Consider the following 54716-nt stretch of genomic DNA (forward strand, 5'->3'; position numbering starts at 1 on the left):
ACCTGCCCCCCACCCGGGCCGCCGTTTCGGCCACTTCGCTGGCGACTTCGTCGGCGAGCGCGGCGGGGGACGGCGCCCTCCCCCACTCCCCACTCCTCACGGCTTCACGGCGCGTAGTCGTACCCGATGGTGAAGCGGGTCGGCAGGCACCACTCGGTGTACTCGATGACGGTCGATCGGCGGTGATGGCGCGGTGATGGCGTTGGCGCGGTCGTCGACGAGTGCTCATCGACGACCGCGGGCACTCAGGGGGTGAACGACTCCAGGTGGTCGAGGCGGACGAACCGGGCCTCCGGGCTGGCCCGGTGGACGGCGGCTTCGAGGGCGTCGAGGCCGCCCCAGTCCACGGCGGGTTCGGTCAGGGGGTGGTCGAAGTCGTCCCAGTGCGTCGGTATGACGTACGGCGGGTGGTCGAGGACGTCGAGCAAGCGCGGGACGTAGTCCGGTACGGAGCCCCCGCCGGGCTGCATCAGCAGGACGTCCGGGGCGAGGCCGGTGAGGTGGCGGGCGTCGTAGTTGGCTCCGCCGCTGTCGAGGATGCGCAGCCGGTCGTCGCCGACGGTGATCAGGTAGGCCAGCGTGCCGCCCTCGACCAGGTCGGAGATCACGCGCGGGCGGGGCGGCGGCGCGCCGGGCCTGGTGCCGGGGAAGGGCACCTTCGAGCGCGGGCCGGTCATCGAGTGCAGGGAGTCGACGACCCGGATCGTGTAGCCGTCGAACTGCAGGTACTCGCCGCCGCGCACCACCGACAGCTGGTCCTGCGGCGCGCCGAGCGCGGTCAGCAGGTTGGCGTGGCTCTCGGTGCCGAGCACGGTGGCGCCCGTGCGGGCGGCGAGGTGCGGGACGTCGGGCAGGTGGTCGTAGTGGCCGTGGGTCACCAGGATCTGGTCGGCGCGCAGTCCGAGGCGGTCGATGGCGGCGGTGTCGACGCTGAGCGGGGTGGCGGGGTCGGCGCCCTGCGGGGTGTAGGTGCCGGTGCGGAAGCGGGTGATCCACGGGTCGATCAGGATCGTCGTGGGGGTGGCCGGGTCGCCGAAGGTGATCTCCCAGCCGTTGTTGCCCAGCCAGCGCAGGGTGACCCCCGAGGAACCGGGTGGTCCGGGGCGGCGGCGTCGGCGGTCGGACGGCCGGGCTTCAGCGGGGGGCGTGGCGGTGCCGAGCACGGCGGCGCTCGTCGCCGAGGCGGCCAGCAGGCGGCGGCGGGACAGGGGCATCGTCAACGGTCTCCTCTGGTCGGTGAATCGGGGGCGGGTCAGCCGAGCGTGCCGACGACCGCCTTCGTCGCCCGGGCGATCAGGGCGTCGTCGGAGGTGGCGCCGGCCTTGCCGCGGTCGGAGAGGACGACGATGACGATCGGGCTGCGACCGCCGGCCGGCCATGCGAGGGCGACGTCGTTGCGGGTGCCGTAGCCACCGTTGCCGGTCTTGTCGCCGATCTTCCAGTCGGAGGGCACGCCCGCGCGGATGTACGGCGCGCCGGTCGTGTTGCCGGCCAGCCAGTCGGTCAGGAGCCGGCGCCGGTCCTCGGTGAGGGTGTCGCCGAGTGCGTAGCGGCGCAGGTCGGCGGCGAAGGCGCGGGGCGTGCTGGTGTCGCGGGTGTCGCCGGGGGTGGCCTCGTTGAGGGTGGGCTCGGTGCGGTCGACGCTGGTGGTCGTGTCGCCGAGCTCGCGCAGGGACTGTTGGACGGCCGCCGGGCCGCCGAGTTCGGCGGTGACGAGGTTCGCCGCGGTGTTGTCGCTGTACTGGATGGCGGCGGCGGCCAGGTCCCGCACCTTCATGCCGGTGGCGACGTGCTGCGACGTGATCGGCGCCCACGCCAGCACGTCCTCCTGGCGGTACGCGACCACCTTGTCCAACTGCTCGTCGGAGGCCTTGCGCAGCAGGGCCCCGGTGGCGAGCGACTTGATCGTGGACGCGAACGCGAACCGCTCGTCGGCGCGGTAGGAGACCTCCCGGCCGCTGCCGGTGTCCAGCGCGTAGACGCCGAGGCGGGCGCCGAACTGCTGCTCAAGTCCCTTGAAGGAATCGTCGGTTGTGGCCGCGACGGTGGCTGTGGCGGTGGCGGTCGGGGCTGCGGCGTTCGTGCTGCCGCTCGTGCCGCTCGCTGCGCTCGTGCCGCTGTGGCCGCACCCGCTCAGCAGGGTGACCGCGAGCAGGGCCGCGGCGGGCAGTGCGGTGCGGGGGAGGCGTCGGATCGTCGGTGGCATGGGTGGTCTCCAGTGCGGGTGGGGTGGCGGGCCGTCGCCCTCAGCCAATCAGCCCGTCAGGTCTCCAGTCCAAGACCATGATGGTGAAGGGATCGATGCGAAATTGCCTATGATTGCTGCCCATGGACCTGCTGGGGCACCTCCGCCACTTCCGCGCCGTCGCCGAGGAGCGGCACTTCGGCCGCGCCGCCGAGCTCCTGCGGATCGCCCAGCCCTCGCTCTCCCAGCGGATCCAGCGCCTCGAACGCGAACTCGGCGTGACCCTGTTCGACCGCGGTCCGCGCGGGGTCGACCTCACCCCGGCGGGCCGGCTGCTGCTCGCGGAGGCGGAGGAGGTGCTGGAGGGCTCCGCCCGTCTGCTCGCCGTCGCCGCCGACCTGCGCAGCGGCCGGGCGGGCACCCTGCGCGCGGCCGTGCCGCCCGAGCTCGGACCGGCCGCCCTGGCCGCGCTGCTCACCGGTTTCGAGAGCGCGTCCCCGGGCACCCGGCTCGAACTGCGGGAACTGCCCGTCGCGGCCGTCGTGCGCGAACTCGCCCAGCACACGGTGGACGTCGCCGTCGTCCGTCACCCCTGCCCGGCCGACGGACTGGCCTTCGGGCCGGTCCTGCACCAGCCGCTCGGCGTCCTGCTCGCCGCCGGGAGCCCGTACGCCGACCGCCCCGAGCTGGCGGTGGCCGAACTGACCGGCCGGCGTCTGGTGCTCTTCCCCCGCGCCACGGCCCCGGCGCTGTACGACGAGGTGCTCACCACCCTGTCCCGGCACGGCTGCACCCCGGAGGCCGTCGTCGACCCGCCGGGACCGGACGTCGCCGGCGCGCTCGTGCTCACCGGCAGCGCCGTCGCCCTGGCGCCGCGCACCGCGCCGCCGGCGGGTACAGTCTGGCGTCCGCTGACCGGCACCCCACTGGCCTGGCGCACCTCCACGGCCTGGCCGGCCGGGCGCGGCGGGCCCGCCGTCCGGCTGTTCGCCGAGGCCGCCCACGCGGCGCTGACCGGACCCGGCGGCCTCCTGCCCCAGCCGCCCAACCGTCCGCTCCACCCCCGGCCCGCAATGGAGTTCCCGCTGTGACCAGCGACCGCGTACCCAGCGACCGTACGAGAGCCGACCGCCCCGCCGGTGACCGCAGGGCCGGCGACCGCCCCGCCGGCGCCCGTGCCGCGCGCGCCCGCATCGCCGCCGCCTTCGCCGACGCCGGCGTCAGCGGCCTGCTGCACGCGCGCGACCTCGACACCGGCGCCGAGATCGCCGTGGGCGCCGACACCGCGGTCAGCACCGCGAGCGTCCACAAGCTCTGCCTCCTGGTCACGCTGTTCCGCGAGGCCGCGGAAGGCCGGATCGACCTCACCCGCCAGGTGGACGTCCCCGCCGCCGGCCGCACCCCGGGACGGACGGGCCTCGCGGCCATGCTCGACGCCGCCCGCCTCTCCCTGCGCGACCTCGCCTACCTGACCGCCGCCGTCAGCGACAACGCCGCCGCCGACGTGCTGTGGGCCGAGGTCGGCCTGGACACCGTCAACCGCACCATGGCCGACCTGGGCCTCACCCGGACGGTGGCCGTCCACACGCTCGGCGGCATGACCGCCGCCCTCGTGGAGGACACCGGCCCCGACTCCCCGGTCGACCCGGCGGTGGTCGCCCGGCTCCGGGTCCTCGACCCCGCCTTCACCAACCACAGCACCCCGCGCGACATGACCGCCCTCCTCGCCGCCCTCTGGCACGGCGACGCCTGCCCCGGCGACCACGGCGCCGCCCTGCGCCGCCTCCTCGGCCTCCAGGTCTGGCCGCACCGCCTCGCCGCCGGCTTCCCCTTCGACGACGTCCGCGTCCACGGCAAGACCGGCACCCTCCCGACCCTGCGCCACGAGGTCGGCGTCGTCGAGTACCCCGACGGCGGCCGCTACGCCCTCGCGGTCTTCACCCGCGCCGCCGCCACCGCCATCACCCTCCCCGCCGCCGACGCCGCCATCGGCACCACGGCCCGCCTGGCCGTCGACGCCCTGCGGGCGACGGCACGCCCGGGGGAGTAACCCGGCCCGCCTACCGGAGCGCGCGGGCCGCGGTCAGGGCCGCCGTCACGCTCCCCGCGACGTCGGTGACCGGGTAGAGGACCTCGCGGACGGTGCGGGTCCGGTCGACGACCAGGGTGAGGCGCTTCAGGCGGGTGGTGCCGGCGGCGCGGAGGGTGGGGAGGCGGAGGGCGCCGGTGAGGTCGAGGGCGAGGTCGGAGAGGAGGGGGAAGGCCAGGCCCTCGGCTTCGGCGAACGCGCGCTGCTCGTCCGGGCGTTGGGTGGAGATGCCGCGCACCGCCGCGCCGGCGGCGGTGAAGTCGGCGAGGTGGTCGCGGTAGGTGCGTGACTCCAGGGTGCAGCCGGACGCGCCGGGCACCGTCGACCAGCCGGGCGGGTAGGACTCGGCGCGGACGAAGGCGCCGGGGAAGCAGTACAGGACGGTGGTGGCGTCCGGGGCGACGGGATCGTGCTCCCGGCCGTCCGCGCCCGGGAGCAGCAGGTCGGGGATCCGGGTGCCGCGCAGCGCGTGGACGCGTTCCGCTTCCCGGGAGTGCTCGGTGGCGGTGGCCGTGGGGGTGCCGTCGCCCAGGACCCAGCTGTCGCCCCAGTCCTGGAGGGCGACCAGGACGGGCAGCAGGGCGCGCCCGCGCGGGGTGAGGCGGTACTCGTGGCGCGGCGGGCGGTCCTGGTACTGCTCGCGGGCGAGCACGCCGGAGTCGACGAGCAGGCGCAGGCGTTCGGCGAGCACCTTGCGGGAGAGGCCGAGCTCCTGCTGGAGCTGCTCGAAGCGGTGCAGCCCGCGGGCCGTGTCGCGGACGATCAGCAGGGTCCAGGTGTCCCCGACCACGTCGAGGGCCTGGGCGATCGCGCAGTTGTCGTCCGCCGGGCCGCCGCGCCGGACCATCGTGGTCTCCTTCCGGGGGTGATCACCAGCGTTGACCTTAGCCCCGTCAGCCTGACATAGTCCGTTCCGAAAAGGAACTGACTACGGGGGTGGCCGGATGGCCGAGCGGAACGGGACCGGGGACGGCGCGGGGAACAGGGGCGCGCTGCGGGCGCTGCCGAGGACCGTCTGGCTGCTGGCGGCCGGCGGCTTCGCCAACATGGTGGTGTCCTTCACCTTCGTCTACCTTTTCGTCTACCTGACCGGCCCGCGCGGGCTGAGCACGGCCGCCGCCGGCACCATCGCCGGCGCCGGCGGCCTCGGCCTGGTGGCGGGCAACTTCACCGGCGGCTGGTTCGGGGACCGCTTCGGCCACCGCCGGACGCTGCTCACCGGGTCCGCCGTCTCCGGCGCCGGACTGCTCGCCCTGCCGGTGCTGCCGACGTCCGTGCTGCTCCTGGTGCTGCCCGTCTTCCAGTACGCCGCCGGCACCGTGCGCGCCTCCAATTCGGCGCTCGTCGCGGTGGCCGTGCCGCCCGGCGACCGGCGGCAGGGCTTCGCGGTGATGCGCTTCGCGGGCAACGCGGGCTTCACCATCGGCCCGGTGCTCGGCGCGCTCATCGCGACCCACTGGTCGTACGAGTGGCTGTTCCGCATCGACGGGCTCGGGTCGCTGCTGTTCGCCGCGTACGCCGCCAAGGTGCTGACCGCCGACGGGCCGCGCAGCGGCCGGACCGTCACCCGCGGCGGCCTGTGGGCGACGCTGCGGGAGCGGCCCGCGGTGCTGGTGCTGCTGCCCGCGATCGTCGTCGTGGACACCGTCTACCGGCAGCAGTACTCGGTCCTGCCGGTGTTCCTCGCCGACCACGGCATCGGCACCGGCGTGTACGGCGCGGTGCTGGCGATCAACGGCGGCCTGATCCTCGCGCTGGAGGTGGTCGTCACCATGGCGCTGCGCGACCGGGCGCCGCTGCGGATCATCGGCACCGGCCTGCTGCTGGTCGGCGCGGGCTTCGCGGCGCTGGTCGCGGGCGCGTCGGTCGTCACCACGGTGGTGATGATGGTCGTGGTCACCGCGGGCGAGATCCTCTACAAGACCCCGGCGACGGCCTTCGTCGCGGACAGCGCACCGCCCGAGTACCAGGGCCGCTTCCAGAGCCTCTACGCCGGGGCCTCCACCAGCGGCACCGTCCTCGCACCCCCGCTCGGCGGCGCCCTCTACCAGTCCGCCCCGGGTCTGCTCTGGCCCGCCTGCGCCTGCCTGGCGGTCCTCGCCGGCCTGGCCGTCTTCGCCGCCGGCCCGCTGACCGCCCCGCGCACGGCGAAGGGCTCACCCGTACCGGAGGCGGTCGGGGGCTGAAGGGGCCCGCTGTCACCGCCTGTTCGTCGGGGACGACGAGCGGGCGGCCAGGTAGTCCTTGGCCGCCTGGGGGGCCTTGGCGTAGGAGCCGGCGTCGAACGGGGGCTGGGGGTCGTACTCGATGGCGAGTTGGAAGGCCTCGGCGGCGGTGCGGCCGGCGGTCAGTTCGGCGAGGCGCAGGGCCATGTCGATGCCCGACGAGACGCCGGCGGCGGTGATGATGTCGCCGGGTTGTTCGACGACGCGGTGGGGCGTGTAGGTGGCGCCGTAGGACTCCAGGATGTGGACGGCGCTCCAGTGGGTGGTCGCTTCCAGGCCGTCGAGGAGGCCGGCGGCGGCGAGGAGCAGGGAGCCGGTGCAGACCGACGTCGTCCAGGTGGTCGTGGTGTGGACGCGGCGGATCCAGTCGAGCAGCGGCTCGTCGGTGAGGCGGCTGCGGGCGCCCGGGCCGCCGGGGACCACCAGGACGTCGGCTTCCGTGACGTCCTCGAAGGGGGCCGTCGCGACGACGTGGAGCAGGCCCGCGCCGTCCGTGCAGGGGCCCGCGGTGGCGGCGGTGAAGACGACGTCGGCTTCCGGGAGCATGCGGAGGACCTCGTACGGGCCGACGGCGTCGAGTGCGGTGAAGCCGTCGAAGATCGGGATGGCGATGCGCATGGGGGTGCCTTCCGGGGAGGGGCGGTGTCGTCCCCGGTCCGGCGCCCGGCCCGGGCGAAGAGCTCGGGGGAAGAGCTCACCCTTCCAGCGTGACCGGGCTCGGGTGCAGCGGCAAGGACACGGATATGACGAGGTCCGTCATCGCGTGGGAGGGGGTTATCCCCAGGCGAGGTCGGAGGCCAGCCCCAGGGTGTCGCGGACGGATCGTGGGCGATCATCAACGGCAGGAGCAGGAAGCCGAGTCGGGGATGGGTGATCGTGCATGGGTGGGCTGATCGGGCGGCGTTCGCTGCTGCGGGCGGCGGCAGCGGCCGGGGCGGGGGCGCTGGCGGTGCCGGCCACGGCCACGGCCGCGCGTGCGGGGGAGGAGCAGGAGCCGGTCCGGGCCGCGCTGTTACGCGCCTCCCGGCCGCTGCGCTCCCCGGTGCCGGGGGCGGACCCGTCCGACCTCCGGGCGTTCGGGGCGATGGTGGGGGACGCCCGGGTCGTCGGCCTGGGGGAGGCGACGCACGGGTCGCACGAGTTCTTCGCGATGAAGGAGCGCGTCTTCCGGTACCTCGTGGAGGAGAAGGGCTTCGGAGCCTTCGCCCTGGAGATGAGCTGGCCGGCCGGGTTGCTCGTCGACGAGTTCGTCCAGGGCGGACCCGGCGACGCGCGCCGGGTCGTGCGGGCCGCGCTGGGCGGATCGCCGTGGGAGCGTGAGGAGTTCCTGCACCTCGTCGAGTGGATGCGGGACCACAACCGGCGCAACCCCCGCCGCCGCGTCCACTTCATGGGCGACGACATCGGCGCCCCGCGCGTCGGGGACGCCTTCTTCGAACGGGTGACGGGCTACGTCCGGCGCCGGCACCCGGAGTTGCTGCCGCGCTTCACCGAGCTGTACGCCGGCCTGCGCCCCCTCGACGACAGCTTCGCCTACCTGCGCCGCCCGCTCGCCGAGCGGCAGCGCCTCGCGGGCAACGCCGAAGCGGCTTTCAAGCTGATGGAAAGTCAACATGGCCAGAGCGGCGAGGAGTTCGCGTGGGCCGTGCAGCACGCCCGCTCCATCGCGCAGACCGCGGTGTTCCTCGGGGTCGACCTCCAGGACGAAGGCGCGCTGCGCGCCGCGATGCTCCACCGCGACCGGGTGATGGCCGACAACGTCGTCTGGTGGCACCGGCAGACCGGCCACCGCATGCTCGTGTCGGCGCACAACGGTCACATCGCGTACGTCCCCGACGACCCCGACCAGCACCCGAAGGCGCAGGGCGGGTTCTTGCGCGAGGCGCTCGGCGGCGGGTACCTCCCGGTCGGGTTGACCTTCGGCCAGGGCTCCTTCCTCTCCCAGGATTCGCAAGCGTCGTCCGGGCTCCCGGACCGCGAGTGGACGAAGTTCACGGTGGGCCCGCCCGCGCCCGGCACCACCGAGGAGACCCTCGACCGGGTCCGCGGCGGCGACTTCTACCTCGACGTCCGCAGCGCCCCGCCCGCGGCCCGCGCCTGGCTGGACACCCCCCGACCGCTGCGCAGCATCGGCACCGGGTACCCCGTGCCGCTCAGCACCGTGCGGATCGCCGAGTCCTTCGACGTGCTCGTCCACCTCCACCGGGTCCGGGAGGCGGACAAGCTGGGCTGATCGGAACCCGGTCGGCAGCCGGGGCGCGTACGGCCGCTCCGGGGCGGCCGTCTCGTCCCCCGTCAGCCGCACGCCGAGCGCCGCTCGTGCGCGAGACCCTGGACCTCGCCGCCGACGCACAGCAGCTCCTCGTGCTGCTCCCGGCCGAGGCGGAGAGCGCCGCGCACGTCGACCGGCTGACGCGGCCGACTCCGGGGCGGCTGCGGGTGGTCTCGTGACGTCCGGGCGCAGGGCCCGGACTCCCGTACCGGGCGTCACGGAATTTGGTGCGAGAATTCCGGAATGAAAGCCTGGAATTCCTGGGCCACAATGCCGTCATGCCATATGAATATCTGACGAGGCTACTGATTACTCTCTGCTCGCAGCGGGAGTGCGGCCTGCCTTACCGGTGGCTTCTGACCTGCGTAATGCTTGTGCAGGTGATAGTTTTCGGTAAGTGCAGAAAGAATTCCTGACGGCAGGAAATACCTCATGAGAGCGAATCGAGGTCGGGCGCTCGCGGTCGCGGCGGTCACTGCGGGCAGCCTGCTGGCCGCCGCCGTCCACCCGGCCGCAGCCGCCCCGGTGTACCCGGTCGAGTACCACTTCGCGATCGGCTTCCCGGCGGGCTTCCTCACCCCCGACGCCGCCCCGCCCGGCGCGAACGACTGGTCCTGCCGGCCCGGCGCAGCGCACCCGGAGCCGGTCGTCCTCGTGCACGGCACGGCCGAGAACATGAACGACAACTGGCGCGGCGCGGCCCCGCTGCTCGCCAACGCCGGGTACTGCGTCTACGCGTTCGACTACGGCGGCGCCCCCGGTGCGCCGATGCAGGGCCTCGGGCCGATCGAGGACTCCGCCCGGCAACTGTCCGCGTTCGTCGACCAGGTCCTCGCCGCCACCGGGGCGGCCAAGGCCGATCTCGTCGGACACTCCCAGGGCGGCGGCGTGCTGCCGCGCTACTACCTGAAGAACGACGGCGGCGCCGCGAAGGTGGCCAAGCTCGTCGGCATCACCCCCCTCAACGAGGGCACCACGTTGGACGGCCTCAGTGTGCTCGCGACCGAGTTGCACATCCTGGAGCCGGCGAACGCGGTGCTCGACACCGCCTGTCCGGCCTGCGTCGAGCAGGAGGCGGGCTCCCCGTTCATCGCCGCGCTCGACGCGGGCGGCGCGACCCTCCCGGGCGTCGAGTACACCGTCATCGCGTCGAGGTTCGACGAGGTCGTCACCCCGTACACCAACTCCTACCTGCCGGCCGGGCCGCACGTCACGAACCTGACCCTGCAGGACCAGTGCGTGGCCGACGCCGCCGACCACCTGGAGGGCCCGTACGACCCGGTCGCGCTGGCCGACGTCCGCAACGCGCTCGACCCTGCGCACCCCGTCCCGGTGCCGTGCAAGCCGGTGCTGCCCGTCCTCGGCCCACTGCTCTGAGGCCCGGCTCGTCCTAGGCCCGGCTCGTCGCAGGCATCGCCCGTCCGACGTGTCGCCCGGCACGCCGCTCGTAGCGGCGGCGCGCCGGACGACACGCCCTACGTCAGCTGTGCTTCCACGTCACCGAGAAGGCACCGCCCCCGCTGAGCCCGGAGGTGGTGGCCTTGGTGGTGCTGCCCGAGGCCATCGTGATGCTCGACGCGCCCGCGGCGCTCAGGCTCTGGCCGTTGGCGGTCGCCCCGCTGAAGCCGACGGTGCCGAAGTTCGAGAGCGGCAGGACGCCGGTGGAGCTCGACGGCGCCTCCGCGATGACCTCGGCGGAGGCCAGGGCCGCGCTGCGCAGCGTCTTGTTGACGCTGCGCTTCCAGCCCTGGGTGGTGTCGGAGAGCGTGAGCGTGAACGACCCGGAGCCGTTGGTGGTGACGCTCGCGGTGAAGTGGTCGCCGGGCCGCACGGAGTTGGAGAAGTTCACCGGGTACGCCGGGTACATCTCGTACCAGGACGAGTACACCGGCGAACCGCCCGAGCAGTCCGCCTCGGTGCCGAGCTGCTCGACCGAGTTGCTGCCGTCCCCGTCGATCCCGACCCAGAAGCTGGACCAGGTGTCGGAGCCCGAGCAGGACACCGACGGCTGCACCCAACTGGCGCTGACGCTGGTGAACTTGCCGCCGGTTGCGGCGTACCCGGCCCAGTTGCTGCTGGTGCTGCGCAGCACGCCGCCGCCGTGGTGGCCGAGCGGTGCCTGGACGATGGCGGGGGCGGTGGCGGCGAGGGCCGGTGCCGCGCCGCCGAGGACGGTCAGCAGGGCGGCGGAGGAGGCGACGAGGGCGCGTCGAGACGTGCGTCGACGGGCTATGGACATGGCTACTCCTGTGTGAGGGGGTGGAGTTGACCAAGCGTCGACAACGGTAAGGCCGGCGGTTGGCGGTGATGAGTCACCGGGCGGTAAAGAAATCCTGGGGATTCCTTGGATGTCCCTGGACTTCCTCGTGGCGGCCGCATGGCCTACCCGGTCGCATCACGGCCGCGAGTCACGCTCGATCAGGCCACCGGCGATCAAGTTCGGCCAGTTTCAGACTGTTTCGGATATCGACGATTCGCTGGCGGGCGCAGGCGGGATGATCGCGGGCGGGTTCGGGTGTCATGGCCTGGCCACCTGCCGGTGACTGCGTGGGGGTGCCCGCTTGAGCGTGGACAACGACTTCGACGACCTTGACGGGACCGAGGGCCGCCTCGACGACCTCGACGACCTCGACGACTTCGAGGAACTGGACGAGCTCGCCGACTTCGACGAGTTCCTCCGCGTCTGCGCCGGGCTGACCGGCTTCGACGAGCCGGAGCTGCGGGCCACCGGGATGGCGCACGAGCACCACCGGACCGTGCTGGCGCACCGGGTGCGGGACGAGCACGCGCTCGTCCACCTCTGGTACGTCGGGGCCTGGCCGGGGGAGTCGCCCGGGTCCGCGCGGGCCTACGACGGGGCGCTGGTGTGGCGGACGTTCCACGCCGACCCGCCCGGCGCCGCCGCACCGGGCCACGGGAGTTGGGGCGACACGCCCCGGGGAGGCGAGGAACTGTGAGCACGCGCTGGGACGCGGTCGTCGTGGGGGCGGGCATCGCCGGCTCGCTGGTCGCCCAGCGGCTGGGGGCGCAGGGCTGGCGCGTGCTGGTGCTCGAAGCCGGCCGCACCGTCCCCGGCGCGGCCGAGACCGCCGCCGCCCACCGCGCCGCCGGCGGCGGCCCGCCCACCTCGGCGTACCCGCACAACCCCGACGCGCCCTCACCCGACGTCGGCGACCTCGCCGGGCCCGGCGGCCACCTCGTCCAGCACGGCCCCCTGCCCTACGCCAGCGGCTACCTGCGCGCCAACGGCGGCACCGGGCTGCTCTGGACGGGCCTCACCCCGCGCATGCACCCCGAGGACTTCCGCACCGCCGACCTCGGGCACGGCCGCAACTGGCCGATCGGCTACGACGACCTGGAGCCCCACTACCGCGACGCCGAACGCGAACTCGGCGTCGCGGCCGACGCGGACGACCAGCGCACCGCCGTCGGACTGCCCCTCCCCGACGGCTACGAGTTCCCGATGCGCGCCATCCCGCCCTCCTACCTCGACCGCCGGCTCGCCCGCGACCTCGACGGCCGCACCGTCCGCGACCCGGCCGTGCCCGTGCCCGCCCGCCTCGCCGTCACCGCGACCCCGCACGCCCGCAACGGCCGGCCGACCCGGCCCGGCGACGCCACCGGACCGCTCTGCGCCGGCAGCGCCAGTTGCGTCCCGGCCTGCCCGACCGGTGCCAAGTACACGCCGCGGCGCACCCAGGCCCGCTGGTCCGCGAGCGTCGAGCTGCGCACCGGGGCCGTCGTCAGCCGCGTCCTCGCCGACCCGGCGACCGGCCGCGCCACCGGCGTGGAGTACCTGACGCACGGCGGCGAGGCGCACCGCGTGGACGCCGGCCTCGTCGTCCTCGCCGCGCACGCGATCGAGAACGCCCGGCTGCTGCTCCTGTCCGGTCTCGCCAACCGCAGCGACCAGGTCGGGCGCAACCTCATGGACCACCCCGCCCTGCTCACCTGGGGCCTGATGCCGGGCCCGGTCGGGCCCTACCGGGGGCCGGGCTCCACCAGCGGGTTCGAGGCCTTCCGCTTCGGCGCCGGACGGGAGCGGCGGGCTCCGTTCCGCATCGAGATCGGGAACTGGGGCTGGTCCTGGGCCGGGGGAGACCCGCAGTCCGAGGCCCGGGCCGCGCTGGCCGCGGGACTGCGCGGCAAGGAGCTGCGCGAACGCCTCGGCGACCGGCTGGGCCGGCAGTTCTCGCTCCAGTTCGAGCTGGAGCAGCCCGCCGACCCGGCCAACCGCGTCACCCTCGACCCCGACCGGCGCGACCCGCTCGGCCTGCCGCGCCCGGCGATCCGCTACGACCTCACCGCGTACGTCCGCGACGGCATGGCCTCCGCCCGGGCCGTGTCCGACCAGCTGTTCGCGCTGCTCGGCGCCGAGGACCACACCGCCTACCCGGCCGGACCGGGCTGGCCGGGCCGGGTCGAGCACGGGGGAGTCGCGTACGGGTACCGGGGCGCGGGCCACGCCGGCGGCACCCACGTCATGGGCGACGCACCCGGCACGTCCGTCGTCGACCAGTGGCAGCGCAGCTGGGACCACCCCAACCTGTACGCCGTCGGCTGCGGCTCGATGCCCTCCCTCGGCACCTCCAACCCGACGCTCAGCATGGCCGCGCTCGCGCTGCGCAGCGCCGAGCGGATGCACCTCGACCTGCTGGACGTGCGCCGCCCGCTCGCGGTGGGCGCCGAACGCACCGGACCGTCCTCCCCCCTCCTCCCCGCATCGAACCCGGAGACGCCATGACCGGCCTTCCGCTCCCGCCCGTGCCGGAGCCGTACTACCTCCCCTTCCACTACGGCGCCCTGCACAACATCGGCGTCGACTACCTGGTCGGGCCCGAGCGGGCGCGCGAGCTGCTGCGCAAGCGCCACCCCGGGCTCGTGCCCGCGCTGTTCGACGGGCGGGCCTGCGTGTCGCTCAACTACCAGCTGTACTTCGCGCAGTACCCGGGCGGCGGCGGGATCACCCAGGAGGTGGAGATCAACCTCGTCGCCCACCCGGAGTTCGCCGAGGAACGCCTGCCCGAGCTGAACTACGGGCAGTACGCCCGGGGTTACGACCAGACCAAGCTGCTCGGCATCGCCCGGCTGCACGTGCTGTGCGACAACCCGCTGGCCATCGACGCCGGGCGTCTCCTCTACGCCGAGCCCAAGCGGGCGGGCTGGTTCGAGACGTTGATGCCCTCCCTCAACGCGCCCTCCGTGAACGAGCGTTGGTCCGTCTCCTGCCGCCGGGCCACCGTCGACGACGGCGGGCTCCAGCGCCACGAGGAGGAACTGCTGTCGCTGGAGGCGGACTTGGCCGGCCTCGCGTCCGAGCCGGTCAACAACACGCCGATCACCGGCTACGGCACCGACGACGAGGGGCGGCTGCTCGCCGGGCCGCTCAACGTCTACCAGCCGTACCGCTTCTTCGCCCTGGACGACCGTTCGGCCGACCGCGTCCGCCTCGACGTCGGCAACCCAGCGGAGGAGCCCGCCCGCGACCTCGCCCACCTCGTCGCCGACGCGCCGGCGGCGGGCGTGTGGACCTACCAGTCCGCACCGGTCGCCGCCCACAACCGGCCGTACTACATCCGCTGACCCGCCCCTGCGAGGTCGTCGGCGAGCAGCTGCTCCGAAAGGTCCCACAGCCGCCGGGCGTTGTCCGCGTCGAGGGCGTAGCGGGCGACGCCCTGCAGCGGGGCGCCGCGGCGGTCCAGGACCTCGGCCTCGTTGCAGTCGGCGAAGTAGCGGCCGCCGACGCCCTCCAGGAGGGGTGAGACGGCGAGCAGGACGGAGGTGGCGGCGCCCTGCTCGACCGTCTTCACGAGCTCGGGCGGGACGGAGCCGCTGCCGCGGCCCTCGGTGTGGCGCTGGAGGTTGGTGAAGATCGCGCCGGGCATGACGGCGTTGGCCGTGATGTTGTCGCCTGCCCAGCGGCGGTCGGCCTCCACGGAGAAGAGGACGTTCGCGGTCTTCGACTGGCCGTAGGCGAGCCAGGGATCGTACGGACGGAAGGCGAAGTGGACGTCGTCCCACACCACCGGGGACAGCTGGTGCCCGCTGGAGCTGACGGTGACGACCCGCGCGGCGCCGTCGGCGGCGAGTGCGCGGTGCAGGCCGGTGGTGAGGGCGAAGTGGCCGAGGTGGTTGGTGGCGAACTGCCACTCCCAGCCCTGCTCGGTGTACCGCTCGGGGCAGGCCATGACGCCCGCGTTGTTGACGAGGACGTGCAGCGGGCCCTGCCAGGCGGCGGTGAAGTCGCGGACGGAAGCGAGGTCGGCGAGGTCCAGGCGGGCGGCGTGCACTTCGCGGTTGCCGGTCGCGTCGGTGATGTCCTTGGCGACGCGCTCGCCCGCCGCGACGTCGCGGACGGCGAGGGTGACGGCGGCTCCCGTCCCGGCCAGCGCGCGGGCCGTCTCCGCGCCGAGGCCGGAGGAGGCGCCGGTGACGACGGCCCGGCGGCCGGTGAGGTCGACGCCCCGGGCGATCTCGCTGGTGGTGCTCGCGAAGCCGTACGGGGTGGTGATGGGGGTGCTCATGCGCTGAACTCCTCTGTCGAGGTGGTGGATTGTCACGAGGTCAGAAGGCGGTCCTGCTCGGTCGGCGGCGTGCCGCCGTGCCAGTCCAGGGCCCGGCCGAAGCGGATCAGCTCGCCGTACAGGGGCGGGTCGACGGGCTCGGCGAGGACGAGGTCGAGCACGGCCCGGGCCGCCTCGGCGGGGGACTGCGCCTGGCCGTAGTCGCTGAACCACGGCCGGGACGTGGCGGTGTCGACCATGCCGGGGCAGACGGCCGCGATCAGGATCCCGGCGGCGAGATCGTGTGTGCGTCGTTCGGCGGCGACCGCCCGGACCGCGGCGACCTGGGCCACCTTCGACGGCACGTTCAGCCAGCGGGGCCAGCCCTTCTCCTCGGCGGTGCCGTGGTGGACCGCGGCGCGCCACGACTCGACGGCGTACTCGACCTGGTCGAGGTTCGCGCCGTCGAACAGGTGCCGCAGGCGCGGGTCGAGGTGACCGAGGGTGCCCAGGCTGCTGGCCACCACGAGCAGCCGGCCGCCCGGGCGCAGGACCGGGCCGAAGGAGCGCAGGACGGCGTGGGTGGCGGAGTTGGAGACGTCGATGAACTCGTCGGCGCGCTCGGCCTGGGACTCGCCGGGCAGCAGGCGGGCGACGGCGTTGGAGATCACGATGTCGACGCCGCCGTGGCGGCCGTGCAGGTCGTCGGCGAGCCGGCCGATCGCCTCGGTGTCGGTCACATCCAGGACGCGGCCGTGCACCCGGGCGCGGCTGTCCGGGCGCCGGGCCACCTCGCGGGCGGCCTCGGTGACGCGGCCCTCGTCGCGCCCGGTGAGCAGCACCAGGTCGTCGGTGGTGAGGCGGGCCGCGAGGCCGTCGACGAGGGCGCGGCCGAGGCCCTGGTTGGCGCCCGTGACGAGGGCGACGCGGGGAGCGGTGGTGTTCACGCGTACGGCGTTCATGCCTGCCACGGTAGGAAGGCCGTGACCATGACGCCAGCGAAAGAATCGCACACGTGATATGCGTGAACGTCATGGACTTCACGGACGTGTCGCTGACCGCGCTGCGGGTGTTCCGCACGGTGGCCGAGCAGGGCACCTTCACGGCGGCCGCGGCGTCGCTGGGCTACACCCAGTCGGCGGTGTCCCGGCAGATGGCCTCGATCGAACGGGCGGCGGGCGCCGAACTGCTGGAGCGGCGGCGGGACGGCGTCCGGCTGACGGCGGCCGGGCGGCTCGTCCTGCGCCGGGCGACGGTGGTGCTCGACGAGATCGACGCGGCCGCCCGGGAGCTGTCGGGCCTGCCGGAGGAGGGCGGCACCGTGCGGCTCGGGTGGGTCGCCACCGCCGGGACGACGCTGGTGCCGCAGGCGCTGGCCGCCCTGCGGCGCGGCGACCCGGGGGTGCACGTCGTCAGCCGTGAGGGCGGCACCCCGGCACTGGTCCGGGCGCTGCGGGCGGGCAGCATCGACCTCGCGCTGCTGTCGTCGGCGCCGCCGTTCCGCGCGCCGGACGCGGAGTCGCCGGCGCTGGTGGTGCAGACGCTCACGGAACGCCCGCTCTGCCTGGCCGTGCCGGCGAACCACCCGCTGGCGCGCGGTGCGTACGTCGACGCGGCCGACCTGCGCGGGCAGCGGTGGATCGCCGGATCGGCCTCCGGTGCGGACCGGCTCATGGGGGTGTGGCCGGGCCTGGACGAACGACCGGAGATCGTGCACACCGCCCGCGACTGGCTGGCGAAGCTGCACCTCGTGGCCGCGGGCTGCGGCCTGACCACCGTGTCCCCCGCGATGGCCGCCGCCGCGCCGCCGGGGGTACGCGTCCTGCCCGTTCGCGGCGGGCCGCAGGAACTGCGGCGCCTCCTGCTGGCCCGCCTCCCCGGCCGCCCGAGCGAGCCCCTCGTCCGCCTGGCCGCCGCCCTGCGGTCGGCCGCACTGGGCACCGGCGCCGTCCCGGAGCCGTGAGCGCGGGCAGGCCCGGCCACCGGAGCGGTACCACGCGGTGCCGCCCCGGCGCTCAGCCCCGCGCCGCCGACGTGGTCGGCTCCGGGGCACGGGGTGTCGGTGCCCGCTCCGGGGCGCGGGACCACCGGCCCGCCAGGATCGTGCCGACCACCAACTGGAGCTGGTGGTAGAGCATCAGCGGCAGCACCATCAGCCCGGCCTCGGAGCCGAACAGCACCGCGGCCATCGGGAGGCCGTTGGCCAGGCTCTTCTGCGAGCCGCACAGCACGGCCGCGACGACGGCCGGGCGGCCGAGCCCCAGGGCGCGGGCGCCGAGCCGGGCGGCGGCCAGCGAGGCGGCGAGCAGGGCGAGCAGCACCGCGGTCAGGCCGAGCAGGGCGCCGGGCGTGGCGAGGTGCCAGATGCCCTGGGCCGTCGCCGCGCTGAAGGCCGTGTAGACGACGAGCAGGATCGAGCCGCGGTCGACCGGCGCCAGCACCCGTTTGTGCCGCCCGAGGAACCCGCCGATCCACGGCCGCAGCACCTGCCCGAGCACGAAGGGCGCGAGCAACTGGGCCGCGATGCGCAGCAGTCCTTCGGCCGAGAGCTCGGCGTGCGAGCCCAGCAGCCAGGCGGCGAGCAGCGGTGTCAGCACCAGCCCGGCCAGGCTGGAGTACGTGCCCGCGCAGATCGCCGCCGGGACGTCGCCCCGCGCCGCGCCGGTCAGCGCGACCGAGGACTGGACCGTCGACGGCACCAGGCACAGGAACAGCACGCCGGTGCGCAGTTGGTCGGTGAGCGGGACGGGCGTCAGCACGGCCGTGGCCAGCCCGAGCAGCGGGAACAGGACGAAGGTGCAGGCGAGCACCAGCCCGTGCAGCCGCACGTGGCGCAGCCCGGCCAGGGTCTCGCGGGTGGACAGCCGCGCGCCGTACAGGAAGAAGAGCAGCGCCACCGCGACGTCACAGGCCACCGCGGCCGAGCGGGCCGCGGTGCCCGTCGCCGGGAACAGGGCGGCGAGCCCGACGGTGCCGGCCAGCGCCGCCATGTAGGGATCCACGCCGCGCCGCCGCAGCCACTGCAGGCTCATCCATCACCTTCCTTCGTTCCGGGCCCCACCAGCGCGCCCACTCCGTCGACCACCGCCCCGCCTCCCAGTGCCTCGCCGACCACCGACCCGCCTTTCAGTGCCCCGCCGACCACCGCCCCGGCGCCGTCGTGGTCGCTGCCGGCCGAGCCGCCGCCCTGCTGGACGTTGGCCGTGCGGTCGACCTCCACCCAGGAGTCGGCGTGCGAGTTGTCGATGACCGTGATCAGCCCGCCCGCCGCCGCGGGCGGCGCACCGCCCGCGAGCAGCGCGCACGCCCCGGCGAGTCCGGCGGCGCCGGCCCGCCACCGGGCGGATGCCCGATGGCGGACCGGACCGGGTGACCCCGAGGTCACGCCGTGACCTCCACGAGCCCCCGGGCGCGGGCGATGTTCCGCTCCAGCAGCTCGGTGGACTCCCGCACGCCCACCGGCCGGCTGTTCGCCGGGGCGGCCGGGAGCCGGCCGTCGTTGACCTTCAGCCCCGCGAGCGCCTCGTCCATCGCCCGGTGCGCGGCGAAGAGGCACGGCGTGCTGTAGATCGCGACGTCCACCCCGAGGTCGCCGAGCTCCGACAGCGACAGCCGGGGCGACTTGCCGCCCGCGATCTGGTTGAACAGCAGCGGCTTGTCGCCGACGACGCGGCGGATCCGCCGGATCCAGTCCTCGCTGCGCACCCCGTCGACGAGGACGACGTCGGCGTCCGTCTTGGCCAGGGCGCGGGCGCGGCGCAGGATGTCCTGCTCCTCCGTGGCGTCGGTGCGGGCGACGACCACGAGGTCGGTGCGGTTCTCCAGGACGAGGTTCAGCTTCTCCAGGTACTCGTCGAGCGGCAGGACGAGCTTGCCGTCCGCGTGGCCGCAGCGGCGCGGGCGCTTCTGGTCCTCCAGGATCACGCCGGAGGCGCCGGTGCGTTCGAGCCGGCGCACGACGTGGCAGGCGACCTCGGGATCGACGTAGCCGTCGTCGATGTCGACCAGGAGGTGGTGCTGCGGGAAGGCACCGCGCAGCCGTTCGACGAAGGAGAGCATGTCCGGCCAGGCGATGAAGCCGATGTCGGGCAGGCCGTAGTAGGAGGCGGCGAACCCGAATCCGGAGACGAACATTCCGTCGTAGTGTTCGGCCGCGATCGACGCCGAGTACATGTCGTACACCCCGATGAGCGGCGTGGTGCCCGTCCGCGCGATGTCCTCGCGCAGGCGCTGACCGTATCCAGCCGCCGTGATTCCGTGGAACAAGGCCTTCTCCTCACTCACGATTCACTCACGATTCACCCGAGATTTTGCCTGGACTTGGCTATCCTTAGACCAAATCGAGGCGCCCTCACTATGTGCTCTTTAACGTTCCTTGGGCAAATCTTTTAAGGGGATTCACTCGTGTGGGTGATGCAGAATCAGCCAATACGAAAATATGACCACGTAAGGTGGCGCACGCGAACGGGGCCGGACGCCGCTGCGTCCGGCCCCGTGGGGGCGCTTCCCCGTCCGGCCGTCAGACGGCGCGCACCGGCTGGACGGCGCGGCGCTCGCGCAGCGTCCGGAGCACGCGCCGGGTCGCGCGGGTGGCGACCGGGGGCAGGAGGTCCAGGGCGAGTCGGCGCGGCGTGGAGCGCTGGACCGGCGCCTTGACCTGGTAGTTGAGCCGCAGGACGCGCGACCCGGCGATGGTGTCCTCGTCCACCGTGTAGCCCTCGGCCCGCCAGTCGCGGCCGAGCAGGACCTCGCGCGCGGCCGCCGCGTCGCCCCACGTCCCGTAGAACTTCATCGGGGTCAGCAGCACCGGCCGGAGCCCGCCCGTGAACACCGCCTCCCAGACCGCCGCGGAGACGCCGGGGGTGTGCTCGGAGCGGTAGTCGTCGAGGGCGACGAGGCCGTCGGCGGCGAGCGCCGCGCGGGCGACGGCGATGTCCCCGGCGACGTGCTCGTACAGGTGCGAGGCGTCGACGTGGACGAACCGGCAGCTGTCCGCCCGGATCCGGCCGTCGGCCAGCGCGGACGTGGGGGCCTGGACGATCTCCGGCAGGGCGTCGTGGAAGGCGAGGTAGTTGGCCTCGAACGCGCTGCGGGTGAGGGTCCTGCGGTAGGACATCGCCATCTCGGCGGCGTTGTCGGCGTCGCCCGCGTCGGAGTCGAACAGGTCGCAGACGGTGAGTCGTTCGCCGGGCCGGAGGTGGTCGCCGAGCAGGACCGCGCTGCGGCCGAGGTAGCTGCCGAGTTCGAGGATGTCGCCGGTGACCCCGGCCGCGCTCTGGGTGGCGAGCAGGTGCCCGAAGGCCGCCCGGTCGAGACTGAAGAACCAGCCGGGGATGTCGTCCCGCCGCAGCGGGGCGGATTGGACGGCAGCGGTCTCGCACGTGGTCACGGCGGCCTCCAGGGGAGCGGGCGGGGCCCGGTGGCGGGTTCACGCCGCACCGGTGCCCCGCGGGCCCGTCGGACGTGAGGCGGATCATCATAGCGACGGGTGGGCCCGGTGGGACCAGGTGTCGATCGGGGTAATTCCGCTTCCCCACCCTGCCGTTCGGTCCCGTTCGGTCCGGTTTCGGTGCTGTTTCTGTGCTGTTCGGCAGGGGAGCGGGGCAGCCCGGCTTACGCCCCCGAAGCTCCGGGGGCCCCCGCAGCCCCCGTGCCCCCCGAAGTCCCCGAGCCCCCCGCGTCCCCGGCTCCGGCGGCTCCCGCCCCCGCCAGCTGCGCGATCGTCTCCGCGAGCCACGCCCGCTCCGCCGCCCCGGAGGCCCGGGCGACCAGCAGCATGCCCCGGCGGAACGGGTTCGGCTCGCGCTCGGCGGTGACCGGCCGGCCCTGCCCGTCGTAGAAGAAGCTGCTCGGCGCCTCCAGGAAGTCGAGCCTGCGGCGCAGCACGGCGGCCTGGCGGGCCGGGTCGGCCAGGTGGTGGAGGAAGGCGGCCAGGGCGAAGAAGCGGATCTGGTCGGTGATCTCCGCCTGCTCCGGGTCGCCGAGCCGGCGCCGGAGTTCGGCTCGGCCGGCGGCGGTCAGCTCCAGCGTCTGGCGGGGGACGGCGCCGCTGCCCGGCTCGGTCCTGCGGTGCAGCAGGCCGGCCTTCTCCAGCCGGGTGATGGCGGGGTAGAGCGCGCCGTCGCTGACCGGCCGGACGTGTCCGGTGAGGCCGGTGATCCGGGACTTGAGCTCGTAGCCGTGCAGTGGCTGGTCGTAGAGGAACCCCAGGATCGCGAGCGTCAGCACGATGAAGCCCTTTCGTCGGAGTGCGCCCGGTGCGCGCGCCACTTTACCTCTTGTCGATGTGCCTCGATCCGATGTATCTCTATTCGAGGCAGACGGGGGGCGGCTCAAGGGAGCGGCCGTGGCGCTGCCGGGAGAGGGAACATGCGCACACACCTGGCACGACTGGCCGCACTGGCCGGACCGGTCTACGCCGAACTCCTGTCCGGCGTCGTGGCCTCCGTCATCGGCGCCTACTGGGTGGCCGGGCTCGGCGGTGCGGCCGTCGCCGCCGTCACCCTCGCGGGCACCGTCGAGAACCTGCTGCTCGGTCTCGTCCTCGTGGTCGCCTCCGGTACGAGCCTGCGGCTCTCGCGCGCCCTCGGGGCCGGGGACGCCGCCGGGGCCGCCCGCACCGCGCGCGCGGCGTGGCGGCTCTGCGCGCTGGTGACCGTCGCGCTCGCCGTACCCGGCTTCCTGCTGCGCGAGCACCTCGCGGCAGGGTTCCTCGACGGCCCCGCGGCCGGGCTCGCCGCGGGCTACTTCGCCGTCGTGTTCCCGGCGTTCGGGCTGTTCTCCGGCCAGCGCGTCGCCGACGAACTGTTCAAGGGCGCCGGCGACACCCGCACCCCGATGCGGATCGCGCTGCTCTCCAACGCGCTGCTCCTCGCGCTCGACCCGCTGCTCGTCCTCGGCGCCGGACCCGTCCCGGGCCTCGGCGTGACGGGCGCCGCGCTCGCGCTCACCGCCTCCCGGGCGGTCGCGTTCGCCCTCACACTGCGGCTGCTGGCCAAGCGCCGGACGGGCGGGCCCGCCGGAGGAGCCGGCCCGGAGCTCGGCCCGGAGCTGCGGCGGATCGTCCGCGCCGGGGCACCGTTCGGCCTCGACTTCACCGCCCGGATGGCCGTCGGGACGGCCCAACTCGCGCTCGTCGCGGGCTTCGGCGTCGCCGCGGTGGCAGGGTACGGCGTCGGCTACCGCGTGCTGCTCGTCGTCACCATGGCGTTCTACGCGCTGCGCCAGGCCGCCGCGATCGGGGCCGCCCGTCTCGCCGGGGCCGGGGAGGAGGCCGAGCTCCGTCGATTCGCCCGCGCCACCGGCTGGTTCGCCGCCCTCCTGGGAGCGGTCGCAGCGGTGCTGTGCGCGGTGCTCGGCGGACCGGTGACCGGGCTGTTCACCGACGACCCGGCGGTGGCCGCGCAGTCCGCCGGCTTCCTGCACCTGGCGGCGCCCTACCTGCTGCCGTACGCCTTCGTCGTCGCGGTCGGCGGCGTGCACCAGGCCGTGGGCGCGGGGCGGGCGCTGGTCGTCTCCGTCACGGCCGGCCTCGGCGCCCAACTCGGTTCCGCCACCGTGCTGTCGGGCCCGCTCGGCGTGAACGGCGTGTGGGCCGGGCTGACGGTGGGGGCGGTCGTGCAGCTCGCGCTCCTGGTGGCGCTCACCCGGCCCAAGCCGACCGGGCCGCCCGTCGGGTCGCCCATCGAGCAGCCGGACGATGCTCGCGTCGCCACCGGCCGTTGACCGGACCCGCCGGGCGCCCACCGTGCCGCGGGCTCAGCTCCGCCGCATGTCGTGCGCCGAGGCCTCCCGCACCTCGTCGAGCAGCGCGTCCCGGACCGCGCCGTCGTCCTCGGCCAGGAGGCCGTGTACGGCGCGCGCGTAGTCGGACAGCCGCCGCTGCTCGAAGATCAGCATCATCCGTACCTTCTTGGTGAGGGCGCGTTTCACCTGGCCCGTGAGCTTCGCGGCCCGCATCGAGTCCCCGCCCAGGTCGAAGAAGTTGCTGGTGGGGTCCGGCCGCCTCCCCAGCACCTGCTCCCACAGCCCGGCCAGGATCTCCTCGACCGCCAGGACATCGGTCATCGGTCAGCCTCCATGCTTCGTCAGGTCGGTGGTGAACGCAAGGTCCTCGCAGATCATCCGTGCGGCGTTGATCCCGCTGCCGGCGGCACCCGTCCACATGAAGTACGGCGAGCCCTCGACGTTGCCCGCGCTGTACACCAGTGGGTCGGAGGTGAGGCCGTACAGCGTGGTCTCGGGGAACCCTTGGTCGGTCAGGTCGAGCCCGAGTGCCTCGGGCAGACGGCGCCGCGCCCGCGCCACGTCGGCGAGCAGCAGCGTGTCGGCGGTCAGCGCGGTGCCGGACGCCGTCTTGAGTTCGAGCGCGTCGGACGGCAGCACCCGCGCGTGGGCGACCGTGTCGACGAGGACGGTCACGCCGCGTTCGGCGAGCAGGGCGGCGAGGGCGGTCCGGGCCAGGGCGGGGTCCGAGACCACCACGGTCAGCTCGCGCGCGTACTGGACGGTGAGCGCGGCCAGTTTGAGCGCCTCCGCGTTGTGCCCCACACAGACGTAGGCACCGTCGTCCCGTTCGTGGGTGTGGCAGTAGGGGCAGTCGAAGGCCGACCGGCCCCAGACCCCGTCGGGCAGCCAGGACGGCAACTCGTCCGCGCGGCCGGTGGCCAGCAGCAGCCGCCTTCCCCTGACCGGCCCGCTGAGGGCGCCCTCGACGATGACGTGGTCGTCCCGGGTGCTTGCCGTGACGACCTCTTCCCACCGGATCCCGACGCCGTACTCCTGCGCGTCGCCCTCCATCCGCGCGTAGACCTCGGCAGGTGTCGCCCCGTCGGCGAACGGCACGTTGTGCACGGTCGTCGCGGAGGAGTTGCGCCGGTCGGGCAGGGACAGCACCAGGACGCTGCGCTTCGCGCGGCCCAGCATGATCGCGGCCGAGAGACCGGCCGGGCCGGCGCCCACGATCACCACGTCGTACAACCTGTCGTCCATCGGTCCTCCAAGCTTGACGTTTCGTTCGCCCTCCGGGGCGGAGGGCCGTGGCTCAGCCCTCGAAAGCAGCGCCGGCACCGTCCGTGAAGGCCTGCCGCAGCGCGGCGCGGTCGACCTTCCCGGTGCTGCCGAGCGGCAGCGAACCGGTGACAAGGACCCGGGCGGGGCACATGTACGGGGGCAGCCGCTGCGCGAGGTGGGCGCGGACGGTCGCCGCGTCCAGCGTTTCGGCGCTCCGCAGCGCGAGCGCGATGAACGGGTCGCGCGGGTCTCCCGCGGCGACGGCCAGCGCCTCCTCGACACCGGGAACGTGACGGGCCGCCTGCTCGACCTCGCCGAGCTCGATGCGGTAACCCCGGACCTTCACCTGGGAATCGAGCCGACCGAGGAACTCGATCCAGCCCTGGGACGTCCAGCGCGCGCGGTCGCCGGTCCGATACATCCGCCACCCCCGGTCGTCCTCGTCCCACGGGTCGGGGAGGAACCGCCGCGCGCTGAGCTCGGGGTCGTTGATGTAGCCCTGCGCGACGCAGGCGCCGGAGATGAACAACTCGCCCGGCTCGCCGATGTCGCACGGGCTCAGGTCCTCGCGCAGGACGTAGTAGCGGGAGTTCTGCATCGGCCTGCCGTAGGGGATGCTGTCCCAGCTCTGATCCACCTCGTGGACGACGAAGTCGTTGGACCACACACAGGCTTCGGTGGCTCCGCCGAGGGCCACCAGGGTCGCGCCCGGGAACTCGGCCCGGACGACCGCGGGCGTGGTGAGCGGGATCCAGTCGCCGCTGAGGAAGACGCGGCGCAGCGCCCGGCGCCGGCCGTACGAGGACTCGTCGAGGAAGTACGACACCGTGGTGAACAGTGCGGGTGCCGAGTTCCACAGCGTCACGCCGTGCGCCACCAGGGCCGCGGCGATCCGCTCGGGATCGGCCAGTTCCTCCGCGGTCAGCAGCAGGATGCTGGCCCCGGCCGCCGGTGCGCCGAAGACGTCGTAGACGGACAGGTCGAAGCCGAACGAGGCGACCTGGAGCAGGATGTCGTCGGGCCCCACCCCATTGCGGCGGTTGAACCACTCGATCAGGTTGACGACGCTGGAGTGGCGGACCGCGACCGCCTTCGGCAGCCCCGTCGACCCGGAGGTGAAGATCGTGTACGCGAGGTCTGCGGGCTCCGCCCCGGCCGGAGCCGTCGGGGCCGGGCGGTCCGTCGGCGCCGGTCCCGGCTCCTCCTGCGTCACGGTGATCGTCAGGTCGCGCCCGACGGCGCGGCGCAGCCGTTCGGCGTCCGCCAGGTGCCCGGCGGTCGCGACGAGGTGCCGCGCACCGATCGACTCGATGACGTCCGCCGTGCGGCGCACCGGCCACCTGGGGTCGAGCGGGACGTAGAACGCGCCGGCCCGGACGGTCGCGTGCATGGCGACGACGGCCTCCGGCACGTGGTCGGCGAGCAGCGCGACGGGGGTCCGCGGCCGGACGCCCGCCCCGGCGAGTGCCAGGGCCATGCGCCGGCTCGCCTCCGCGAGCCGGCGGTGGGTGAGGGCGACACCGGCGGTCGTGCGGACGGCGGGCGCGTCGGGGTGCGCGGCGGCGGCCGCGTCCAGCAGGTCGGGCAGGACCGCGTCGGCCGCGAACTCCCGGTCCGTGGCGTTCCAGCGGCGGATCAGCGGATGGTGGTGGGGCCGGGCCGTGGTGCTCATCCGGCCTCGCCCCTCCCGGCTGCGGGCGCGGGCGAGCGCCGGGTCTCCGGTATGAGGTAGCAGGAGCCCCGGAGCCGGACCCGCGGGTCACGGGGATGCCGGCGCTGGAGGCCGGTGGCCCGGAACCCGAAGCGCTCCAGCACCGCCAGGGCCCGGTCGTTCGTCGCGACCGTCCAGGCGCCGACCGACTCGCACCCCTGCTCCGCAGCCCATGCCACCGTCTCCGCGATGAGCAGGCGCGCGACACCGTGTGCGCGCGCCGTGGGCCGCACCCACAGACTGTGGCCCTCGGCGGCCGCCGGTTCCCCGTCGAGCAGTTGGACGCCGGCGAGTCCCACCGGTTCCGAGCCGGCGAAGGCGACGGCCTTCATGCCGAGACCGGCGTCCAGCAGGTCTCGCCACTCCTCCTCTCCCAGCTCCTGCAGTCCCTCCGGGGAGGGGCCGAAGACGTCCGTGTCGGAGGTCAGCGCGGCGGTCCGCACGGCGCGCCAGACTTCCCAGTCGTCCGGCACCACGCGGCGTACGGTGATCAGGTCCATGTGATACTCCCTCAGGTCAGCGCTGCCGCACGACGCGGCGCTCGTCCCACACGGGTGTGTCCGTCTCGGCCACGCGGCCGTCGGCACGGAAGACCAGGAACCGGTCGAAGGACTTCGCGAACCACCGGTCGTGGGTGACCGCGACGACCGTTCCCTCGAACCCGGCCAGCGCCTCCTGGAGCGCCTCGGCCGACGCGAGGTCGAGGTTGTCCGTCGGCTCGTCGAGCAGCAGCAGCGTCGCGCCCGAGAGTTCGAGCAGGAGCACCTGGAACCGCGCCTGCTGGCCGCCGGACAGCGTTTCGAAGCTCCGCTCGCCCGCCGCCGCGAGGCCGTAGCGGCCCAGCGCCGCCATCGCCGTGCGGAGATCGACGCCGGCGCGCCCGTCCTCGCCGCGTGCCAGGACGTCCACGAGGGTGCGCCCGGACCACGCCGGGTGCCGGTGGGTCTGTGCGAAGAGCCCGGGTACCACCCGCGCGCCGAGCCGGCAGTCGCCGGAGTGCTCCACCGATGTGGGCGCGTCCTGGACGGACTCGGCGAGCAGCCGCAGGAAGTGGCTCTTCCCCGAGCCGTTCGAGCCGAGCACGCAGACCCGCTCGCCGAAGGACACCTCCAGGTCGAACGGCTTCATCAGGCCGGTGAGTTCGAGCCGTTCGCAGTGGATCGCCCGCACCCCGGTGCGGGCGCCCCGCAGCCGCAGCGCCAGCTTCTGCCGCCGGGGCAGTTCGGCGGGCGGGCCGGCCTTCTCGAACTTCTCCAGCCTGGTCTGCGCCGCGTGGTAGCGCGAGGTCATGGCGTCGCTGACCGCCGACTGCTGCTGAAGCCTGCGGACGAGGTCCTTCAGCTTCTGGTGCTCCTCGCCCCACCGCCGGTGCAGCTCGGCGATCCGCTCCCACCGGGCCTCGCGCGCGGTGTGCCACGTGGCGAACGTGCCGCCGTGCGTCCAGGCCGTCCCGGCCTCCATCGTCACGATGTGCGTGGCGGCCTCGGTGAGCAGTTCCCGGTCGTGGCTCACCAGCAGCACGGCCTTGTCGGTCTGCGCCAGCTGCTCTTCGAGCCAGAGCTTGCCCGGAACGTCGAGGTAGTTGTCGGGTTCGTCCAGCACGAGGACCTGCTCGGGGCCCCGGAGCAGGGCCTCCAGGACGAGCCGCTTCTGCTCGCCGCCGGACAGTGTGGTGACGGCGCGGGCCGCGGCCCGGTCGATGGGGAGGCCGAGCGCCGTCGTCGTGGCCTTGTCCCACCGGACTTCGAGGTCGTAGCCGCCGGCGTCGCCCCACGCCGTCAGCGCCTCGGCGTAGGCGAGCTGCGCCCGTTCGTCCCCGCTGTCCGCCGGCTCGGCCCGGTCCAGCCGCGCCGCGGCCCGCCGCAGCGCGGCCGGCGCGGCGGCCAGAAGGAGGTCCCGTACCGTGCTGTCGTCCCGCACCGACCCGATGAACTGGGGCATCACGCCGAGTCCGCCCTGCACCTGGATGCCGCCCTCGGTGGCGGCGAGATCCCCGGCCAGGATGCGCAGCACCGTCGTTTTCCCGGCTCCGTTGGCACCGATCAGCGCGACGACGTCGCCGCCGGAGACCCGGAACGACACGTCGGAGAACAGCGTCCTGCCGTCCGGCAGGGTGTAGGAGAGCCCGTGCGCGGCTAGATGGCCCATGACCGGCCGTCCATCGCCTCGTGCAGCAGGGACGCCAGGTGCCGGGACTCGAAGAGGAAGTCGTGGTCGCCCGAGAAGTTGTGGACCCGGGCCGGCGCGGCGAACCTGTCCTCGGACTCGAGGGCCACGTGCAGCAGGTCCGCGTCGCTCACGAAGACGTCGATGGTGACGTCGAGCCCCGGCTTGGTGTAGGCGAGCATGGCGCGCATGTTGGCCACCCAGACCTCCACCCGCCAGTCGAGCTCGCGCACGCCGTCACCGGGGCGCATCCGTCCGAGCTCGCGCAGGATGCGGACGAGCTCCTCCTTCCCGGCGTCGGTGGAAACGTCGAGCCCGCCCGGGTCGCGCCCGGACTCCCGGCAGACGTCCAGCAGGTCGTCCAGGCGGTACCGCCGCAGCGCGTCGTCGTCGTGGTCGCGCGCCGAGTGGTCGCGCACGGCCGGATCGAGGATGCCCACGAACGCGACGTCCTCGCCCCGCGCCCGCAGTTGGGCGGCCATCTCGTAGGCGATGTCGCCGCCGAGGCAGTACCCGGCCAGGTAGTACGGCCCTTCGGGCTGCACCGACCGCGCCGCGCGCAGGTAGTGGGCGGCCAGTCCGGAGAAGGTGCGCAGCGGCGCGCACTCGCCGTCCATGCCGGGTGCGCGCAGCCCGTACACCGGCCGGTCGAGGTCGGCCATGTCGAAGAGGTCGAGCATGAAGCCGACCTCGCCGTTGATGGGGTGCACGCAGAACACCGGCTCGCGGCCGCCTTCTCCGATGAGCGGGACGAGCGGCGCCCCCCGGTCGCCGGACGGGTGTGCTGCGGGATTCTGACTCGCCATCTGTTCATTCCCATCCACTGGAACCGGCCGCGTCGGACACCGGCCCGTCGTCACGGGAGACTCCAGCACGGCCGTTGCCCCCGGGCCGAGCGCGGGCGCGGCCTTGGTTGACGCAGGCCCGCTCCCACCTGGCTCCGCGCCCCGCAAGCCGAACCATCGGCGACCGTTGACCCGCCGCGACCGGGCCCGGGGGCGGGGCCGGCGCGGGTCAACGATCCGCCATGGTTCGGTCGGAGGGCGGAGGGGCGAGGTGGGGCGGGGTCCGGGTCCACCAACGGGAGGTCCCCGGTTGTCCGGGCGCGGCCGCGGATGGCGTCATCGATTCCGCGCTGTCCATTCCGAACGACGGAGATCCTCGGTGCCCAACATCTTCCTGGCCGGCCCCTACACGCAGTGGATGGACTGGTCCACGGGGCGGCTCCAACCCGACAAGGCCGAACTGCTGGAGCGATTGCGCACCCACTTCATGGAGCACGGGCACGCGGTCTTCAACGCCCATCACAACGAGTCGTGGGGTGCGGGCTGGCTGCTTCCGGAGGTCTGCACGCCGGCCGACCTCGTCGCGATGCGGCACGCCGACCTGGTGTGCGCGATCCTCGGCGACCCGCCGTCGCCGGGGGTCCTGGTCGAACTCGGCTGGGCGTCGGCCCTGCGGGTGCCGGTCCTGCTGCTGTCGAACCAGGAGCGCCTACCCGCCCTGATCGCCGGGCTGGGGTCGGTGACGCCCACGAGCATCCGGCCCCTGCCCGAGCGCTGGAGCGGCGATGAACTGGGGGCCCTGCTCAAGGAGTCGGACCGGCTGCTGGCGAGTGCTCCGGCCGTGGCGTGGACCGGCGAGGTGAGCGGCTACCCGAAGACGTCGGGCCCGTACGGCTACGAGCGGCCCTCGGGAAGCGGCAGCGGTGTCCGCCGCTGACCGGCGGCCGCGGCTCCTCGTCGTCGGCGTGGACTTCGGGTGGGGCAGCGCGGGGAAGCTCTCCAGCATCCTCGGCGCGCTGGCGGCCGTCATGCCCGCCGATGTCGTCGGGATCGGGACCCGCCTCGGCCGGCCGGTGCTGGGCGACGGCCTGATCGGGTCCTGGGCGGAGTGCGACATCGACGACGCCGCCGACGTCCGCCGCGTGGTCGCCGAGGTCGCTCCGGACGCGGCGCTCGTCGTGCTGCACCCGCAGGCGGCGAGCGCGCTGGAGGCGGCGGGGTGCCCGGTCGTCTACGTGGACAGTCTCCCTTTCCTGTGGACGCCGCACGACGCCGTCCCGGTCGGGGCGAGCCTCTACTGCGCGCAGCGGACGCTGCCGCTGCCGGGGCCGGCCGCGGAGGTGATGGCCTCGGTGGCCAACCTCCGGTGGGTGGAGCCCATCGTCGGCTCGGCGGCCCGCCGGGACGAGCGGCTCCACGGTCGGGGCGAGGGCCGGCGCGGGGCCGCGGTGATCAACGTCGGAGGCCTGCACTCGCCCTTCTCCCGTCCGGGGGACACCAGTTACCTCGATCTCGTGCTGCCGGCCGCACTCGCGGCGCTGGATGCGGCGGGCCTGACGGACGTCGTCGTCACCGGGAACGTCCGGGCCCTGCCGGCGTCGCTCCCGGACGGACTGCCGAGGCCGGCCGTCGGGCCGCTGCCGCACGACGGGTTCCGCGCGCTGCTCGGGTCGGCGCAGACCGTCCTGACCTCGCCGGGCCTCACCACGATCCTGGAGCTCGCGTCGCTTGATCGGACGGCCGTGCTCCTGCCGCCGCAGAACCTCAGCCAGGTGCTGAACTCCGAACTGGTCGCCACCCGGTGCGATCCGGCGTTCGTGGCCGGCTGGCCGGAGTGGGTGCTCGCGCGCGACTCGGTCGGCCGGTGGCACGAACACGGCGAGGAGCACGCGGTCGAGCGCATCCACGCGCGCATCGCCGAGGTCGCCGCCTCGCCCTCGGAGCGGGCGAGGGCGCACGAGGAGATCACCGAGGGGTTGATCAAGGCGATCGCCGCGAACTCCGCGCCGGACAAGGACTTCTCCGCGCTCACCCCCGTCCGCGACGGGGCCGACCAGGTGGCCGAGGCGATCGTGGCGATCGCCGGCCGTTCGCCGAGGTGACCCCCCACCAGTACCGCCGGACCACGAAAGGAACACCGTCACCATGCGCACGCCCGATGAACTCCGCGCCGATCGCCGTCTCGCCGTCAACGGCGGCACACCCTGCTTCGACCAGCTTCCGTACGAGGACACCGGGATCACGCCGGCCGCCGCGGAAACCGTGGCCGACATCGTGCGCAGCCGGCGCACGGTCTTCTGGGGCGGCGGCCCGCACAGCAAGCGCCTGGAGCGGGAGTTCGCGGCGCACACCGGCCGCCGCAAGGCGTTCTTCCACAACTCGGGCACCGCGGCCCTGCAGACCGCGTTGTTCGCGCTGGGCGTGGGGCCGGGCGACGCCGTGGCGCTCAGCGACTCGGGCTTCGTGGCGAGCCTCAACGTGATCCACCACCTTGGGGCGAGGCCGGTGTTCCTGCCGACGGACCCGGACACCCTGCTGTGCGTGGACGACGTCGCCCGATGGGTGGAGGGGCATGACATCCACACGTCGCTGATCACGCACTTCCTCGGCAACGTCGCGGACGTGGAGGCGATCCACCGCACCGCGGGAAGCCGGTTTCTCGTGGAGGACGGCGGACAGGCGCACGGCGCGACGCTGCGCGGCCGGCCGGTCGGCTCGCTCGGCGACATCGGGTCCTTCGCAGGCAGCCACAAGAAGCTCGTGACCGCGGGGCAGGGCGGACTGAACGTCTACGACGACGAACAGATCGACTGGCGCATGCGCACCTACGCGCACCACGGGAAAAGCGGCAACTTCGAGGGGGTCTTCCCCGGGTACAACTTCCGCGGCGGCGAGATCGAGGCGGCCCTCGGCCTGGCCGCGCTGCACGAGCTGGACGAGCGGGTCGCCGCGCGCAACCGCACCGCCGAGGTCCTCACGGGCGTCCTCGCCGAGGCCGGCATCCGGACCGCCCGGCTCGCCGCCGGACTCGACGCCACCCCCTCGTGGTTCGACGTCGCGGTCGTCCTGGACGAGGAGTGGGACGGTCACCGCGACTGGCTGGTGGACGCCCTCACCGCCGAGGGCATCCCCGGCTGGGGGTACCCGGCGCTCATCGCGATGCCGTGGGTGGAGCCGTGGATGCGCGGACGCGGTTGGTGGGGCGAGCGCGAGCAGCACCTCGCGGAGGTGGAAATCGCGCTGTGGAACCGGGTGCTGGTCCTCGGCACGCAGATGTCGCCCGAGGACGCCAAGCGCGTCGCCTCGGCGACGGCGGACCTCCTCACCCGATGAGCGCGCCCGGTCCGGGCCGGCCGCCGGCCGGTCCCGCCGCGCAGGCGGCCGCCGTGCTCGCGGCGCTGGAACCGGGCGGCTCGTTCGACACCCACGGCGGCGGCAACTGCCTCGTCCTCCTCGGCGCCGAGCACGTGGTCCGGGTCGGGCTCAGCTTCGCGCTGCGCATCTGCGCGGAGCAGCGCGTGTGGACGGAGGCCCGCAGAGTGGGGGCTCCCGCCCCGCAGGCGCGCGCCTCGGGGGTGCTGGAGGGCGGTCTCCCGTACCAGGTCTATCGCCGCGTCGACGGGCGGGCGCCGCGCTCGGAGGCCGAGTGGGCGCGAGTGGGCGAGGTCGCCGCCCGGCTGCACACACGTGCGGATCCGGGGCCGTTCGACACCGGCGATCACCCGTTGCCGCGCAGACGGGACCGCTACGGCACCGCGCTGGAGCACGTCCGGTCCGCCATGGTTCCGGCCGCGGCCGCGGAGCTCGTCCGGGCCGCGGAACGGGACGCGCGGCGCTCCGAAGGCGCCCGGGTGGCGCTGCACGGCGACCTGCGGGAGGACAACCTCCTCGTCTCCGGCCGAGAGCTGGTGGCCGTGCTCGACTGGTCCGACGCCGCCCTGGGGTCACCGGAGGCCGAGTGGGCGGCGGTCCCGCCGCCGCGGTGGGCGGCCTTCGGCCGCGGCTACCGCAGCGCCGGCGGCCGCGCCCCCGACCTCCGGCTGGCCGCCGGCCACGCGCTGGCCCGAGCCGCGGCCCTGGAGCACGCGGGCGTGCTCGGGCACGGGGCGACGGCCGGCCTCTGGGAGCAGCTCCGCCCCCACTGCGCACGGGCCGGAGCCGTGACGGTTCCCCACCCACCCACCCAAGCACCCGTACCGAGGGAAGGCACGCCGACATGAACGAGGCACCCCGCACGCCGGCTCCCGCCGCGCCGTCCGCACCCGGCGGCCGGCCCCGATACCTGTTCATCCGGGTCCTGGAGGCGTGCAACGCGGACTGCTTCATGTGCGAGTTCGCGCGCTCGCGCGACGGCTACCGCTTCTCCGCCGCCGACATGCGCGACACCGTGGCACAGGCCTGGCCGTTGGGCGTCCGCGTCGTCCGCTTCACCGGCGGCGAGCCGCTGCTGCACCAGGACGTCACGGAGCTGGTGCGGATCGGCGCCCACGCCGGGATGGCGATGTCGATCATTACCAACGGGCACCGGCTGCCCCGCCTGGCAGGGCCGCTGGCCGAGGCGGGACTGGCGCAGATCATCGTGAGCCTGGACGGTGCGGGACCGCGGACGCACGACGTCTACCGCGGCACACCGGGACTGTTCGAGTCCGCGGTGGAGGGCCTGCGCCGGTGCAGGGAACTGGGCGTCCTGCCACGGGTGAACACCGTGGTCGGCCCCCACAACTACGCCCAGATGCCGCAGCTGCAACGCCTCCTCGAAGACATCGGGGTCGAGCAGTGGGAGCTGTCCGCGATCAAGCTGGACCGCACCGTTCGCTACCCCGACCCCGACGACGTGACGGCCCGCTGCGAACCGCTGTACGACGGGTCGAGGCCGGGCGCGCTGCGCCCGCTCGGCCGGCGCTTCTACGGCGACACGGACGCCGAGCGCTCGGCGTACTTCGACGGGGGCGTCACGCCCAGGGCCGAGGGACCGGCCTGCCACGTCACCGACGACGTCGTCTACCTCGACCCCAAGCAGGGCCGGCAGTTCGCCTGCAGCTGCCTGCCGCACCGCGACCCCGACGAGCGGGGCTCGGGCCGTGCAACCGACGCGTCCGGGCGGATCTGGTTGGACCAGCCGAGCTTCCGCACCCACCGCGCGCACTTCCGGGCCGCGGGACCGCTCTCCTGCACGGGGTGCTCGACCACGGCCGCGGGCTACAGCGACGACATCGCCCGCCTCGGAACCGCAGCGAACTGGAGCTACTGAGACCGATGGACACGACCGAAGTGGTCCGCTGGATCACGCAATGGCTCGCGGCGGCGGAGATCGACGCGGGTCCGCACTCCCCGATCCTGGGCGAGGTCGACTCGCTCCGCATCGCCGGCCTGCTGGCCGCCGCCGAAGCCCGGTGGGACGTCGACGTCTCGGCCGGTTTCGCGCCCGGGGCACTGGCTGACGTGACGACGCTGGCCACGCACCTGTGCGCCCCGCGGCCGGGCTCGCCGCGCCGCTGGTTCGCCTCCGGCGCGCCGGGGGAGCAGCGCCCCGCGCTGCCGCGGGACGGCCTGCTCACGACCTCGGTGTCCGGCGAGCACCTCGTCGGACTGCCCGTCGCCCCCACGGACTTCGCGGGCCCGCTGGGCTCCGCGCTCGCCGTCGGCGACGAGGCCGTCGCGGTGCAGCGCTTCGCCGACGGCCTCCATGCGGCGCTGGCCGGCCTCGGCGTCGTACCGGTCTGGTACCCGATCCTCACCGACTCGGCCGTCGGCGCGGACCACCCGCAGAACGTCGACAGCGCGTTCCCGTCCGGCCGCCTCCCGCACGCCGCGTGCCTCCAGTTCGTCGACGGCATCGGTGAGCGGCCCGACGGGCTCTACGCCGGTGTGGGCTATGCGTTCCGCCGCGAACCGGCGCGGCGCTGGGAGCCGGCCGGCCGGCTGGAGGCGTACCGGGTGTTCGAGATCGTCGGCTGCGCCGGGGTCGACCGCGTCGAGGAGCTCGCGCGGGCCGTCGTCGACCGGGTCGCAGGCCTGCTCGCCGCGACGGTGCCGGGGCAGTGGTGCGCGGCGTCCGACGGGTTCAGCGACGGTATGCGGCGCAAGCTCGAATGGATGACGGGTGACCGGCCGGTGGCCGTCGCCTCGTTCAACGACCACGGCACGTCGTTCACGGGCGATGCCGGCCGCGCCACCTTCTGCGTGGGCGTGGGGCTGGACCGGCTGTTGTCCCTGGGGGTGTGGCGATGACGGCGCTCGGGGCGGAGCACTGGGGACAGGGCGCCGTGCGCGCGGCCGGGGCCGGTGAGGGCGAGCCGCGCGGATGGGCGTCGGCGGGACTGCGCCCGGTCGCCGGCCCGGTGCCGGCACCGGTCGCCGGCCTCGTGGTCGCGCTCGCGGCCGACTCCTGGCCGCAGAACGTCGGTTCGGTGGTCTGCCACCCGTGCCTCGGCCGGTCGGCGGGCGACCCGGCGGCGCTGCCCGTCTCGGTCGTGTGGGAGGCCGCACTCGGCTGGATTGCGGCGAAGGCGTTCGGCGTGCCCGCCCGCATCGGCCTCTGCGTCGCCGAGGAGGCGCTGCAACATCCGGCGCGCGCGGAGGAGTTCCACGCGCTGGGCGACCGGCTGGCGCCCGTGCTCGACGACACCGCCGCGGCCCTGGGGGTGCGCTGCGTCACCTCCGTCCACCACGAACGGCCCGACGAGGTCCTGCCGTTGCCCGATTCCGAGCTCTACGGCCTCTTCACCCCGTTCCACGAAGGCATGTACCCGCTCGGCTTCCCCAACTCCGACGACGTGCTGGACGCGTTCCGCATGTACTGCTCGCGCTACGCCGATGCCCAGCGGAAGGAGCCCGGCGCGCTCGTGTTCGAAGGGGTGCACCTGAGCCGCTCGGTCCTGCTCGGCTCGGGCGCGGCACGGCGCTACGTAGCGGCGGCACCGCTGCCCGATCCCTCCGGGTGGCCGCGGCTGGCCCAGGACGCTCCCGCGGACGAGCGGATCACGATCCGCGGCTGGGAGCGGCTACCGGTCGACTGGTGGCCGGAGCAGGCCTGCCGGGACGCGCTGGGGACCGGGTTCCGCGAGCTGGCGGGCGCGGTGGCCGGCCGGCTGTTCGGCGACCGGGGTGCGCGGTGACGGCGATCTCACCGGCCGGGCGGCGCGCCCTCTGGGCGTACCGGTTCTTCATGGGCACCTCGAACGCGCAGTTCACCCGGGGCGTCTTCATCGTCTACCTGGTGGCGCACGGCCGTTCGCTGTTCGAGATGGGACTGCTGGAAGCGTGCTTCCACGCCTCCCGGCTGATCGCGGACGTGCCGCTCGGCTCCCTCGCCGACCGGCTGGGCCGCCGCGCCGTCATCACCGCGGGGCTCCTGGCCGGCGCGGCCGGCGCCGCGCTGATGCTCGCGACACCGCTGTGGCTGCTGGTCGTCTCCTTCGCCTTGCAAGGGCTCGGCTGGGCGGGCCAGCGGGGTGCGGACAGCGCGCTGCTGTACGAACTCCTGGACGACCTGGGCCGCAGCGAGCTCTTCGCACGGGAGACCGGACGCGCCATGGGGCTCGGCTTCGCCGTCCTCGCACTGACCACCTTCGTCGGCGGCGCGATGTACGAACACCTGTACTGGCTCCCGTTCGTCGCGCACGCGCTCGCCGTGGCCGGGGCGAGCTGGTTCGTGTGGAGGGTGCCCGAGTCGCCCCAGCCCGTGGACCGGCGGGCGACCATGGCGGGGACCATCGTCGCCGGATGGCGCGTGCTGCGCCGGCGGCGCCACCTCCTCAACGCCCTGCTGTTCGGCGCCCTCGTCAACGCGGGCGTCACGGCGGTGAGCATCTTCAGCCAGGACTTCTTCGCCGGGCTGGGGCTGAAACCCACCGCGGTGAGCCTCGTCATCGGCTTCATCACCCTGGTGGCCGCCGGAGTGTCCGCCGTCGCCCACCGGCTGACCGCGCTCGGCATGACCCGGGCGATGCTCATCGCCGCGGTGCTGTTCGCCTCCGGGCTGCTGGGGATGTACTCCGCGCGGCCGTGGTTCGCGATCGTCGGCTACTACTGCGTCTTCCTCACCATCGATCTGATCTACCCGCTGCTGAGCCAGGTAGTGAACGACGCCACCGACAACGCGGTGCGCTCCACGGTGCTCTCGTTCGGCGGCCTCATCGGCGGCCTCGCGACCACCGTGTCCTTCGTCGTCACCGGCAGCGTCGTCGCCTCCTTCGGCTACACCTGGGTCTTCGCGGGCCTCCTCGTGCTCAGCCTGCCGTTGTTCGGGATCCTCCTGCGGAGCCGGCCCGGCGCCGGACCCGCGGTCGGGGCCCGCACGCCCGTCACATCGGGGGACCAGCTGTGATCTCGTTGTTCCTGGAACCCGCGCGCGACCTGGGGGACCTCCTCGTCGCGGCCGCGGTCCTCGCCCACCTCGACGTCCCGGTCGCGCCCCCGCCGGGCGAGGCCCCGCTGCCGGGTTGGCTCGGCGCGGCGGGCCCGGCCGGGGACGACCGGCCCCGGGCCGCGCTCGCCGTGGGCGGTCCGGGCGCCGCCGCTACCGCGCTGGCATCCGGGCTGCCGCTGGTCGCGGTCCTCGCCGACCCCGACCTGGGCGCCGCGCTCGCGGCCGAGTGCGGCGGACGCGTCGTGGTCTGCACGCCGGCCACCCCCCGGATCACCTCAAGTGCCGCATCCGGCCGGGGCGTCAAGACGGTCGGCCCCTTCCTGCCGTACCGGCGCACCGCCGCCAGGGGGAGCGGCGTGGTCCTGATCGCCGACGCCCTCGGCCCGGCGCAGGAGACGCTGCTCGCACACGCACAGGAGACCGGCGTCGCCGTCGGGACCGTGCACCCCTGGCGCGACGACGTCCTGCGGGCCATCGCCGGAGCCGCGGTCGTCTGCGGGCCGGACGGCACCGAGCTGCGCGATGCGGCCTCGCTCTGGGGCCGGTTCGCCGTCCTGGCACCGGGCACCGGCCCCTCCGACGCGGACCCCGCGGGGCTCCCGCCCGCCGAACGGCGGTTCCTCACCCGTCTCGCGGCCGACCCTGCGGTCGCGGTGGCGGCCCCCGGCGGGGAGCAGGCCCGGCACTGGCCCGGTGGCGGTCCCCGGGTGGCCCGGCAGCTGCGCCAGGCGCTTCTGGCCCCGTTCTGACCGCCGGCCCCGCCCCGCCCGTGCGGCCCGCCCGCCCAGGCCCGCCACCTTCCGCCTGTCCGTCCGACCGACCCGAGAAACGAGAGTCGTGATCACCTACAGCCGCCCACTCGACGCCCTGGCCAGCGGGCCCGCGGACCTGACGCAGCACGAGATCGAAGCGCTGGCGACCCGGCACAACCTGGCCGACGCGCACACCCACCAGCACCAGTCGGCGAGCCAGCGCGAGATCGTCGGTAGGCTGCCCGACCTCTGGTACGAGGCCGAGCGCGGCACGCAGGCGGAGTTCGAGCGGCGGTTCACCGAGGCGTTCTTCCGGCTGCACGGGCAGGCGTCCGCGCTGCACGGCAAGCCGCCCCTGCTCTCCTACGCCGCCTCGGTCTCCACCCTCGTCGTCGCGATGTACCTGCGGGAGCGGCAGGCGACGGTCACACTGGTCGAGCCCTGCTTCGACAACCTCCACGACGTGCTGAGGAACTCGGGGGTCACGGCCCGTCCGATCGCCGAGCGCACCCTGCACGACGTCCAGCACATCTACGACAACCTCAAGGAGTCCGTGCGCGGCGACGCGCTGTTCCTCGTCGACCCGAACAACCCGACCGGCTTCAGCCTGCTCAAGCACGGCCGCTCGGGGTTCGCCGAGGTGGCGCGGTTCTGCCGGGACCACGGCAAGCTGCTGGTCATCGACCTGTGCTTCGCCGCGTTCGCCTTCTGCGGCGACACCCCGTACGGCCGCTTCGACCTCTACGAGCTCCTGCGGGACTCCGGCGTCAGCTATGTCACCATCGAGGACACCGGCAAGACCTGGCCGGTCCAGGACGCCAAGTGCGCCATGCTGGTGACCAGCGACGACGTCTACGAGGACGTCAGGAAGCTGCACACCAGCGTGCTGCTCAACGTGTCGCCCTTCATCCTCAACCTGCTCACCGCCTACGCCGAGGATTCGGCCCGCGACGGCTTCGCGTCGGTCGCCACCGTCTTGGAGACCAACCGCCGGCTGGCGCGCGACGTCCTGGCGGGAACGGTCCTGGAACTCCAGGAACCGGTGGTGCCGGTGAGCGTCGCCTGGTTCAGGATCGCCTCCGACCGGCTCACCGCCACGGAACTGCAGCACCTGCTGCGCGAGGAGGACGTCTACGTACTGCCCGGCACGTACTTCCACTGGCACGCGCCCAGGGCGGGCGACGGGTTCATCCGCATAGCGCTCGCCCGGGACCCGGGCATGTTCGCCGACTCGGTGAAGCGGCTGGCCACGGCGCTGGAGAGGATCGGCCGATGACCCGCCCCGTGACCGGCCCGCCGGCCCGTCCGGTGGTCAGCGGCGGGCTGGTCCTGCCGCTCGTCACTCCGGTGGGCCCGGACGGCGCCGTCTCCGAGCCGTGCGTGCGGGCCCTGATCGGCGCCGCGCGCTCCGGCGTGGCAGCACTCATGCCGGCCATCAGCTGCGGGGAGGGCTGGCGGCTGTCCGCGGAGCAGTGGCGCGCCATGGTGGAATTCACCGTGCGCCACGCGGACGGACTTCCGTGCCTCGTCGGAGCGCAGGTCGCCACTGCGGCCGAGGCCGTCGAACGGGCCGCGGTGGCGGCGGACTTGGGCGCGGACGCCGTGGTGGTCGCGCCGCCGATGGGCGGGCCCGCCTCGCCGGAGGCGGTCTACGGCCACTTCGCTACCGTCGCCGCCGCGTCCGAGCTGCCGGTGTTCGTCTACAACGAGTCCGCGGTGTCCGGCAACCGGATCGACCGGGAGACTCTCATCAGGATCCTCCGGCTCGACCGCGTCGTCGGGATGAAGGAGTCGAGTCGCTCCCCGGAGACGACCCGCGCACTGGTGCGGGAGGCCGCGGACACGCCCGTGTTCCAGGGCTGGGAGGACCTCATGCTGGACACCCCGGGGGCCGCGGGTCTGGTGGCACCGCTGGCCCACCTGGACGCCGGGCTGTGCGGGGCACTGCTGCGCGACCGCTCCCCGGCCCGCCAGGCAGCCGTCACGGCGGCCTGTCACCGCTACGGGCTCTTCGGGGACGACTACGTCCTCCGGGTGAAGGCCGAACTGTTCCGAAGAGGGGTCATCGCGCATCCGGGGCCGGTGTGAGGGAACTCAGGTTCTCGCGCAGCCAGGCCCGTTCGGCGGCCATCGACGCGACGTCCCCGCGGTCCAGGAAGGTGCGCCAGGGCTCGACGCCGCGCCCGCCCCAGTGCTCGATCCGGCCCGACTCCCGCTCCTGCAACGCGGCCACCCCGGCGAGCACCTGCGCCGGATCGGCGCCGTAGCCGGCGCACAGGAGCTCCAGCCGGCGGCGCAGCGGGGCGCCGCCGCCGAAGCCGGTCGCGTGCTCCTGCTGCGTACCTCGCAACGGCACCGAGTACCAAGCGAGTTGGGCGAGGTCGTCGATCGCCGAACCCGGCTCGGCGAAGTCCCAGTCGATGAACCCGACCAGCTCCGCGCCGCGCCAGACCGAGTTCCACGGACCGAGGTCTCCGTGCCGCACGACCTGGCCGGGCCGCCACCGGACGTCCGGGGCGAACCATTCGGCGTCCCGGGGCGGCCTGAACTCGGCCACGGCGGAGTGGAATTCGCGCAGCCACCGGGCCAGCGCCGTGACGCCCTCGTCGCCGCGCAGGACCGCGGGCCAGGGCCGCATCGCGACCTCTCCGTCGAGCAGGGAGAGCACTTCGCACCCGGATTCGTCGATGCCCAGCACCCGCGGGGCCCGGGTGAAGCCGACGTCGTGCAGGTGGCCCAGCAGTGCGTGGACCAGCGGCGTCCACCTGCCGCAGGGGCGCCGGATGGTGTCGCCCACCCGGCGCACGGTGGTAACGCTGCCGCTGGCCTGCGCGCCGTCCTCGATCATGTGGTCAGCCTACGGTGAACTTGCCCGCCAGGCGCTGGTGGTGACGCATCGACGTCAGTTCCCGCAGTTGCAGGTAGGAGTCGCCCAGCGCGCTCTTGAGCATGCTGATCTCCTTCAGGAGCTGTAGCTCGCGGGTGTTCTGCTGGCCGTGGCCGGCGTCGAGGCCCTCGCGGCCGGCCTCGATGAAGCGGCGCTTCCAGCTGCTGATCGCCTGGTCGGAGACCCCGGCCCGCCGGGCCGCTTCGGCGGCGGTGACCTGACCGGAGAGGATCGACAGAACGATCGAGGCCTTCTCCTCGGACGGCAGTGCGGGTGGACGTGGCACTGGCGTGCTCCCATTCTTCGACTGGATCTCGTGGGGGAATTCCATGACCGGGAAGGGGCTTCGGGGCGGGCTGTCGCGCCATGTCCGTCAGGGTTCGATGCGGATTGATGTGCTGACCATCCGTCAGGATTCATTGTGGATCGACCTGCTGAATGTCCATCAGGGTTCGGTGCGGATCCATCCGCACAGCTCTGGTCGGGACAGGGCCCGGTCGACCGCCTCCTCGGCGGTGCCGGCGGCCGGAGCCTCGGGTGCGGAGAGCGTCAGCGTGGCGGCGGTCGGCGTCACCCCGGTCAGGGTGGCGGTCCAGGGGGCCGGCAGGAGGGAGATCAGGCGTACCGCAGCGGTCTCCGGCGCTGCTGCCGGCAGGGCCTGGGCGGTCGCCACGATCCGTACGTGCTGTTCGTAGGGCACGGGGGCCTCCAGGTCGAGTCGGATGGCGGCCCGGCTCAGCCCCAGTCGTGGACGTCGGGGGTGGCGGCGCCGGCCGGGGCGCCGCCGGTCACCGCAGCGGCGGGCTGCACCTGCTGCCCGGCCTGCGCGGCGCCCACGCCCACGAGTGCGATCAGTGCCGCGCCGAGCGCCGAACAGGCGTACAGGGGAAAGGACTTGCGGAGCCGGACGGAGGTGGCCGGGCTGGATTCGGTGCGGATCATGGACTGCATCTCCCTTTGATCCCTTGAGAAGGGCGAGGACTCCTGGTGCCTCGCACGAACAACTCTGACGACCGAGTGGAGACAGATCGAGCCTCGGGATGCGCAAGTTACTGCAAGCCGGTGTGCCGCATCCTGCAGGGGGCGGCCGCGGGCACCCGTACTGGATGACTGACTCCTGGGGCACCATCGCCGACTGGTATGCGGAACTCCTGCGGGCCGGTTCCGCTCTGAATGACTTCACACCGACCAGTCGACCATGCGCGCCGACCGCCTACGACTGCTAACTCCTTGGAATCGATCATCTAGTCTGTCGGGGTGCTCCTTCTCGTCAGGCGTCGCCACGTGGACCTGCTCCGCGTCACGAGCATGTCCTGTCGGCGCTTCGGCTGACCTTCGTTCCCGGCATCCGTTCCGCCGCCGGACAGGGCAGCTTTCCGGTTCGAACGATCTCGACGACTATTGGACTGGACCTTTGCGGTCCGTGGCGCGGTAAGCACCGACACGGGGGTGGGCATGCGACAGCGGCACCTGACGTTCCTGGGGGTCGCCCCGGACGACGAGGAGGCGTACCGGCTCCTCCTGCGCCGTGGCGAGACCACCCACGAGGAGCTCGCGGGTCACTTCGACACGGCCGACGGGGACCTCGGCGGGCGGCTGACCGGCCTCGGCCTGGCCCGGGAGACCGGGGACGGCGTGCTGCACCCGGTGTCGCCGGCGAAGGCCGTGGAGCACCTGGTGGAGTACGCGGTGGGCCTGCTGCGGTCCCGGCTGGAGGAGGAGGTCACCACCAGCCGCACGGTCGACGTGTTGATCGCCGAGCGGGGGGTGCAGGCGGCGGAGCGGCGCTCGGCCGGCCCCGATGCCTCGATCCGGCGTCTGGAGGGCATGGCGGAGGTGCGGGAGGTCATCGACGAACTCACCTTCTTCACCTGGACGGAGAGCCTCACGACGCACCCCGGCGGTGTGCTGAGCGCGGACACCATCGCGCACGCGCGCCCGCTGGACGAGCGGATCCTGCGCCGGGGCGTCCACATGCGAACGCTCCTGGGCGCGGCGGCCCTGGACGACCGGCCCACGATGGCCTACGCCCGCGAGCTGACCGCCCAGGGGGCGCAGATCCGCATCTCGCGCCAGCCGCTGGAGCGGCTCATCGTCTGCGACCGGGTCGCCGCCCTCACCCCCATCGACCCCGCCCACACGGCCAAGGGCGCCATCCTCGTCCGTGAGACGGGACTCGTCGCCGCGCTCGCCTCGCTCTTCGAACGCATGTGGGGCGCGGCGGAGGAACTCCCGCCCGAGGGGCCCGGCACCGGGCCGTCCGTCGAAGGCGTCAGCGAGCTGGAGCGGAGGATCCTCCAGACGCTGTACACGGCGGACAAGGACGAGAGCGGGGCGCGTGACCTCGGGATCGCGGTTCGGACCTACCGCAAGTACGTGGCCTCGCTGATGCGCCGGCTGGAGGCCGCCAACCGGTTCCAGGCGGCCCTCCTCGCCCGCGAGCGCGGCTGGATATGAGCCCCGGTGTCCCCACCACACGGGTGTCTACCGGCCGCCGTCGTCGGGGGGCAGCCACTGGCTGGTGTCCGCCTCGCCCGGGGCCAGCCGGTTCACCACCTCGGCGAGTTCGACGCAGGCCTGCTCGATGCGGCGGTAGGTGTTGCGCTGCTCGGCGATGATCGCGGACAGCAGCAGGCCCGTCAGCGCCGCGCACGCGTTGAGGGCCTGGAGCACCACCATGTCGGCGACGAGTCCATGGCGGGCGAACGGTCCGCTGCGGTCGGTGGCCGCGACGATCGCGAGCACCGAGATCAGGAGCACGCAGGGCGCCGCGCCGATCAGCCGGAAGCGCAGGGCCGCCCAGATCAGGAAGGGGAAGACCAGGAAGAGCAGGTTCACCGTGGTCGAGGTGGCGATCAGGGTGGCGGCGGCGGTTCCGGCCAGCAGCAGGACCGGCTCCACCCAGTCGAACGGGCCCGGATCGGCGGGCGGCCGGGCGGTGCGCAGCGCCAGCAGCAGCGGGGTGACCACCAGGACGCCCATCGCGTCGCCGGTCCACCAGGCCGACCAGGTGGACCAGAAACCGTCCGCCGGCAGCGAGCCGTTCAGGACCAGCACGGTGGTGCCGATGGTGGAGCTGACCAGCATGCCGGCGAACGCGCCGAGGAAGACGAGGGCCACCCCGTCGCGGAGCCGGTCCAGCTCGATCCGGAAGCCGACCCGGCGCAGCATGAGGTACGCGGCGACCGGCGCGAGCGTGTTGCCGGCGACGATGCCGAGCGAGCTCCAGTGCGCCGGCCCGATGGTGACGACCACCAGGTAGGCGCCCAGCGCGACGGCCGGCCAGATGCCGAGCCCGAGGAGCAGCAGGCAGGTGAGCGCGATCCCGGTCGGCGGCCACAGCGGGGTGACCTTGGCCCCGGCGATCACCACCTGGCGCAGCAGGCCGAGCCGGCCGGCGGCGAGGTAGACGGCGGTGACCGCGAGCAGTCGTATGGCGGTCACCGCCAGGTCACGGGGGGAACGGGGGCGGAACGGCGTAGTCAGCGGCACGGCAGCATCTCACTACGCCCGGTCGGCGATGCGGCGTGTGACACGCGTGGCCTGCCCCGGGGCCCGGCCGGGAGCCGCTAGCGGTCGTGGCGCAGGACCAGGACGGCGGCGTCGTCGGCGTGTCCGGTGAGGTCGGCCACCCGGAGCACGGCGGCGGCCAGTTCGTCCGGGTCGGCCCCGACCCGCTCCCGCAGGACGGCCGCGACCTCGTCCAGCCCGGCCTCGATGGGGAACGCGGGGCCCTCGACCACGCCGTCGGTGACCAGCGCCATGACCCCGCTCCCGGTGAGCCTGTGGTGCGTCACGGGGTACGTCGCGCCGGGCAGGACGCCCAGCGGGGGCCCGCCCTCGTCGGCGCAGTGGCCCCAGCGGCCGTCGCGGTTGGCCCACACGGGCGGGACGTGGCCGGCGCGGGCGTGCGACAGGTCCCCGGTGACCGGGTCGTAGCGCAGGAAGCTGCAGGTGGCGAAGCGGCGGCTGTCCAGGGATATCAGCAGGTCGTTGGCCCGGGCGAGGACCTCGCCGGGGTCGGCGGCGGTGGCCGCCACCGCGCGCAGGCCGACCCGGACCTGGCCCATGAGCGCCGCCGCCTCCACGTCGTGGCCCTGGACGTCGCCGAGCGAGAAGGCCAGGGAGCCGTCGGGCAGGGGGAAGCCGTCGTACCAGTCGCCGCCGACGCTCAGGCCGTGCCGGGCCGGCGCGTACCGGGCCGCGGCCCGCAGTTCCGGCCGCTGCGGCAGGGCGGCCGGCAGCAGCTCCCGCTGGAGCGCCTCGGCCAGCTCCACCTGGGCCCGCTGGAGCTCGGCGTGCGCCAGGGCGCGCGCCGTGAGTCCTTCGAGCTGGGTCAGCAGGGCGTCGGCGCTCGGATGGCTGGCGGGGCGGCGTCGGCTCATCGGCCCTCCGGCCGTCGGGGCGGTGGTGGTCAGGGCCAGCCTATGTCGGCCGAACGGGTGAGGGCCGGTCGAGCGCGGTGCCCCGGGCGAGCGCTCGGCGCGGCCCGGGCAGGCGCGCGGGCGGTTCGACGGGGCTCGTCGAGGCCGCTCAGCGCCCCTCCGGCACGACCGCGCCCCGTTCTGCGCCGGGGATGCGGGTGGCCAGCAGCGCGCCGCCCGTGGCGACGGCGGCCAGGGCGAGGCCCGCGGGGCCGAGCGCCGTGCCGACGGCGGCGGGTCCGGCGACGGTGGCCGCCAGCGCCACCCCGAGGGCGGGGCCGACGTTCATGGCGGTCTGCTGGAGGCCGCCCGCGACCCCGGCCCGGGAGGCGGCCGTGCCGCGCACGACGATGGCCGTGGCGGTGGCCATCACCGCGCCGAACCCGGCGCCGAGCAGGAGGAAGCCGGCCCCCGTCCCGACCGGCCCGGAGGACCGGTCGAGCCGGGAGATCAGCAATACGCCCAGGGCGACCAGCAGCATGCCCGACACGACGGTCTCCCTGGCACCGTGACGGTTCGCCAGCCAGGTGGAGGCGGGCGCCGCGAGCACTATCGTCACGGCGAGCGGCAGCGCCCGCAGTGCACTCTGCAACGGGTCGAGGGCGAGGACGTCCTGCAGGAAGTAGGTGGCGAGGAAGAGCGTCCCGGAGAGCGCCGCCGACGCCGCGAGCAGGGCGCCCAGCACGGGCGTCACCCCGGCGGAGCGCAGTACGGCCGGGGGCAGCAGCGGACGGGCGGTGCGCCGCTCGTGCCGGGCGAACGCGAGGCCGAGGACGGTGGCGGCGGCCAGGCCGAGCGTGCTGCCCCGGGAGGGCAGGCCGACCAGGGACTGGACGAGGCAGCCGAGGGTGAGCGCGAGCAGTGCCGCGCCCGGCAGGTCGAGCCCGCCGGTGTCCGCGCCGCGCACGGGCCCCGGCATCGGGACGGTGAGGGCGAGCAGTCCGGCGGCAGCGGCGGGCAGGAGGGTGAGGAAGAAGACCGCCCGCCAGCCGAGGTGTGCGGTGAGCGCGCCGCCGAGGAGCGGTCCGACGGCGGCCGCGAGCCCGATCGCGCTGGTGCGCAGGGCGATCGGCCCGGCGAGCCGCTCGCCGGGGAACACCGCGCGCAGCATGCCGAGGGTCGCGGGTTGCAGCAGGGCCCCCGCGACGCCCTGCGCGACCCTGAGGGCGATCACCCACCCGATCCCCGGCGCCAGGCCGATCCCGGCCGAGGCGGCGGCGAAGCCCGCCACTCCGGCGCCGAACACGCGCCGGTGCCCGTACCGGTCGCCCAGGCGGCCCGCGAAGACCAGCAGGGCGGCGACGGCGACGAGGTAGCCGGTGCTGGTCCACTGGACGGCCGCGGCGGTGGTGTGGAGGTCGCGCTGGAGGCTGGGCTGGACGACGGACAGCACGGTGCCGTCCAGGGCCACGACGACGGCGCCGGTGATGCTCGCGGCGAGCGTGAGCCGCTCGCGCCGGGCGGCGCTCACCGCTGTGCCGGGGCGCCGAGGTGGGCGTCGACGATCGCCGTCAGGAGCGGCTCCACGTCGTCGTCGCCGGTGAGCAGCCGCAGGCTGCCCCAGGCGCGCAGCTGGGCGAGGCCGTGCAGGTTCGCGAGCAGGGCGACGGCCGTGGTGCCGCTGTCGCGCTCGGGGCGGGCCTCGCCGACCAGGCGGGCGAAGGTGCGGAAGAGCGGCAGCGAGGTCGAGCGGAGGTCGGCCCCGCTGCCCTCCAGCAGGTCGTGGCGGAACATCAGCTCGAACATGCCGGGGTTGGCGGCGGCGAAGCGCAGGTGGGCGCGGGCGAGCCCGGTGAGCCGGTCGCGGGGCGGGAGGCCGTCGGTGGCGGCGAGGGTGTCGGCCGCGGCGAGGGTGTCGGTGAGCTTGCCGAAGCCGTGCCGGGCGATGGCGGCGAGCAGTTCGCGGTGGGTGGGGAAGTAGCGGCGCGGCGCGCCGTGCGAGACGCCGGCCCGGCGGGCGATCTCGCGCAGGCCGAGCGCCTGGACGCCGTCCCGGGCCAGCAGTTCGACTCCGGCGGCCACCAGGCGGGTGCGGAGGTCCTTCTCCTCTTCGGTCATGGACACTGTCTACCAGGGCCGAGTAGACAGTGTCTACTCGCCATGGCGCAGCGCCGGGCGGCACAATCGGCGGCATGGACGAAGGCGGAGAGGCGGCCTGCTGGCTGGACCGGGTCTGCCCGGAGTGCGGACGGCTGCGCGAGCGGGCCGGGGCCGAACCGTGCGAGAACTGCGGCGCGGTGCCGGAGCCCGAGGGGGTCGCCGGACACGACTGAGCCCCGGCGCGGCACGGCGGCCGGACCGGGGCGTCAGCTTCAGGGGACAGCGGCGGGCCTACTGCGGCGGCTGGTCGCGGAACTGTTCCTTGAGCTTGTCCTGGGCGGTGTCCACCTGGCTGCCGTACTTGCCCTCGGTGCGTTCGTCGAAGGCGTCGCCCGCCTTGTCGACGCCCTTCTCGGCCTGGTCCTCGTGGCCCTTGAGCAGGCTCTTGAGCTTATCCATCATGGACATGGTCACACTCCTGGAAGAGAGTCCCCCACCTCTCCAGCATCACCGAGCGGTGACCGGTCCGCATCCCGTCGCGCCGCGGCGCCCTCCCCCCGGACGGACGCGGCGGTCTTGGCAGGCCTGGTGACGGTCATGTCAAATCGGAGTCCACGGACCGTCGGAAGGACCCGCCTTGACGCTGCGCACCCGCCGCCCGCGCACCCGCCGCCCGCGCACCCGCCGTACGAGAACCCCGCTCGCCCACCCCGCCGGAGCCGCGGTGACGGCGACCGCCCTGGCCGTGCCGCTGCTGCTCGCCGGGGCGGGCACCGCGGGCGCCGACCCGGACCCGGCCCGCCGGGGTGCGCAGCTCGCGGCCCGGCTGGTCGACCGGAGCAGCGCCGACGACGCCCTCGACACGCTCCGGGCCCTCCAGCGGATCGCCGACCGCAACGGCGGCACCAGGGCAGCCGGCTCGCCGGGCCACGAGGAGTCCGCCCGCTACGTCTACGAGCAGGCCCGCCGGGCCGGGCTCAAGGTCTCGCGGCAGGAGTTCTTCTACACGTTCTTCGAGGCGCGGACCCAGCGCCTCGACGTCGTGTCACCACAGGCCGAGCAGGTGCCGGTGATCGCCATGACGTACTCGCCGAGCGGCCCGGAGGCGGGCGTGAAGGGCGAGTTGGCGGTCGTGCCGGTCGGCCCGGCCACCGGCTGCGCGGCCGCCGACTACCCGGAGGGGGAGTTCACCGGCCGGATCGCGCTGATCCGGCGCGGGGGCTGCGGCTTCGCCGTCAAGCAGGCCGCGGCGGCAGCGGCGGGCGCGGCCGGCGCGATCGTCTACAACAGCGCGGACGGCGACCTGAACGGGACGCTCGGCGAGCCGAACGCGGTGCGGATCCCCGTCGGCGGCGTCTCGAAGGCGGCGGGGGAGGCGCTGGCGGCGAAGGCGGCGGCCGGACCGGTCGAAGTGAGCCTGGACATCCGCACGTTCACGGAGCCGCGCACCACGTGGAACGTCCTCGCCGAGACCCGCGGCGGCGACGAGAACAACACCGTCTTCGTCGGCGCCCACCTCGACTCCGTCCCGGCCGGCCCGGGTGTCAACGACAACGGCTCCGGCTCGGCGGGCATCCTGGAGGTCGCCCGCAACCTCGGTGTCCGGCCGGTGCGGAACAAGGTCAAGTTCGCCTGGTGGTCCGCCGAGGAGTTCGGGCTCAAGGGGTCGGAGGCGTACGTCAAGTCGCTGGCGGAGGCGGACCGGAAGAAGATCCGGCTCTACCTCAACTTCGACATGATCGCCTCCCCGAACCACGCCCAGTTCGTCTACGACGGCTCCGGCAGCACCGGCGGCGGCGCCGGTCCCGCGGGCTCGGCGCAGATCCAGCGGCACATCTCCGACTTCCTCGACCGCCGCGGCGTGCCGCACGAGCCGGTGGCCTTCAACGGGCGTTCCGACTACGGCCCGTTCATCGACGCGGGCATCCCGGCGGGCGGCACCGACACCGGCGCCGAGGTCGTCAAGTCGGCAGCGCAGCAGGCCCGTTACGGCGGCACGGCGGGCGTCGCCTTCGATCCCTGCTACCACCAGGCCTGCGACGGCCTGGACAACCTCGACCGGGACGCGTTCGACACGAACATCGCCGTGATCGCCCACGCCGTCGGCACGTTCGCGTGGGACCTCGGCGAACTCGACCGGCCCGCAACCGTGTCGCCCCAGGCGGGCGGCGGCGCCGGGGGCGGCCTCGGCGAGGACCACGCCCACGAGGTGGCGGCCTGACGACCGGGTGGGCCCGCTGCCGTCCTCGGGCGGCGGGCCCACCCGGCCGTCAGCCCGGCCCCCGGCCACCGCACTTGAAGCTGACACCGGTGTGAGCTTCTACGGTTCCGGCATGACGACGAAGACGACGAAGACGGCGAAGACGACGAAGACGACGCACAAGAACGCTACGAACACGGCGAACACGACGGCGACGAACGCGAACACGGCGAACACCCGCACCCCCGGCCTCTTCCAGCCCGCCGACCTCGGCCCGCTGCACCTCCCCAACCGCCTCGTGATGGCCCCGATGACCCGCACCCGGGCCGGCGCCGACGGCGTCCCGCAGCCGATCATGGCCACCTACTACGCCCAGCGCGCCACCGCCGGACTGATCATCGCCGAGGCCGCCACCCCGAACAGGGTCGGCCGCACCTACGCCGACATCCCGGCGATCCACGCCGACGAGCACGTCACCGGCTGGCGCACGGTGACCGACGCCGTGGCCGCGGCGGGCGGACGGATGTTCCTCCAGCTCCAGCACGGCGGCCGGATCGGCCACCCCGAGAACAGCGGACTGCACCCCGTCGCCCCCTCGCCGGTCGCGCTGCCCGAGACGATCCACACCCCGGGCGGCCACCGCGAGTCCGTCGTCCCGCGCGAGCTGACCGCCGCCGAGATCGGCCGGACGGTCGCCGACTTCGCCGCCGCCGCCCGCAGGGCCGTCGAGGCCGGGTTCGCCGGCGTCGAGGTGCACGGCGCCAACGGCTACCTGCTGCACCAGTTCCTCGCCCGGAACACCAATCGCCGCACCGACGGCTACGGCGGCCCGGTGGCGAACCGGATCCGCTTCGTCGTCGAGGTGGTCCGCGCCGTCGCCGCCGAGATCGGCCCGGAGCGCGTCGGCCTGCGGGTGTCGCCCGGCTTCACCGGCCAGGGCATGGCGGAGGGCGACACCGCGGCGATCTACCGCGCCCTGACCGGCGAACTCGCCGGTGACGGCCTCGCCTACCTGCACGTCGTCTTCGCCGACCCCGAGGACGCCGTCTTCCAGGAGATCCGCAAGGCCTGGCCCGGCACCCTCATCGCCAACCCCGTGCTCGGCTGGGGGCAGCCGCTGCCCGAGGACGGCGGCCTGGCCGCCGCCGGGCGCCTGCTCGCGGCCGGTGCCGACCTGATCTCCTTCGGCCGCGGCTTCCTCGCCAACCCCGATCTGGTCGAGCGCCTGCGCACCGGAGCGCCGCTCAACCCCCTGCGCGACGGCCTGATGTACACGGGCGGCGCCGAGGGGTACACCGACTACCCGGCGCTCGCCGGGTGACCCGCCGGCGGCGGGCCCGGCGTCGAACGCGCGAACCCGTCCGCCGGCCCACCCCGGTGACCTGCGACATCGATCACGGAGGCGGACACCACTGACAATTGCGCCCCCGGACGGGTACGGTGCCGCGCGGAGCGTGCCCGCCGAGACCCGGTGGGTGCGCCAGGCCCGGTCCTGCCACCATGGGACCGAGATCAGGACCACCGTGACACCCTCGGAGGAGTCAGCACCATGAGCACGCACTACGACGTCGTCGTCCTCGGCGCGGGCCCCGGCGGTTACACCGCCGCCGTCCGCTCCGCCCAGCTGGGCCTGAAGACCGCGATCATCGAGGCCAAGTACTGGGGCGGCGTCTGCCTCAACGTCGGCTGCATCCCCTCCAAGGCCCTGCTGCGCAACGCCGAGCTGGCGCACATCTTCACCAAGGAGGCCAAGACCTTCGGCATCAAGGTCGAGGGCCGGGTGAGCTTCGACTTCGGCGAGGCCTTCCGCCGCAGCCGCGCCGTCGCCGACGGCCGCGTCAAGGGCGTCCACTACCTGATGAAGAAGAACGGCATCACCGAGTACGACGGCTGGGGCACGTTCGTCGACGACCACACCCTCCAGGTCGCGCTCAGCGGCGGCGGCTTCGACGTCGTCACGTTCGACCACTGCATCATCGCGGCCGGTGCCACCACCCGCCTGCTGCCCGGCACCAGCCTGAGCGAGCGCGTGGTCACCTACGAGGAGCAGATCCTCACCGAGCAGCTGCCCGAGAGCATCATCATCGCGGGCGCCGGCGCGATCGGCGTCGAGTTCGCCTACGTGCTGCACAACTACGGCGTGAAGGTCACCATCGTCGAGTTCCTGGACCGCGTGGTGCCGCTGGAGGACGTCGAGGTCTCCACCGAACTCGCCAAGCAGTACCGCAAGCTGGGCATCGAGGTGCTGACCTCGACCCGCGTCGAGTCGATCGACGACAGCGACCCGAACGCCAAGGTGCGCGTCACCGTCACCAAGGACGGGCAGCAGCAGGTGCTGGAGGCCGACAAGGTGCTCCAGGCGATCGGCTTCGCGCCGCGCGTCAACGGCTACGGCCTGGAGAACGCCGGCGTCAAGCTCACCGACCGCGGCGCCATCGCGGTCGACGGCCGCGGCCGCACCAGCGCCGGGCACATCTTCGCGATCGGCGACGTGACCGCCAAGCTGATGCTGGCCCACGCCGCCGAGACGATGGCCGTGATCGCCGCCGAGACCATCGGCGGGGCGGAGACCATGGAGGTCGACTTCGCCATGATCCCGCGCGCCACCTACTGCCAGCCGCAGATCGCCTCCTTCGGCTACACCGAGGCCCAGGCCCGCGAGCTCGGCTACGACGTCAAGGTCGCCAAGTTCCCCTTCACCGCCAACGGCAAGGCGCACGGCCTCGGCCACCCGATCGGCTTCGTCAAGGTGATCTGCGACGACACCCACGGCGAACTGCTCGGCGCGCACCTGATCGGCCCCGAGGTCACCGAGCTGCTCCCCGAGCTGACGCTCGCCCAGCAGTGGGACCTCACCGTCCACGAGGTCGCCCGCAACGTCCACGCGCACCCGACGCTCGGCGAGGCCGTCAAGGAGGCCATCCACGGCCTGGCCGGCCACATGATCAACATGTGACGTCCGCCGCGTGAGGACGGCTCCCGGGGTCCGAAGGCAGCCTCGGGAGCCGTCGTGCGGGTGAGCGGCGTGCGCACGGAAAACGGTTGGCACGCGGTGTGCCCGGGGCGTTAACCTCGGTGGCATGGACGTCATGGACCGAAGCACCACCGCAGCCGCGCGAGCGACCAGCTCGCCGGTTGCCGCCGCCTGACGTACCCCCTCCCCCCGGCGACCGGAAACGGTCCGCCGGTGGTGCCTTCGAGGTGTTCCCTCCTCGGTTCCGACGATCGCGTGGACTCGTTGTCCGGTGCCTCCGCCCGGCCCGCACGCGAAGGAGCCACCCCATGAACACCGACCAGCTCGTCCGTACCTTCATCGAGTACTACGAGGACCGCGGCCACCACCGCATCACCGGCTCGACCCTGCTGCCCCCGCCCGGAGACCCGGTGCTGTTCACCACCTCCGGCATGCACCCCCTCACGCCCCACCTGGAAGGGCGCCCGCACCCGCTCGGCCGGCGCCTGGTCAACGTGCAGCGCTGCCTGCGCACCACGGACCTCGACGAGGTCGGCGACCGCACCCACCTGACCGTCTTCGAGATGCTCGGCACCTGGTCCCTCGGCGACTACGAGGGCCCGCAGAGCCTCGACTGGGGCTACGGGCTGCTCACCGACGGCCTCGGCGTCGACCCCGGCCTGCTCCACGTCACCGTCTTCGGCGGCGACGACCGGGTCGGCCCCGACACCGGCTCGCTGGAGCTCTGGCAGGACCGCGGCGTCCCCGTCGAGCTCACCGTCGAGGACAACTGGTGGTCCAACGGCCCGACCGGGCCCTGCGGCCCCGACTCCGAGATCTTCCTGTGGACCGGCGACACCCCGCCGCGGTCGACGCCCACGCAGGACGACCGCTGGGTCGAGGTGTGGAACCACGTCATGATGCGCCACCGCCGCCTCGACGACGGCTCGCTCGTCCCGCTCCCGCAGCGCAACGTCGACACCGGCCTCGGCCTGGAACGGCTCTCCTCGCTGCTCCAGGGCCGCGGGTCGGTCTTCGAGTGCGACGTCTTCGACCCCTGGCGCCGCCTCCTGCCGACCCTCTGGGAGCTCGACGAGCCGTCCCTTCGCCTCGTCTCCGACCACCTCCGCTCGGGCATCGTCGTCATCGGCGACGGCGTCCGCCCGTCCAACACCGGCCGCGGCTACGTCCTGCGCCGCCTGCTGCGCCGGGTGCTCACCGTGCTGCGCCGCGACGACCCGCAGCGCGGACTCGGCGACCTGCCGGACGAGTTGATCCGCCACACCCTGGACCGCTTCCGCCAGGACGTGGACCCGGACGTCGTCCGCCGGATCCTCCTCGACGAGGAGCACCGCTTCGGCCGGCTCCTGGACCGCGGCCGGCAGGTGCTCTCCCGCCCCCGCTTCCGCGGCCCGCTCACCGAGGACGACCTCCACTACCTCCACGACACCCACGGCCTGCCCCGCGAGCTCGTCCTGGACCTCCGGCCGCGGTGACCCGGCCGGGACGGTGGATCCCCGTGCCGGGCGGCGGGGATCCATCGTCCCGGCGCCCGGCGGGTGGCGGGCGGCCACGGAGGCGGGGTGGAACGTTTCGGCGTCCTCGGGAGATGCTCGTCACCGACATGTCCCGAGCACCGCGACGGCCAGGAGGCACGAGTGACGACCAGGACCACCAGCGAGGCGCCCGGCACGGACGTCGACGTGCTGATCATCGGTGCCGGCATCTCGGGCATCGGCGCCGCCTGCCACCTCAAGGCGCGCCGCCCCGGCACGTCCTTCGCCGTCCTGGAGGCGCACGACGCGATCGGCGGCACGTGGCGCCAGTTCCGCTACCCCGGGATCCGGTCCGACTCGGACATGCCGACCTTCGGCTTCGGCTTCCGGCCGTGGACGAGCCGGAAGTTCCTCGCGGACGGCGACAGCATCCTGGACTACCTGCGGGAGACCGTCACCCGGTTCGGGATCGCCGGGCGGATCCGCTTCGGACACCGGGTGACCGGCGCGGAGTTCTCGTCGGAGACGGGACGCTGGACGGTCACCGCCGAGACGGCCGGGAGCGCGGCGCCGGTGACCTTCACCGCCCGCTTCCTCTTCCTCGGCACCGGCTACTTCGACCACGAGGCGGGCTACGCACCGGAG

At 74.0% G+C, this 54716-nt stretch carries 57 protein-coding genes (1 of these 57 only partly in view); 30 read left to right on the forward strand and 27 right to left on the reverse strand.

The annotated features are described in order from the left end of the window. Positions 1 to 245 precede the first annotated feature (245 nt). Both ACFVU9_RS00260 and bla read right to left on the reverse strand, forming a co-directional pair. Positions 246 to 1214 (reverse strand): MBL fold metallo-hydrolase, encoded by a 969-nt coding sequence (locus tag ACFVU9_RS00260; protein WP_387588481.1) that lies wholly within the window; start codon positions 1212 to 1214, stop codon positions 246 to 248. Between the two features lie 38 nt (positions 1215 to 1252). Beyond that, positions 1253 to 2206 (reverse strand): class A beta-lactamase, encoded by a 954-nt coding sequence (bla, locus tag ACFVU9_RS00265; RefSeq protein WP_387588483.1) that lies wholly within the window; start codon positions 2204 to 2206, stop codon positions 1253 to 1255. A gap of 122 nt (positions 2207 to 2328) precedes the next feature. Here bla and ACFVU9_RS00270 point away from each other — a divergent pair, with 122 nt between their 5' ends. Both ACFVU9_RS00270 and ACFVU9_RS00275 read left to right on the forward strand, forming a co-directional pair. Next, positions 2329 to 3276, forward strand: a complete 948-nt coding sequence (locus ACFVU9_RS00270) for a LysR family transcriptional regulator (protein WP_387588485.1) — start codon at positions 2329 to 2331, stop codon at positions 3274 to 3276. A gap of 101 nt (positions 3277 to 3377) precedes the next feature. Further along, a complete protein-coding gene (locus ACFVU9_RS00275; RefSeq protein WP_380492442.1) occupies positions 3378 to 4235 on the forward strand; it encodes a serine hydrolase in 858 nt (285 codons plus the stop codon). Positions 4236 to 4245: 10 nt separating this feature from the next. Here the strand turns inward: ACFVU9_RS00275 and ACFVU9_RS00280 are convergent, their stop codons facing one another. Beyond that, on the reverse strand, positions 4246 to 5121 hold the full coding sequence (locus ACFVU9_RS00280; RefSeq protein WP_387588487.1) for a winged helix-turn-helix transcriptional regulator: 876 nt from the start codon (positions 5119 to 5121) through the stop codon (positions 4246 to 4248). A 97-nt stretch (positions 5122 to 5218) separates the two neighbouring features. Here ACFVU9_RS00280 and ACFVU9_RS00285 point away from each other — a divergent pair, with 97 nt between their 5' ends. Beyond that, the gene (locus ACFVU9_RS00285; protein WP_387588489.1) at positions 5219 to 6460 is read left to right on the forward strand and encodes an MFS transporter; all 1242 of its coding nucleotides are present in this window, start codon (positions 5219 to 5221) and stop codon (positions 6458 to 6460) included. A 12-nt stretch (positions 6461 to 6472) separates the two neighbouring features. Here ACFVU9_RS00285 and ACFVU9_RS00290 read toward each other — a convergent pair whose 3' ends face one another. Next, positions 6473 to 7117 carry a DJ-1/PfpI family protein gene (locus ACFVU9_RS00290; RefSeq protein WP_387588491.1) on the reverse strand — a complete coding sequence of 215 codons (645 nt, stop codon included), beginning with the start codon at positions 7115 to 7117 and terminating at the stop codon, positions 6473 to 6475. Between the two features lie 262 nt (positions 7118 to 7379). Here ACFVU9_RS00290 and ACFVU9_RS00295 point away from each other — a divergent pair, with 262 nt between their 5' ends. The 3 genes from ACFVU9_RS00295 (at position 7380) to ACFVU9_RS00305 (ending at position 10148) form a co-directional block, all read left to right on the forward strand. Next, positions 7380 to 8732, forward strand: coding sequence for an erythromycin esterase family protein (locus ACFVU9_RS00295; protein WP_387588493.1), 1353 nt, complete (start codon positions 7380 to 7382; stop codon positions 8730 to 8732). An 86-nt stretch (positions 8733 to 8818) separates the two neighbouring features. After that, a complete protein-coding gene (locus ACFVU9_RS00300) occupies positions 8819 to 8950 on the forward strand; it encodes a hypothetical protein (protein ID WP_380500660.1) in 132 nt (43 codons plus the stop codon). A gap of 253 nt (positions 8951 to 9203) precedes the next feature. Then, positions 9204 to 10148, forward strand: coding sequence for a lipase family alpha/beta hydrolase (locus ACFVU9_RS00305; RefSeq protein ID WP_387588495.1), 945 nt, complete (start codon positions 9204 to 9206; stop codon positions 10146 to 10148). A 103-nt stretch (positions 10149 to 10251) separates the two neighbouring features. Here the strand turns inward: ACFVU9_RS00305 and ACFVU9_RS00310 are convergent, their stop codons facing one another. Further along, positions 10252 to 11010, reverse strand: a complete 759-nt coding sequence (locus tag ACFVU9_RS00310; RefSeq protein WP_387588497.1) for a G1 family glutamic endopeptidase — start codon at positions 11008 to 11010, stop codon at positions 10252 to 10254. Between the two features lie 109 nt (positions 11011 to 11119). On the opposite strand from ACFVU9_RS00310, the gene ACFVU9_RS00315 reads away from it, so the two are divergent. From ACFVU9_RS00315 to ACFVU9_RS00330, 4 genes are read left to right on the forward strand one after another with little or no spacing between them, the layout of a single operon-like run. Then, positions 11120 to 11314: a hypothetical protein gene (locus ACFVU9_RS00315; RefSeq protein WP_387588499.1), complete on the forward strand. Its 195-nt coding sequence runs from the start codon at positions 11120 to 11122 to the stop codon at positions 11312 to 11314. Positions 11315 to 11332: 18 nt separating this feature from the next. Next, positions 11333 to 11728 carry a hypothetical protein gene (locus ACFVU9_RS00320; protein ID WP_387588501.1) on the forward strand — a complete coding sequence of 132 codons (396 nt, stop codon included), beginning with the start codon at positions 11333 to 11335 and terminating at the stop codon, positions 11726 to 11728. After that, complete coding sequence (locus ACFVU9_RS00325) at positions 11725 to 13515, forward strand: GMC family oxidoreductase (RefSeq protein ID WP_387588503.1); 1791 nt, start codon at positions 11725 to 11727, stop codon at positions 13513 to 13515. Before ACFVU9_RS00320 ends, ACFVU9_RS00325 begins: the two co-directional genes overlap by 4 nt. Next, complete coding sequence (locus ACFVU9_RS00330) at positions 13512 to 14354, forward strand: hypothetical protein (protein ID WP_380437052.1); 843 nt, start codon at positions 13512 to 13514, stop codon at positions 14352 to 14354. Before ACFVU9_RS00325 ends, ACFVU9_RS00330 begins: the two co-directional genes overlap by 4 nt. Here the strand turns inward: ACFVU9_RS00330 and ACFVU9_RS00335 are convergent. Both ACFVU9_RS00335 and ACFVU9_RS00340 read right to left on the reverse strand, forming a co-directional pair. Further along, entirely contained in the window at positions 14342 to 15295 is a 954-nt protein-coding gene (locus ACFVU9_RS00335; protein ID WP_387588505.1) for an SDR family NAD(P)-dependent oxidoreductase, read from the reverse strand. The genes ACFVU9_RS00330 and ACFVU9_RS00335 overlap by 13 nt on opposite strands. A gap of 32 nt (positions 15296 to 15327) precedes the next feature. Next, the gene (locus ACFVU9_RS00340; RefSeq protein ID WP_387588507.1) at positions 15328 to 16236 is read right to left on the reverse strand and encodes an SDR family NAD(P)-dependent oxidoreductase; all 909 of its coding nucleotides are present in this window, start codon (positions 16234 to 16236) and stop codon (positions 15328 to 15330) included. A 71-nt stretch (positions 16237 to 16307) separates the two neighbouring features. On the opposite strand from ACFVU9_RS00340, the gene ACFVU9_RS00345 reads away from it, so the two are divergent. Beyond that, positions 16308 to 17237 (forward strand): LysR family transcriptional regulator, encoded by a 930-nt coding sequence (locus ACFVU9_RS00345; protein ID WP_387588713.1) that lies wholly within the window; start codon positions 16308 to 16310, stop codon positions 17235 to 17237. Between the two features lie 52 nt (positions 17238 to 17289). Here ACFVU9_RS00345 and ACFVU9_RS00350 read toward each other — a convergent pair whose 3' ends face one another. The 5 genes from ACFVU9_RS00350 to ACFVU9_RS00370 all read right to left on the reverse strand — a co-directional run bounded on the left by ACFVU9_RS00350 (position 17290) and on the right by ACFVU9_RS00370 (position 21544). Further along, positions 17290 to 18306 carry a bile acid:sodium symporter family protein gene (locus ACFVU9_RS00350; RefSeq protein ID WP_387588509.1) on the reverse strand — a complete coding sequence of 339 codons (1017 nt, stop codon included), beginning with the start codon at positions 18304 to 18306 and terminating at the stop codon, positions 17290 to 17292. Beyond that, positions 18303 to 18659 carry a hypothetical protein gene (locus ACFVU9_RS00355; protein ID WP_387588511.1) on the reverse strand — a complete coding sequence of 119 codons (357 nt, stop codon included), beginning with the start codon at positions 18657 to 18659 and terminating at the stop codon, positions 18303 to 18305. The genes ACFVU9_RS00350 and ACFVU9_RS00355 overlap by 4 nt, the downstream gene beginning before the upstream one ends. Beyond that, complete coding sequence (locus ACFVU9_RS00360; RefSeq protein ID WP_387588513.1) at positions 18656 to 19540, reverse strand: oxaloacetate decarboxylase; 885 nt, start codon at positions 19538 to 19540, stop codon at positions 18656 to 18658. The genes ACFVU9_RS00355 and ACFVU9_RS00360 overlap by 4 nt, the downstream gene beginning before the upstream one ends. A 253-nt stretch (positions 19541 to 19793) precedes the next feature. Further along, a complete protein-coding gene (locus ACFVU9_RS00365) occupies positions 19794 to 20663 on the reverse strand; it encodes a class I SAM-dependent methyltransferase (protein ID WP_380437038.1) in 870 nt (289 codons plus the stop codon). A 224-nt stretch (positions 20664 to 20887) separates the two neighbouring features. Continuing rightward, positions 20888 to 21544 (reverse strand): PadR family transcriptional regulator, encoded by a 657-nt coding sequence (locus ACFVU9_RS00370; protein ID WP_387588516.1) that lies wholly within the window; start codon positions 21542 to 21544, stop codon positions 20888 to 20890. A gap of 99 nt (positions 21545 to 21643) precedes the next feature. Here ACFVU9_RS00370 and ACFVU9_RS00375 point away from each other — a divergent pair, with 99 nt between their 5' ends. Further along, positions 21644 to 22999, forward strand: a complete 1356-nt coding sequence (locus ACFVU9_RS00375) for an MATE family efflux transporter (RefSeq protein WP_387588518.1) — start codon at positions 21644 to 21646, stop codon at positions 22997 to 22999. 33 nt (positions 23000 to 23032) lie between these two features. Here ACFVU9_RS00375 and ACFVU9_RS00380 read toward each other — a convergent pair whose 3' ends face one another. From ACFVU9_RS00380 to ACFVU9_RS00405, 6 genes are read right to left on the reverse strand one after another with little or no spacing between them, the layout of a single operon-like run. Continuing rightward, positions 23033 to 23341, reverse strand: a complete 309-nt coding sequence (locus ACFVU9_RS00380; protein ID WP_380500646.1) for a phosphopantetheine-binding protein — start codon at positions 23339 to 23341, stop codon at positions 23033 to 23035. 3 nt (positions 23342 to 23344) lie between these two features. Further along, entirely contained in the window at positions 23345 to 24265 is a 921-nt protein-coding gene (locus ACFVU9_RS00385; protein ID WP_387588519.1) for an NAD(P)/FAD-dependent oxidoreductase, read from the reverse strand. A gap of 52 nt (positions 24266 to 24317) precedes the next feature. Then, on the reverse strand, positions 24318 to 25958 hold the full coding sequence (locus ACFVU9_RS00390; protein ID WP_387588521.1) for an amino acid adenylation domain-containing protein: 1641 nt from the start codon (positions 25956 to 25958) through the stop codon (positions 24318 to 24320). Next, the gene (locus tag ACFVU9_RS00395; protein WP_380437026.1) at positions 25955 to 26497 is read right to left on the reverse strand and encodes a GNAT family N-acetyltransferase; all 543 of its coding nucleotides are present in this window, start codon (positions 26495 to 26497) and stop codon (positions 25955 to 25957) included. Before ACFVU9_RS00395 ends, ACFVU9_RS00390 begins: the two co-directional genes overlap by 4 nt. Before the next feature lie 16 nt (positions 26498 to 26513). Then, positions 26514 to 28145 (reverse strand): ABC-F family ATP-binding cassette domain-containing protein, encoded by a 1632-nt coding sequence (locus ACFVU9_RS00400; RefSeq protein ID WP_387588523.1) that lies wholly within the window; start codon positions 28143 to 28145, stop codon positions 26514 to 26516. After that, on the reverse strand, positions 28133 to 28969 hold the full coding sequence (locus ACFVU9_RS00405; RefSeq protein WP_380437022.1) for a thioesterase domain-containing protein: 837 nt from the start codon (positions 28967 to 28969) through the stop codon (positions 28133 to 28135). Before ACFVU9_RS00405 ends, ACFVU9_RS00400 begins: the two co-directional genes overlap by 13 nt. 358 nt (positions 28970 to 29327) lie before the next feature. Between ACFVU9_RS00405 and ACFVU9_RS00410 the strand changes: the two genes are divergently transcribed. The 11 genes from ACFVU9_RS00410 (at position 29328) to ACFVU9_RS00460 (ending at position 40159) form a co-directional block, all read left to right on the forward strand. Continuing rightward, positions 29328 to 29885 (forward strand): nucleoside 2-deoxyribosyltransferase, encoded by a 558-nt coding sequence (locus tag ACFVU9_RS00410; protein WP_380437020.1) that lies wholly within the window; start codon positions 29328 to 29330, stop codon positions 29883 to 29885. Next, positions 29872 to 31050: a hydroxymethylcytosylglucuronate/cytosylglucuronate synthase gene (locus tag ACFVU9_RS00415; protein ID WP_380437018.1), complete on the forward strand. Its 1179-nt coding sequence runs from the start codon at positions 29872 to 29874 to the stop codon at positions 31048 to 31050. The genes ACFVU9_RS00410 and ACFVU9_RS00415 overlap by 14 nt, the downstream gene beginning before the upstream one ends. A 43-nt stretch (positions 31051 to 31093) precedes the next feature. Then, positions 31094 to 32281, forward strand: coding sequence for a DegT/DnrJ/EryC1/StrS family aminotransferase (locus tag ACFVU9_RS00420; RefSeq protein WP_380437016.1), 1188 nt, complete (start codon positions 31094 to 31096; stop codon positions 32279 to 32281). After that, positions 32278 to 33168, forward strand: coding sequence for a phosphotransferase family protein (locus tag ACFVU9_RS00425; protein WP_387588527.1), 891 nt, complete (start codon positions 32278 to 32280; stop codon positions 33166 to 33168). The genes ACFVU9_RS00420 and ACFVU9_RS00425 overlap by 4 nt, the downstream gene beginning before the upstream one ends. Continuing rightward, positions 33165 to 34199 (forward strand): cytosylglucuronate decarboxylase, encoded by a 1035-nt coding sequence (gene blsE, locus ACFVU9_RS00430; RefSeq protein WP_380500641.1) that lies wholly within the window; start codon positions 33165 to 33167, stop codon positions 34197 to 34199. The genes ACFVU9_RS00425 and blsE overlap by 4 nt, the downstream gene beginning before the upstream one ends. A gap of 5 nt (positions 34200 to 34204) precedes the next feature. Next, the gene (locus ACFVU9_RS00435; RefSeq protein ID WP_387588529.1) at positions 34205 to 35179 is read left to right on the forward strand and encodes a hypothetical protein; all 975 of its coding nucleotides are present in this window, start codon (positions 34205 to 34207) and stop codon (positions 35177 to 35179) included. Beyond that, positions 35176 to 36066 carry a hypothetical protein gene (locus tag ACFVU9_RS00440; RefSeq protein WP_380437008.1) on the forward strand — a complete coding sequence of 297 codons (891 nt, stop codon included), beginning with the start codon at positions 35176 to 35178 and terminating at the stop codon, positions 36064 to 36066. The genes ACFVU9_RS00435 and ACFVU9_RS00440 overlap by 4 nt, the downstream gene beginning before the upstream one ends. Continuing rightward, positions 36063 to 37277 (forward strand): MFS transporter, encoded by a 1215-nt coding sequence (locus ACFVU9_RS00445; protein ID WP_380437006.1) that lies wholly within the window; start codon positions 36063 to 36065, stop codon positions 37275 to 37277. Before ACFVU9_RS00440 ends, ACFVU9_RS00445 begins: the two co-directional genes overlap by 4 nt. After that, positions 37274 to 38068: a hypothetical protein gene (locus ACFVU9_RS00450; protein ID WP_387588530.1), complete on the forward strand. Its 795-nt coding sequence runs from the start codon at positions 37274 to 37276 to the stop codon at positions 38066 to 38068. The genes ACFVU9_RS00445 and ACFVU9_RS00450 overlap by 4 nt, the downstream gene beginning before the upstream one ends. 88 nt (positions 38069 to 38156) lie before the next feature. Continuing rightward, positions 38157 to 39347 carry an aminotransferase class I/II-fold pyridoxal phosphate-dependent enzyme gene (locus tag ACFVU9_RS00455; RefSeq protein WP_380437002.1) on the forward strand — a complete coding sequence of 397 codons (1191 nt, stop codon included), beginning with the start codon at positions 38157 to 38159 and terminating at the stop codon, positions 39345 to 39347. Continuing rightward, entirely contained in the window at positions 39344 to 40159 is an 816-nt protein-coding gene (locus ACFVU9_RS00460; protein ID WP_380500638.1) for a dihydrodipicolinate synthase family protein, read from the forward strand. The genes ACFVU9_RS00455 and ACFVU9_RS00460 overlap by 4 nt, the downstream gene beginning before the upstream one ends. On the opposite strand, the gene ACFVU9_RS00465 is transcribed toward ACFVU9_RS00460, so the two are convergent. The 4 genes from ACFVU9_RS00465 to ACFVU9_RS00480 form a co-directional block, all read right to left on the reverse strand. Then, positions 40134 to 40919 carry an aminoglycoside phosphotransferase family protein gene (locus tag ACFVU9_RS00465; RefSeq protein WP_387588532.1) on the reverse strand — a complete coding sequence of 262 codons (786 nt, stop codon included), beginning with the start codon at positions 40917 to 40919 and terminating at the stop codon, positions 40134 to 40136. The two genes, ACFVU9_RS00460 and ACFVU9_RS00465, sit on opposite strands and share 26 nt — an antisense overlap. Before the next feature lie 4 nt (positions 40920 to 40923). Next, the gene (locus ACFVU9_RS00470) at positions 40924 to 41244 is read right to left on the reverse strand and encodes a transposase (protein ID WP_380436996.1); all 321 of its coding nucleotides are present in this window, start codon (positions 41242 to 41244) and stop codon (positions 40924 to 40926) included. 159 nt (positions 41245 to 41403) lie between these two features. Beyond that, complete coding sequence (locus tag ACFVU9_RS00475) at positions 41404 to 41658, reverse strand: hypothetical protein (RefSeq protein WP_380436994.1); 255 nt, start codon at positions 41656 to 41658, stop codon at positions 41404 to 41406. A 35-nt stretch (positions 41659 to 41693) separates the two neighbouring features. Further along, a complete protein-coding gene (locus ACFVU9_RS00480; protein ID WP_380436992.1) occupies positions 41694 to 41900 on the reverse strand; it encodes a hypothetical protein in 207 nt (68 codons plus the stop codon). Between the two features lie 513 nt (positions 41901 to 42413). Between ACFVU9_RS00480 and ACFVU9_RS00485 the strand changes: the two genes are divergently transcribed. After that, positions 42414 to 43415, forward strand: a complete 1002-nt coding sequence (locus ACFVU9_RS00485; RefSeq protein ID WP_387588535.1) for a helix-turn-helix transcriptional regulator — start codon at positions 42414 to 42416, stop codon at positions 43413 to 43415. A gap of 27 nt (positions 43416 to 43442) precedes the next feature. Here the strand turns inward: ACFVU9_RS00485 and ACFVU9_RS00490 are convergent, their stop codons facing one another. The 4 genes from ACFVU9_RS00490 to ACFVU9_RS00505 all read right to left on the reverse strand — a co-directional run bounded on the left by ACFVU9_RS00490 (position 43443) and on the right by ACFVU9_RS00505 (position 47440). After that, positions 43443 to 44402 carry an MASE1 domain-containing protein gene (locus ACFVU9_RS00490; protein WP_387588537.1) on the reverse strand — a complete coding sequence of 320 codons (960 nt, stop codon included), beginning with the start codon at positions 44400 to 44402 and terminating at the stop codon, positions 43443 to 43445. Positions 44403 to 44527: 125 nt separating this feature from the next. After that, a complete protein-coding gene (locus tag ACFVU9_RS00495; RefSeq protein ID WP_380436986.1) occupies positions 44528 to 45343 on the reverse strand; it encodes a PP2C family protein-serine/threonine phosphatase in 816 nt (271 codons plus the stop codon). Between the two features lie 148 nt (positions 45344 to 45491). Next, positions 45492 to 46853: an MFS transporter gene (locus ACFVU9_RS00500; RefSeq protein WP_387588539.1), complete on the reverse strand. Its 1362-nt coding sequence runs from the start codon at positions 46851 to 46853 to the stop codon at positions 45492 to 45494. Then, a complete protein-coding gene (locus ACFVU9_RS00505) occupies positions 46850 to 47440 on the reverse strand; it encodes a TetR/AcrR family transcriptional regulator (RefSeq protein WP_387588541.1) in 591 nt (196 codons plus the stop codon). The genes ACFVU9_RS00500 and ACFVU9_RS00505 overlap by 4 nt, the downstream gene beginning before the upstream one ends. A gap of 74 nt (positions 47441 to 47514) precedes the next feature. Between ACFVU9_RS00505 and ACFVU9_RS00510 the strand changes: the two genes are divergently transcribed. Next, on the forward strand, positions 47515 to 47655 hold the full coding sequence (locus ACFVU9_RS00510; protein ID WP_380436980.1) for a hypothetical protein: 141 nt from the start codon (positions 47515 to 47517) through the stop codon (positions 47653 to 47655). A gap of 58 nt (positions 47656 to 47713) precedes the next feature. Here the strand turns inward: ACFVU9_RS00510 and ACFVU9_RS00515 are convergent, their stop codons facing one another. Next, positions 47714 to 47890, reverse strand: coding sequence for an antitoxin (locus ACFVU9_RS00515; RefSeq protein ID WP_380436978.1), 177 nt, complete (start codon positions 47888 to 47890; stop codon positions 47714 to 47716). Between the two features lie 256 nt (positions 47891 to 48146). Between ACFVU9_RS00515 and ACFVU9_RS00520 the strand changes: the two genes are divergently transcribed. From ACFVU9_RS00520 to ACFVU9_RS00540, 5 genes are all read left to right on the forward strand, one after another. Then, the gene (locus ACFVU9_RS00520) at positions 48147 to 49643 is read left to right on the forward strand and encodes a M28 family peptidase (RefSeq protein ID WP_387588715.1); all 1497 of its coding nucleotides are present in this window, start codon (positions 48147 to 48149) and stop codon (positions 49641 to 49643) included. A gap of 112 nt (positions 49644 to 49755) precedes the next feature. Further along, positions 49756 to 50943, forward strand: coding sequence for an alkene reductase (locus ACFVU9_RS00525; protein ID WP_387588543.1), 1188 nt, complete (start codon positions 49756 to 49758; stop codon positions 50941 to 50943). Between the two features lie 228 nt (positions 50944 to 51171). Next, entirely contained in the window at positions 51172 to 52578 is a 1407-nt protein-coding gene (gene lpdA, locus ACFVU9_RS00530) for a dihydrolipoyl dehydrogenase (RefSeq protein WP_380492342.1), read from the forward strand. Between the two features lie 326 nt (positions 52579 to 52904). After that, a complete protein-coding gene (locus ACFVU9_RS00535) occupies positions 52905 to 54071 on the forward strand; it encodes an alanine--tRNA ligase-related protein (RefSeq protein ID WP_387588545.1) in 1167 nt (388 codons plus the stop codon). 162 nt (positions 54072 to 54233) lie between these two features. Then, positions 54234 to 54716: the 5' end (the start) of a flavin-containing monooxygenase gene (locus tag ACFVU9_RS00540; RefSeq protein ID WP_387588547.1), read on the forward strand. 1023 nt of this gene lie beyond the right edge of the window; only the first 483 of its 1506 coding nucleotides appear in the window; it begins with the start codon at positions 54234 to 54236; the stop codon falls past the right edge of the window.

It is taken from the genome of Kitasatospora sp. NPDC057936 (assembly GCF_042887525.1).
GTDB lineage: Bacteria > Actinomycetota > Actinomycetes > Streptomycetales > Streptomycetaceae > Kitasatospora.

Excerpts from the sequence above, each read along its gene's own strand:
- ACFVU9_RS00260 (WP_387588481.1), bottom strand. The coding sequence starts at position 1,214 with ATGCCCCTGTCCCGCCGCCGCCTGCTGGCCGCCTCGGCGACGAGCGCC.
- bla (WP_387588483.1), bottom strand. The coding sequence starts at position 2,206 with ATGCCACCGACGATCCGACGCCTCCCCCGCACCGCACTGCCCGCCGCG.
- ACFVU9_RS00270 (WP_387588485.1), top strand. The coding sequence starts at position 2,329 with ATGGACCTGCTGGGGCACCTCCGCCACTTCCGCGCCGTCGCCGAGGAG.
- ACFVU9_RS00280 (WP_387588487.1), bottom strand. The coding sequence starts at position 5,121 with ATGGTCCGGCGCGGCGGCCCGGCGGACGACAACTGCGCGATCGCCCAG.
- ACFVU9_RS00285 (WP_387588489.1), top strand. The coding sequence starts at position 5,219 with ATGGCCGAGCGGAACGGGACCGGGGACGGCGCGGGGAACAGGGGCGCG.
- ACFVU9_RS00290 (WP_387588491.1), bottom strand. The coding sequence starts at position 7,117 with ATGCGCATCGCCATCCCGATCTTCGACGGCTTCACCGCACTCGACGCC.
- ACFVU9_RS00295 (WP_387588493.1), top strand. The coding sequence starts at position 7,380 with ATGGGTGGGCTGATCGGGCGGCGTTCGCTGCTGCGGGCGGCGGCAGCG.
- ACFVU9_RS00305 (WP_387588495.1), top strand. The coding sequence starts at position 9,204 with ATGAGAGCGAATCGAGGTCGGGCGCTCGCGGTCGCGGCGGTCACTGCG.
- ACFVU9_RS00310 (WP_387588497.1), bottom strand. The coding sequence starts at position 11,010 with ATGTCCATAGCCCGTCGACGCACGTCTCGACGCGCCCTCGTCGCCTCC.
- ACFVU9_RS00315 (WP_387588499.1), top strand. The coding sequence starts at position 11,120 with ATGTCCCTGGACTTCCTCGTGGCGGCCGCATGGCCTACCCGGTCGCAT.
- ACFVU9_RS00330 (WP_380437052.1), top strand. The coding sequence starts at position 13,512 with ATGACCGGCCTTCCGCTCCCGCCCGTGCCGGAGCCGTACTACCTCCCC.
- ACFVU9_RS00335 (WP_387588505.1), bottom strand. The coding sequence starts at position 15,295 with ATGAGCACCCCCATCACCACCCCGTACGGCTTCGCGAGCACCACCAGC.
- ACFVU9_RS00340 (WP_387588507.1), bottom strand. The coding sequence starts at position 16,236 with ATGAACGCCGTACGCGTGAACACCACCGCTCCCCGCGTCGCCCTCGTC.
- ACFVU9_RS00345 (WP_387588713.1), top strand. The coding sequence starts at position 16,308 with ATGGACTTCACGGACGTGTCGCTGACCGCGCTGCGGGTGTTCCGCACG.
- ACFVU9_RS00350 (WP_387588509.1), bottom strand. The coding sequence starts at position 18,306 with ATGAGCCTGCAGTGGCTGCGGCGGCGCGGCGTGGATCCCTACATGGCG.
- ACFVU9_RS00375 (WP_387588518.1), top strand. The coding sequence starts at position 21,644 with ATGCGCACACACCTGGCACGACTGGCCGCACTGGCCGGACCGGTCTAC.
- ACFVU9_RS00380 (WP_380500646.1), bottom strand. The coding sequence starts at position 23,341 with ATGACCGATGTCCTGGCGGTCGAGGAGATCCTGGCCGGGCTGTGGGAG.
- ACFVU9_RS00385 (WP_387588519.1), bottom strand. The coding sequence starts at position 24,265 with ATGGACGACAGGTTGTACGACGTGGTGATCGTGGGCGCCGGCCCGGCC.
- ACFVU9_RS00390 (WP_387588521.1), bottom strand. The coding sequence starts at position 25,958 with ATGAGCACCACGGCCCGGCCCCACCACCATCCGCTGATCCGCCGCTGG.
- ACFVU9_RS00395 (WP_380437026.1), bottom strand. The coding sequence starts at position 26,497 with ATGGACCTGATCACCGTACGCCGCGTGGTGCCGGACGACTGGGAAGTC.
- ACFVU9_RS00400 (WP_387588523.1), bottom strand. The coding sequence starts at position 28,145 with ATGGGCCATCTAGCCGCGCACGGGCTCTCCTACACCCTGCCGGACGGC.
- ACFVU9_RS00405 (WP_380437022.1), bottom strand. The coding sequence starts at position 28,969 with ATGGCGAGTCAGAATCCCGCAGCACACCCGTCCGGCGACCGGGGGGCG.
- ACFVU9_RS00420 (WP_380437016.1), top strand. The coding sequence starts at position 31,094 with ATGCGCACGCCCGATGAACTCCGCGCCGATCGCCGTCTCGCCGTCAAC.
- ACFVU9_RS00425 (WP_387588527.1), top strand. The coding sequence starts at position 32,278 with ATGAGCGCGCCCGGTCCGGGCCGGCCGCCGGCCGGTCCCGCCGCGCAG.
- blsE (WP_380500641.1), top strand. The coding sequence starts at position 33,165 with ATGAACGAGGCACCCCGCACGCCGGCTCCCGCCGCGCCGTCCGCACCC.
- ACFVU9_RS00435 (WP_387588529.1), top strand. The coding sequence starts at position 34,205 with ATGGACACGACCGAAGTGGTCCGCTGGATCACGCAATGGCTCGCGGCG.
- ACFVU9_RS00440 (WP_380437008.1), top strand. The coding sequence starts at position 35,176 with ATGACGGCGCTCGGGGCGGAGCACTGGGGACAGGGCGCCGTGCGCGCG.
- ACFVU9_RS00460 (WP_380500638.1), top strand. The coding sequence starts at position 39,344 with ATGACCCGCCCCGTGACCGGCCCGCCGGCCCGTCCGGTGGTCAGCGGC.
- ACFVU9_RS00465 (WP_387588532.1), bottom strand. The coding sequence starts at position 40,919 with ATGATCGAGGACGGCGCGCAGGCCAGCGGCAGCGTTACCACCGTGCGC.
- ACFVU9_RS00480 (WP_380436992.1), bottom strand. The coding sequence starts at position 41,900 with ATGATCCGCACCGAATCCAGCCCGGCCACCTCCGTCCGGCTCCGCAAG.
- ACFVU9_RS00485 (WP_387588535.1), top strand. The coding sequence starts at position 42,414 with ATGCGACAGCGGCACCTGACGTTCCTGGGGGTCGCCCCGGACGACGAG.
- ACFVU9_RS00495 (WP_380436986.1), bottom strand. The coding sequence starts at position 45,343 with ATGAGCCGACGCCGCCCCGCCAGCCATCCGAGCGCCGACGCCCTGCTG.
- ACFVU9_RS00505 (WP_387588541.1), bottom strand. The coding sequence starts at position 47,440 with ATGACCGAAGAGGAGAAGGACCTCCGCACCCGCCTGGTGGCCGCCGGA.
- ACFVU9_RS00510 (WP_380436980.1), top strand. The coding sequence starts at position 47,515 with ATGGACGAAGGCGGAGAGGCGGCCTGCTGGCTGGACCGGGTCTGCCCG.
- ACFVU9_RS00515 (WP_380436978.1), bottom strand. The coding sequence starts at position 47,890 with ATGTCCATGATGGATAAGCTCAAGAGCCTGCTCAAGGGCCACGAGGAC.
- ACFVU9_RS00525 (WP_387588543.1), top strand. The coding sequence starts at position 49,756 with ATGACGACGAAGACGACGAAGACGGCGAAGACGACGAAGACGACGCAC.
- lpdA (WP_380492342.1), top strand. The coding sequence starts at position 51,172 with ATGAGCACGCACTACGACGTCGTCGTCCTCGGCGCGGGCCCCGGCGGT.
- ACFVU9_RS00535 (WP_387588545.1), top strand. The coding sequence starts at position 52,905 with ATGAACACCGACCAGCTCGTCCGTACCTTCATCGAGTACTACGAGGAC.